The 55999-nt window shown below is 65.7% G+C and carries 55 protein-coding genes and 1 pseudogene (2 of these 56 only partly in view); 21 read left to right on the forward strand and 35 right to left on the reverse strand.

Going from position 1 to position 55999, the window contains the following annotated elements:
- Positions 1–183: the start of a fibronectin type III domain-containing protein gene (locus tag WKF39_RS06255; RefSeq protein ID WP_340386416.1), read on the reverse strand. It extends 1398 nt beyond the left edge of the window; the window shows 183 of its 1581 coding nt (coding positions 1–183); it begins with the start codon at positions 181–183; its stop codon lies off the left edge, out of view.
- A gap of 440 nt (positions 184–623) precedes the next feature.
- Between WKF39_RS06255 and WKF39_RS06260 the strand changes: the two genes are divergently transcribed.
- The 6 genes from WKF39_RS06260 (at position 624) to WKF39_RS06285 (ending at position 7898) form a co-directional block, all read left to right on the forward strand.
- On the forward strand, positions 624–1073 hold the full coding sequence (locus WKF39_RS06260) for a nucleotide pyrophosphohydrolase (RefSeq protein ID WP_340386418.1): 450 nt from the start codon (positions 624–626) through the stop codon (positions 1071–1073).
- Entirely contained in the window at positions 1060–2961 is a 1902-nt protein-coding gene (locus tag WKF39_RS06265; RefSeq protein WP_340386420.1) for a DNA/RNA helicase domain-containing protein, read from the forward strand. The genes WKF39_RS06260 and WKF39_RS06265 overlap by 14 nt, the downstream gene beginning before the upstream one ends.
- A gap of 74 nt (positions 2962–3035) precedes the next feature.
- Positions 3036–3845 carry a GIY-YIG nuclease family protein gene (locus tag WKF39_RS06270; protein WP_340386422.1) on the forward strand — a complete coding sequence of 270 codons (810 nt, stop codon included), beginning with the start codon at positions 3036–3038 and terminating at the stop codon, positions 3843–3845.
- Positions 3846–4146: 301 nt separating this feature from the next.
- Positions 4147–5208, forward strand: a complete 1062-nt coding sequence (locus WKF39_RS06275; RefSeq protein WP_340385328.1) for an IS110 family transposase — start codon at positions 4147–4149, stop codon at positions 5206–5208.
- 186 nt (positions 5209–5394) lie between these two features.
- On the forward strand, positions 5395–6588 hold the full coding sequence (locus WKF39_RS06280; RefSeq protein ID WP_340386423.1) for a hypothetical protein: 1194 nt from the start codon (positions 5395–5397) through the stop codon (positions 6586–6588).
- A gap of 386 nt (positions 6589–6974) precedes the next feature.
- The gene (locus tag WKF39_RS06285; protein WP_340386425.1) at positions 6975–7898 is read left to right on the forward strand and encodes an HNH endonuclease; all 924 of its coding nucleotides are present in this window, start codon (positions 6975–6977) and stop codon (positions 7896–7898) included.
- A gap of 87 nt (positions 7899–7985) precedes the next feature.
- Here the strand turns inward: WKF39_RS06285 and WKF39_RS06290 are convergent, their stop codons facing one another.
- The 3 genes from WKF39_RS06290 to WKF39_RS06300 form a co-directional block, all read right to left on the reverse strand.
- Entirely contained in the window at positions 7986–10886 is a 2901-nt protein-coding gene (locus WKF39_RS06290; protein WP_340386427.1) for a vitamin B12-dependent ribonucleotide reductase, read from the reverse strand.
- Between the two features lie 62 nt (positions 10887–10948).
- Entirely contained in the window at positions 10949–11452 is a 504-nt protein-coding gene (gene nrdR / locus WKF39_RS06295) for a transcriptional regulator NrdR (RefSeq protein ID WP_340386429.1), read from the reverse strand.
- A gap of 288 nt (positions 11453–11740) precedes the next feature.
- Positions 11741–12595, reverse strand: coding sequence for a hypothetical protein (locus WKF39_RS06300; protein WP_340386431.1), 855 nt, complete (start codon positions 12593–12595; stop codon positions 11741–11743).
- Between the two features lie 160 nt (positions 12596–12755).
- Between WKF39_RS06300 and WKF39_RS06305 the strand changes: the two genes are divergently transcribed.
- Positions 12756–13334 (forward strand): DNA starvation/stationary phase protection protein, encoded by a 579-nt coding sequence (locus WKF39_RS06305; RefSeq protein ID WP_340386433.1) that lies wholly within the window; start codon positions 12756–12758, stop codon positions 13332–13334.
- 307 nt (positions 13335–13641) lie between these two features.
- Positions 13642–15051 carry a carboxypeptidase-like regulatory domain-containing protein gene (locus WKF39_RS06310; RefSeq protein ID WP_340386435.1) on the forward strand — a complete coding sequence of 470 codons (1410 nt, stop codon included), beginning with the start codon at positions 13642–13644 and terminating at the stop codon, positions 15049–15051.
- Positions 15052–15148: 97 nt separating this feature from the next.
- Here WKF39_RS06310 and WKF39_RS06315 read toward each other — a convergent pair whose 3' ends face one another.
- The 3 genes from WKF39_RS06315 to WKF39_RS06325 all read right to left on the reverse strand — a co-directional run bounded on the left by WKF39_RS06315 (position 15149) and on the right by WKF39_RS06325 (position 18290).
- The gene (locus WKF39_RS06315; RefSeq protein ID WP_340386437.1) at positions 15149–15829 is read right to left on the reverse strand and encodes a gamma-glutamyl-gamma-aminobutyrate hydrolase family protein; all 681 of its coding nucleotides are present in this window, start codon (positions 15827–15829) and stop codon (positions 15149–15151) included.
- Positions 15830–15850: 21 nt separating this feature from the next.
- A complete protein-coding gene (locus tag WKF39_RS06320; RefSeq protein ID WP_340386438.1) occupies positions 15851–17749 on the reverse strand; it encodes a penicillin-binding transpeptidase domain-containing protein in 1899 nt (632 codons plus the stop codon).
- Positions 17750–17894: 145 nt separating this feature from the next.
- Positions 17895–18290, reverse strand: coding sequence for a hypothetical protein (locus WKF39_RS06325; protein ID WP_340386440.1), 396 nt, complete (start codon positions 18288–18290; stop codon positions 17895–17897).
- 285 nt (positions 18291–18575) lie between these two features.
- Between WKF39_RS06325 and WKF39_RS06330 the strand changes: the two genes are divergently transcribed.
- Positions 18576–19577 (forward strand): YihY/virulence factor BrkB family protein, encoded by a 1002-nt coding sequence (locus WKF39_RS06330; protein ID WP_340386442.1) that lies wholly within the window; start codon positions 18576–18578, stop codon positions 19575–19577.
- Between the two features lie 54 nt (positions 19578–19631).
- On the forward strand, positions 19632–19964 hold the full coding sequence (locus WKF39_RS06335) for a hypothetical protein (RefSeq protein WP_340386444.1): 333 nt from the start codon (positions 19632–19634) through the stop codon (positions 19962–19964).
- Here WKF39_RS06335 and WKF39_RS06340 read toward each other — a convergent pair.
- Together WKF39_RS06340 and WKF39_RS06345 are read right to left on the reverse strand one after the other, a co-directional pair.
- Positions 19961–20266, reverse strand: coding sequence for a hypothetical protein (locus tag WKF39_RS06340; protein WP_340386446.1), 306 nt, complete (start codon positions 20264–20266; stop codon positions 19961–19963). The genes WKF39_RS06335 and WKF39_RS06340 overlap by 4 nt on opposite strands.
- Positions 20263–21093: an SDR family oxidoreductase gene (locus WKF39_RS06345; protein ID WP_340386448.1), complete on the reverse strand. Its 831-nt coding sequence runs from the start codon at positions 21091–21093 to the stop codon at positions 20263–20265. The genes WKF39_RS06340 and WKF39_RS06345 overlap by 4 nt, the downstream gene beginning before the upstream one ends.
- A gap of 84 nt (positions 21094–21177) precedes the next feature.
- On the opposite strand from WKF39_RS06345, the gene lexA reads away from it, so the two are divergent.
- Entirely contained in the window at positions 21178–21912 is a 735-nt protein-coding gene (lexA, locus tag WKF39_RS06350) for a transcriptional repressor LexA (RefSeq protein ID WP_340386450.1), read from the forward strand.
- A 33-nt stretch (positions 21913–21945) separates the two neighbouring features.
- On the opposite strand, the gene galE is transcribed toward lexA, so the two are convergent.
- The 5 genes from galE to miaA all read right to left on the reverse strand — a co-directional run bounded on the left by galE (position 21946) and on the right by miaA (position 28185).
- Positions 21946–22911, reverse strand: coding sequence for a UDP-glucose 4-epimerase GalE (gene galE / locus WKF39_RS06355; protein WP_340386451.1), 966 nt, complete (start codon positions 22909–22911; stop codon positions 21946–21948).
- 68 nt (positions 22912–22979) lie between these two features.
- Positions 22980–24929, reverse strand: a complete 1950-nt coding sequence (locus WKF39_RS06360; RefSeq protein WP_340386453.1) for an ATP-dependent DNA helicase — start codon at positions 24927–24929, stop codon at positions 22980–22982.
- A 50-nt stretch (positions 24930–24979) separates the two neighbouring features.
- The gene (hflX, locus tag WKF39_RS06365; protein ID WP_340386455.1) at positions 24980–26359 is read right to left on the reverse strand and encodes a GTPase HflX; all 1380 of its coding nucleotides are present in this window, start codon (positions 26357–26359) and stop codon (positions 24980–24982) included.
- Positions 26356–27174, reverse strand: coding sequence for a diaminopimelate epimerase (gene dapF / locus WKF39_RS06370; RefSeq protein WP_340386457.1), 819 nt, complete (start codon positions 27172–27174; stop codon positions 26356–26358). Before dapF ends, hflX begins: the two co-directional genes overlap by 4 nt.
- Before the next feature lie 90 nt (positions 27175–27264).
- Positions 27265–28185 carry a tRNA (adenosine(37)-N6)-dimethylallyltransferase MiaA gene (miaA, locus tag WKF39_RS06375; protein ID WP_340386459.1) on the reverse strand — a complete coding sequence of 307 codons (921 nt, stop codon included), beginning with the start codon at positions 28183–28185 and terminating at the stop codon, positions 27265–27267.
- A 75-nt stretch (positions 28186–28260) separates the two neighbouring features.
- On the opposite strand from miaA, the gene WKF39_RS06380 reads away from it, so the two are divergent.
- Entirely contained in the window at positions 28261–28560 is a 300-nt protein-coding gene (locus WKF39_RS06380; protein ID WP_340386461.1) for an antitoxin, read from the forward strand.
- Here the strand turns inward: WKF39_RS06380 and WKF39_RS06385 are convergent.
- Positions 28557–29204 carry a hypothetical protein gene (locus WKF39_RS06385; RefSeq protein WP_340386463.1) on the reverse strand — a complete coding sequence of 216 codons (648 nt, stop codon included), beginning with the start codon at positions 29202–29204 and terminating at the stop codon, positions 28557–28559. The two genes, WKF39_RS06380 and WKF39_RS06385, sit on opposite strands and share 4 nt — an antisense overlap.
- 36 nt (positions 29205–29240) lie before the next feature.
- Between WKF39_RS06385 and WKF39_RS06390 the strand changes: the two genes are divergently transcribed.
- Entirely contained in the window at positions 29241–29834 is a 594-nt protein-coding gene (locus WKF39_RS06390) for a hypothetical protein (protein ID WP_340386465.1), read from the forward strand.
- A gap of 3 nt (positions 29835–29837) precedes the next feature.
- Here WKF39_RS06390 and WKF39_RS06395 read toward each other — a convergent pair whose 3' ends face one another.
- A complete protein-coding gene (locus WKF39_RS06395; protein ID WP_340386467.1) occupies positions 29838–30398 on the reverse strand; it encodes an HhH-GPD-type base excision DNA repair protein in 561 nt (186 codons plus the stop codon).
- 46 nt (positions 30399–30444) lie between these two features.
- Positions 30445–31083 carry a TetR/AcrR family transcriptional regulator gene (locus WKF39_RS06400; RefSeq protein WP_340386469.1) on the reverse strand — a complete coding sequence of 213 codons (639 nt, stop codon included), beginning with the start codon at positions 31081–31083 and terminating at the stop codon, positions 30445–30447.
- A gap of 74 nt (positions 31084–31157) precedes the next feature.
- On the opposite strand from WKF39_RS06400, the gene WKF39_RS06405 reads away from it, so the two are divergent.
- Both WKF39_RS06405 and WKF39_RS06410 read left to right on the forward strand, forming a co-directional pair.
- The gene (locus WKF39_RS06405) at positions 31158–34037 is read left to right on the forward strand and encodes an MMPL family transporter (RefSeq protein WP_340386471.1); all 2880 of its coding nucleotides are present in this window, start codon (positions 31158–31160) and stop codon (positions 34035–34037) included.
- Positions 34037–36073, forward strand: coding sequence for a YhgE/Pip domain-containing protein (locus tag WKF39_RS06410; RefSeq protein WP_340386473.1), 2037 nt, complete (start codon positions 34037–34039; stop codon positions 36071–36073). Before WKF39_RS06405 ends, WKF39_RS06410 begins: the two co-directional genes overlap by 1 nt.
- 1 nt (position 36074) lies before the next feature.
- Here the strand turns inward: WKF39_RS06410 and WKF39_RS06415 are convergent, their stop codons facing one another.
- The gene (locus tag WKF39_RS06415) at positions 36075–36641 is read right to left on the reverse strand and encodes a DinB family protein (protein WP_340386475.1); all 567 of its coding nucleotides are present in this window, start codon (positions 36639–36641) and stop codon (positions 36075–36077) included.
- Positions 36642–36903: 262 nt separating this feature from the next.
- On the opposite strand from WKF39_RS06415, the gene WKF39_RS06420 reads away from it, so the two are divergent.
- A complete protein-coding gene (locus tag WKF39_RS06420; protein WP_340386477.1) occupies positions 36904–37452 on the forward strand; it encodes a hypothetical protein in 549 nt (182 codons plus the stop codon).
- Between the two features lie 2 nt (positions 37453–37454).
- On the opposite strand, the gene miaB is transcribed toward WKF39_RS06420, so the two are convergent.
- From miaB to WKF39_RS06435, 3 genes are all read right to left on the reverse strand, one after another.
- Positions 37455–38918, reverse strand: a complete 1464-nt coding sequence (gene miaB, locus WKF39_RS06425; protein WP_340386479.1) for a tRNA (N6-isopentenyl adenosine(37)-C2)-methylthiotransferase MiaB — start codon at positions 38916–38918, stop codon at positions 37455–37457.
- 211 nt (positions 38919–39129) lie between these two features.
- Positions 39130–39306, reverse strand: a complete 177-nt coding sequence (locus tag WKF39_RS06430) for an IS3 family transposase (RefSeq protein WP_340386481.1) — start codon at positions 39304–39306, stop codon at positions 39130–39132.
- A 36-nt stretch (positions 39307–39342) separates the two neighbouring features.
- On the reverse strand, positions 39343–39513 hold the full coding sequence (locus WKF39_RS06435; protein WP_340386483.1) for a hypothetical protein: 171 nt from the start codon (positions 39511–39513) through the stop codon (positions 39343–39345).
- Between WKF39_RS06435 and WKF39_RS06440 the strand changes: the two genes are divergently transcribed.
- A protein-coding gene (locus WKF39_RS06440; RefSeq protein ID WP_340386007.1) for an IS3 family transposase occupies positions 39514–40802 on the forward strand; the annotation gives its coding sequence in 2 pieces (ribosomal slippage) (positions 39514–39787 and positions 39787–40802; 1290 coding nt in all).
- A 345-nt stretch (positions 40803–41147) separates the two neighbouring features.
- Here WKF39_RS06440 and WKF39_RS06445 read toward each other — a convergent pair.
- A pseudogene (locus WKF39_RS06445) lies at positions 41148–41426 on the reverse strand (DDE-type integrase/transposase/recombinase); the annotation flags it as partial.
- Positions 41427–41564: 138 nt separating this feature from the next.
- On the opposite strand from WKF39_RS06445, the gene WKF39_RS06450 reads away from it, so the two are divergent.
- Together WKF39_RS06450 and WKF39_RS06455 are read left to right on the forward strand one after the other, a co-directional pair.
- Positions 41565–43445, forward strand: coding sequence for a hypothetical protein (locus WKF39_RS06450; protein ID WP_340386484.1), 1881 nt, complete (start codon positions 41565–41567; stop codon positions 43443–43445).
- Positions 43446–44147: 702 nt separating this feature from the next.
- The gene (locus WKF39_RS06455) at positions 44148–45368 is read left to right on the forward strand and encodes an IS110 family transposase (protein WP_340386547.1); all 1221 of its coding nucleotides are present in this window, start codon (positions 44148–44150) and stop codon (positions 45366–45368) included.
- A 73-nt stretch (positions 45369–45441) separates the two neighbouring features.
- Here WKF39_RS06455 and WKF39_RS06460 read toward each other — a convergent pair whose 3' ends face one another.
- Together WKF39_RS06460 and WKF39_RS06465 are read right to left on the reverse strand one after the other, a co-directional pair.
- A complete protein-coding gene (locus WKF39_RS06460) occupies positions 45442–46629 on the reverse strand; it encodes a hypothetical protein (RefSeq protein ID WP_340386486.1) in 1188 nt (395 codons plus the stop codon).
- Positions 46626–47165, reverse strand: a complete 540-nt coding sequence (locus WKF39_RS06465) for a DUF4365 domain-containing protein (protein ID WP_340386487.1) — start codon at positions 47163–47165, stop codon at positions 46626–46628. The genes WKF39_RS06460 and WKF39_RS06465 overlap by 4 nt, the downstream gene beginning before the upstream one ends.
- A 397-nt stretch (positions 47166–47562) precedes the next feature.
- Here WKF39_RS06465 and WKF39_RS06470 point away from each other — a divergent pair, with 397 nt between their 5' ends.
- Positions 47563–47970 carry a hypothetical protein gene (locus tag WKF39_RS06470; RefSeq protein ID WP_340386489.1) on the forward strand — a complete coding sequence of 136 codons (408 nt, stop codon included), beginning with the start codon at positions 47563–47565 and terminating at the stop codon, positions 47968–47970.
- Between the two features lie 156 nt (positions 47971–48126).
- Here the strand turns inward: WKF39_RS06470 and WKF39_RS06475 are convergent, their stop codons facing one another.
- From WKF39_RS06475 to WKF39_RS06485, 3 genes are all read right to left on the reverse strand, one after another.
- Entirely contained in the window at positions 48127–48675 is a 549-nt protein-coding gene (locus WKF39_RS06475; protein ID WP_340386491.1) for a hypothetical protein, read from the reverse strand.
- A 93-nt stretch (positions 48676–48768) separates the two neighbouring features.
- Complete coding sequence (locus WKF39_RS06480; protein WP_340386493.1) at positions 48769–49233, reverse strand: hotdog fold domain-containing protein; 465 nt, start codon at positions 49231–49233, stop codon at positions 48769–48771.
- Positions 49234–49277: 44 nt separating this feature from the next.
- Positions 49278–50363 carry an exo-alpha-sialidase gene (locus WKF39_RS06485; protein WP_340386495.1) on the reverse strand — a complete coding sequence of 362 codons (1086 nt, stop codon included), beginning with the start codon at positions 50361–50363 and terminating at the stop codon, positions 49278–49280.
- A gap of 49 nt (positions 50364–50412) precedes the next feature.
- Between WKF39_RS06485 and WKF39_RS06490 the strand changes: the two genes are divergently transcribed.
- Entirely contained in the window at positions 50413–50961 is a 549-nt protein-coding gene (locus WKF39_RS06490) for a helix-turn-helix transcriptional regulator (protein ID WP_340386496.1), read from the forward strand.
- A gap of 73 nt (positions 50962–51034) precedes the next feature.
- On the opposite strand, the gene WKF39_RS06495 is transcribed toward WKF39_RS06490, so the two are convergent.
- The 8 genes from WKF39_RS06495 to WKF39_RS06530 form a co-directional block, all read right to left on the reverse strand.
- Positions 51035–51553, reverse strand: coding sequence for a regulatory protein RecX (locus WKF39_RS06495; protein ID WP_340386498.1), 519 nt, complete (start codon positions 51551–51553; stop codon positions 51035–51037).
- Positions 51554–51556: 3 nt separating this feature from the next.
- Complete coding sequence (recA, locus tag WKF39_RS06500) at positions 51557–52633, reverse strand: recombinase RecA (RefSeq protein ID WP_340386500.1); 1077 nt, start codon at positions 52631–52633, stop codon at positions 51557–51559.
- 206 nt (positions 52634–52839) lie between these two features.
- Complete coding sequence (locus WKF39_RS06505; RefSeq protein ID WP_340386502.1) at positions 52840–53034, reverse strand: DUF3046 domain-containing protein; 195 nt, start codon at positions 53032–53034, stop codon at positions 52840–52842.
- Positions 53035–53043: 9 nt separating this feature from the next.
- Complete coding sequence (locus WKF39_RS06510; protein WP_340386504.1) at positions 53044–53346, reverse strand: helix-turn-helix transcriptional regulator; 303 nt, start codon at positions 53344–53346, stop codon at positions 53044–53046.
- Positions 53347–53379: 33 nt separating this feature from the next.
- On the reverse strand, positions 53380–53868 hold the full coding sequence (locus tag WKF39_RS06515; protein WP_340386506.1) for a CinA family protein: 489 nt from the start codon (positions 53866–53868) through the stop codon (positions 53380–53382).
- Positions 53865–54488, reverse strand: a complete 624-nt coding sequence (gene pgsA, locus WKF39_RS06520; protein ID WP_340386508.1) for a CDP-diacylglycerol--glycerol-3-phosphate 3-phosphatidyltransferase — start codon at positions 54486–54488, stop codon at positions 53865–53867. Before pgsA ends, WKF39_RS06515 begins: the two co-directional genes overlap by 4 nt.
- 31 nt (positions 54489–54519) lie before the next feature.
- A complete protein-coding gene (locus WKF39_RS06525; RefSeq protein WP_340386510.1) occupies positions 54520–54957 on the reverse strand; it encodes a hypothetical protein in 438 nt (145 codons plus the stop codon).
- 4 nt (positions 54958–54961) lie between these two features.
- A protein-coding gene (locus WKF39_RS06530) for a DNA translocase FtsK 4TM domain-containing protein (RefSeq protein ID WP_340386512.1) crosses the window boundary here: on the reverse strand, positions 54962–55999 show its 3' end. 1416 nt of this gene lie beyond the right edge of the window; only the last 1038 of its 2454 coding nucleotides appear in the window; its start codon lies off the right edge, out of view; the stop codon is at positions 54962–54964.

Consider the following 55999-nt stretch of genomic DNA (forward strand, 5'->3'; position numbering starts at 1 on the left):
GTCGTCGCCCACGCTCTTCCACTGCAGGCCGACACCCTTGGTCGCGACGTAGGCCGCATGCAGTCCGCTCGGTGCCGAGAGGGCCTCGGCCGGTGACGTCGTGGCCACCAGCCCGCCGGACGTCGCAAAGATGGCCGCCAGGGCGCCGACGAGTAGGCGCGGGTGGGCGGGTTCTATGTCCATGGGTCAGTCGTCTCCGTCTGATCGTCCCGCCGCGCCCTCGACTTCGGCAGATCGTCGCAGCCCCCGCGCAGCGTTCGGGCAGAGTATCAGCAGTCGCACGCGTCACGCAGGTCTCTTCAGCACCATCAGCCCCATGGCTCCCGAAGGCGACGCTGCTTGGGTGGCATCGTGACCTGATCCAGTGGGTGGTGGCAGCAGCGTTCTTGTTGGTGACCGGGTTGTCGAAGTTGTCGATGTCGACGTTGTCCCGGTTGGCGTTGTCGTGCTCATGGCGTCCTTCACCGCGAATGTGTCCTTGCCCTGACCGCCGACCAGGTGGTCGCACGCCGGGGTGACCTCGGTGGACTGGATGAAGTCGTTACCGGACTGGCCCTCGACCCAGTCAATGCCCTCGAAGGCGTTGAGGTAGTCGTTGCCGTGGCCGCCGTAGTGCTAGCTGCATGGCATCGATGACGAAACGGAACCTTGTTGAAGTCAGCCTTTGTCGAAGGGCGGACGACGAGATTGCAGCGGTTCGAGCGCTGGTCACCTTTAGCCTGGGCCACACAATGACCTTGCCGCACGATGACCGGATACCGTCCAACGTCCCCGCAGCTCTCCGCGGCTTCGTCGCCGAGCGTGATTGGGCCCGGTTTCACTCCCCCGAAAATCTCGCAAAGAGCATCTCTATCGAAGCCGCTGAGCTCCTCGAGTGCTTCCAGTGGAATGCGTCCGCGGATACCGACCGCGTTCGGGGCGAGCTTGCCGATGTGCTCACGTACTGCCACCTCCTCGCCGACAAGCTCGGCCTGGACGCAGACCAGATCGTCCTCGAAAAACTAGCAGTAACGCGAGGGAAATACCCCATAGACAAGGCTCGCGGCCGCAGCGACAAATATGACGAGCTCTAGGGTCGAGCGCATTGCCTTCGACGGAGATTCGTTGAAGGCGTGGGCCGAGCTGGATCCGAAGGCCATCAACTGGCCCGTCGTCTACACGATCGACGGCGAGCGTCGCATCTACGTCGGCGAGACGATCCACCTGCTGACCCGGATGCGCCAACACCTTGCCCGCCCCGACCGCAACCACCTCACATCGGTTCGTGTCGTCATCGACGAGACCTTCAACAAGTCGGTATGTCTCGACCTTGAATCGTTCCTCATTCAACGATTCGCCGGCGACGGCAAGTACCAGGTGGAGAATGCCAATGCAGGCTTGACTGGCTCGGACTACTACGAGCGTCGGCGCTACCGCGAGCAATTCGTCGAGATCTTCGATCAACTGCGGGCTGAAGGGCTTTTTGAGCACACGATTCACCAGATCGAGAACAGCGATCTCTTCAAGTTGTCACCGTTCAAGGAGCTCAACTACGACCAGCGCGTCGCCATCATGGGCATGTTGGACCGGCTCTTTGCCGACCTTCGTGCCGACGCGCGGAGCACCGCAGTCGTGCAGGGACAGCCTGGGACCGGCAAGACGATCGTCGGAATCTACTTGATGAAGTTGCTCAGTGATATTCGCCGGGGCGCAGAGCTAATTGATACCGAATCCGACGCGATCTTCGCTGGCTTCTTCACCGAAGAGAATGCGGCGTTGCTGCAGGACTTCCGTATGGGGTTCGTCGTCCCTCAGCAGTCCCTGCGCAGAACCGTCGAGAAGGTCTTCGCCAAGACTTCGGGTCTCAGCAAAGACATGGTCCTTTCACCGTTTCAGGTAGGTGAGAGCTCCGCCGAGTTCGACCTGCTCATCGTGGATGAGGCGCATCGTCTTCAACAGCTAGCAGCCACGATGGCGATGTCGATCCTCAAGTTCAAGGCCATCAATCGGCGGCTCTTCAATGGTCACGAAGCTGGCGGAAACCAACTCGACTGGATTCGTCTGACCAGCAGGCACCAGATCCTCCTGGTTGACGGTGAGCAGAGCATCAGGCCCGCCTTCGACCTCCCGTCTGAGGTCCTCCAGGCTCTCGAGCGAGACGCCGCCGAGACCGGGCGGCTGTATGCGCTCAAGTCCCAAATGCGAGTGCGCGCTGGGGAGGACTACGTGGCGTACGTGCGCGGGTTCCTCTCATCAAACCCGCCGGCACCGGTGGCCTTCGCTGACTACGACCTTCGGCTGTTCGACAACCTCGGCGTCATGAAACACGCCATTCTCCAGCGCGAGCGGGAATTCGGTCTGTCGCGTCTCGTCGCAGGCTTCGCCTGGAAATGGCGCAGCAAGAAGGACAAAAGTCAATACGACATCGAGATCGACGGGCAGCGTCTGCAGTGGAACAACAGCGCCACGGATTGGATCAACTCCCCCACGTCGATCAACGAGGTCGGCTCAATCCACACCACGCAGGGATATGACCTCAACTACGCAGGCGTCATCATCGGCCCTGACCTGAGCTATGACCCCGTCGATCGGAGGCTCCGCTTTCACCGTGACTCGTACTACGACACCAAGGGCAAGCTCAACAACAAGATGCTGGGGATCACTTTCGACGACGAGGATCTCCTGACCGCGGTCCGCAACATCTACGCGGTCCTCCTCACCCGCGGCATCCGCGGCACTTACGTGTACGTATGCGACCCAGAGCTGCGGCGCTACCTCGCGAAGTTCATCCCTGAACGGTCGGGCGCCGGTGCCGCTATGCCGGACGTTGTTCACCCCTCCAGAGAAGTCCCGGAGGGCAGCCAGCTTGAGGTCGAACTGGGCGCCTCGGCCGCCAGTGATAGCCCGAGTGGAGTGCCTTCGTCACGGCACGACCAAGGCGATCGGGGACACTGGAGCAACGCCCGCCTCGACCGGCCCTGAGGAGAAAGACCGATCCAGCGAGCGGCCCGCCGGTCGCGGCGGTGCGACAGCTTCTGAGCCGCTAGGTTGCTCGGGTGACTCTGACATTCGCGTCGATTCTGATGAGCGCTGGCATCGACCCAGCCCAGGCACTCGTGATTCGGCACGCGTATGTGCGCGAGCATGAGGACGGAACCGTCCCGATTCACGCCGACTCAACCGACGAAGAAATCCTCGCCTACACCCGAGCACAGTCGCCGAACCCGCGTATCTTCCCGGCCAAGCCGCCACCGATCTGGGTCGTGTTCCTTCCCGAAGGTGGTGACCGTGCCCGACTGTGGTCGGTGTTGACTAATCACGGCGAGACGACAGCTGATGCAACGCTCCGGACATTCGACCTGACACAGAACGATCAAATGGCCGACCTCAAGAACCGACTTGTGCTCGGATGGCGATCGCCTCGCACCTGGCGGACTAATGCGACGACGGCAGCGGGCTACCCGGTGATGGAGATCGCCGATGCCGAGCCTGTGCCCTTTCCTGGATTCGACAAGCTGATCCTGAGCTATGCACAACTTCAGAGCGTTATGCGCGAACACCGCTACGCGTCTTGGCAGACGGCCCTGGCATCGGTTGTCGGGATCTACCTCATTACTGACACCCGGGATGGCCGGCACTACGTAGGCAAGGCTGATGGTGACGAGAACATCCGCCAGCGATGGGCCACCTACGCCGCCAACGGACACGGCGGAAATGTACGGCTCCGCAACCTCGACCCCTCCTCCTTCCGCATGTCGCTACTGCGCGTGTTCGATCCCGGAACCCCTACACACGTCATCAACCGCGCCGAGAGCCACTACAAGCAAGCGCTCGATTCGATCAGCCACGGACTGAACGGCGGCTAGTACCGCAGGTCGGCGGTTGAACCCAGCGCTTTTGCGGTGGAATGACTGTGAGGATCGCCAACGCAGCCCGAAGGTGCTGGGCTGTGGTTGGTGACCGTGAGTGTGACCCCTGGAATGACTGGCTTTGTGCCTTGTTGCGACCTGTCCGCTCGCGGTTGCCGGCCCCGGCCCGGTTGGAGGAGCTGGCCTGATCAGGAGCTTGACCATCTGGCGTTAGTGGCGCCGGATGTGTCTCATCACAGTCCTGCCGAGCCTCCGTCCCGGACCGGAACCACGTCCCGTCCGGCGAAGGAGAGAACGCATGAACAGTCTGACCGATCTGCGTGAGGTGGTCGATGTCGTCATCGGCGTCGACACCCACGTCCATACCCACTCCGCGGCCGTGGTTGATGCTGCGACTGGTGGTGTCCTCGATGAGATCACCATCGAGGCAACAGCCCAGGGCTATGCCGAGCTGGTGGAGTTCGCCAACAACCACGCGATGTTGCGGGCTTGGGCGATAGAGGGGACCGGCGGTCACGGCGCCGGTCTGAGTCGTCACCTGTTGGAGGCCTCAGAGATCGTCATCGAGTTGGATCGTCCGAAGCGGGCTGCGCGCCGCAACGGCGCGAAGTCCGATCCGCTCGATGCGATCCGCGCTGCGCGTGAAGCGATGGCCAGGCCGCGGTTGGGAACTCCCCGCACTGGGGGCGAACGCCAAGCACTGTCGGTGCTTTTGGCTACTCGCCGCTCCGCGATCAATGCCTCCACCGAGGCCCAGCTGCAGGTCTTCAGCCTGGTCATCGCAGCACCCGAACCGATCCGACTCAGATTCCGCGGTCAGAAGCTTGCCGCGATGCTCAACACCGCCGCGAACCTGCGACTGCACGCCTCCTGGGACACCGAGACGACCAGCACCGTGGTGGCGCTGCGGACCTTGGCACGTCGCGCGCACGCGATGCTGAAAGAGGCACGGGAGCTGCAGAAGGCGATCGTGGCCATCATCCGTAGTTGGCGTCCTGACCTGCTCGAGGAGTTCGGCGTCGGACCGATCGTGGCCGCGACGGTGTTGTGCGCCTGGTCCCACCCCGGCCGTATCCACTCCGAGGCAGCGTTCGCGATGCTCGCCGGCGTGGCACCGATCCCGGCGAACAGTGGCCAAGTCACCACTCGCTATCGGCTCAACCGCTACGGCGACCGCCAGCTCAACAACGCACTGCACACCGTGGTCCAGAGCCGGATTCAGTACCAGCCAGCCACCCGCGACTACGTCGCTCGCCGTACTGCCGAAGGCAAGACCGGCCGAGAGATCAAACGCTGCCTTGCCCGCTACGTCGCCCGCGACCTCTATCGCCTACTCGAAAACACGGCCGCAGCGGCTTGACGAAGCATAGGAGCGTCGCACTCCGTCTTAGTCTGACTGCCAGACGCCGTGCACTGGTGCGATCAGTCGGCAAGACATCGAACTGTTGCGGCGTCGTGCGCAAGGTCGAGCAGACCGAAGTCGACAGCCCGTCATGAATCTCGGGTTCTAGCGATTCGTGTCTGACTCGACCCCTAGGGTTCGGGTATGGCAAGAGCAGAAGTAGAGGAGTACCGACAGCATCAGGTATGGGAAGTGCTGCGTCTGAAGGCGGAAGCACTACACATTGCGCGCTACGGCAACGGCACCATCGACAAGGAACGAATCGCGATGGCTGACGTCCTGACGTATGCGCTCAAGTCACGCGAGAACGCGCAGCCCCACCTGTACGCGGGGCTCCTCGCCGATCTGCAGTCGTTGGTCAATCAGATCCCGCCAGAAGAGAATCAGTTTCACCAGTTCGCGGCCAACCAGATGAACAACGTCGCTTCGCTTGTCCGCGCCTTACCTGGCCCGCCGATGCGCAATATGCCCCAGACCTATATCGAGCAGCTCGATACGGCAATACGTATGCGAGAGGAGGAACTTACGGCACTGACCAATCAGATCAAAACCCTTCGCGCTGAGGTGGAGAATCAGCAGACGACCTTGAACCGGCTTGCCACCACAATCGAACAGCAGAACGCAGCCTCGACCGATGCCGCGCAACAGATCAAAACGGTGGCCGCGGAGTCGGAGTCGCTTCTGAACCAGAAGTACGAAGAACACCTCACAACATGGGTGAACAAACGCGATCAAAAGGACAGCGCACTTGATGATCGGATGGAAGATCAGACGGCGCTCTTGACTGCCGCAGCACTCGTCGGTCAGCGTCTCGTGGAGCATGCGGCAGGAAACCTGACGGCGCTGGACTGGGCGACTCGGGCGAGTCGCGAACGTCGCAGCGGCCTCGGTTTGCGGGTGCTTGCGATCATTTTTGGCTTTGCCGGTCTCGGCTTGGCCTACTACATTGTGGATCGCGCGGTGAAAGAGGACTTTGATCTGACGGTCGGTGACGGCCTGCTTAGAGCTGCCGCGATTATCGCGGTCATCGCAGTCGGTGGGTACTTCGCCGCAGAGTCACGGCGGCACTACACGGAGTCAGACACTGCCGAGGAGGTCGCCACTGCTATGCGGGCCATCGAGCCGTACTACGCCGGAGCCGACAACCACGATCGAACTGCCGCGCGCAACGCGCTTGGCGAGACTGTCTTCGTCAAGAACGTCCTCTCGCGGTTCTCTAGCCGAGACGCAGGACGGCACAACGAGGCGGTCAGCAGTCAGGATCTGTCAATCATTGTGGACGAACTCACGAAAGCACTGAAGGCAGCCCAGACGACCCAGTCGGCTCCGAAGCCCTAGGACACAGCGCAGGACGCCGTGAGGCCTGGCTCGTCCGACGACGACCGGTGTGCGTTCACCATGGCTGGTCCTCTGGTGGCGATCTCGGCAACGACGGCATCCTCGTCAGCCCGTTCGTGAGGGCAGGGCGCGTGGTGCCGACAAACGGCCGAGGGTTGAACCAGTCGGACGCGCCGGAGCTCGCTGTCAGGCGACCATCCAGCGCATCCGACCGATCGTCGAGACTTTGGCGAATCCGACGGTTACTACGAGTCTCAATGGCTGCCTTTGAAAAGTGCGGAGATAGACGCTCCTGCGTCTTAGTGGGCGAATTGCCCTACGGTCCGCCTGGTGCACTAACTAGGTCCGCTATCTACCTACCGATCGCCCGGTTCGAGCGACACTCGATGCCAGAGCTGCGACCGCAGATGTGGAAAGCTACAGCCATGACTGACAGTCGCGGCGAGCTTGAGCTGCGACGCCTCATCATGAACGCGCTAGAAGACGCCCGGTCCGATGCCGGAACAGTGACACGTGATCAGTTGTCCAGCGTCGACCTGGGCTTCGAGACGCGGCGGCTGATCGATCAATCCCGCGGCATCTGGAACCCCCGTGACCTCGAGGCCACGCTGTCCGTCCTGTCGACACCTTCGGGACCCTACGATGACGCGGCGCTCGACGGGTCAGTGTTTCGTTATGACTATCGCGCCGGGTCGACAGACGGGGACAATCGCAAACTCCGCCGTGCGTACGAGCTGGGCCTGCCGATCATCCTTCTGCGCAAAGTCCGCGACCGAGAGTTCTTGCCGCTCTTCCCGGTGTACGTCATCGCCGACAACTTCGACCAGCGGCACTTCTTGCTAGGTCTCGATGAAAGTCTGCGTTCGCTCGACGATCCATCGAACCCGACACCAACTGAGCGCCGATACATCTCAAGGCTGACTCGGCAACGTCTTCATCAACCGGAGTTCAGAGCAAGGGTCTTGCTCGCATACGACACTCGCTGCGCGGTTTGCCAGCTAAAGCACGGACGACTTCTGGACGCTGCTCACATCATCGGCGACAGCGAGGCGGGTGGTGACCCGGTCGTCACGAACGGACTGACGCTCTGCAAGATCCACCATGCGTCGTACGACTCGAACATGCTCGGCATCTCGCCGGACTACACCGTTCACATCAATCAGGATCTCCTCGACGAGGTCGACGGACCGATGCTCAAGCATGGCATCCAAGAGATGGATAGTCGGCCGCTCTCAATACCCAGCCGACGGCCCGACAGGCCCGACCGCGAGCGCCTTTCGATTCGCTACGAGTCCTTCCTCGCTTGCTGAGCACGAGCGCTATCCCACACATGAAGAAGTGGGGAAGAGCCGAAGCTCTCCCCCATTCTCGCACTGCTACTTCACGCTTTCACACCGTCAGCTGCAGCCGCTGGTACTGCCGCAGCCTTCGCAGACGTGGCAGGAGCCGGCGGGGCGCATCTTGGTGCCGCAGGTCATGCAGAGCGGCGAGTCGACCGCGGAGCCGGTGATCTGCTCCAGGAGCTCAGCGCTCGTGTGGGCGGCTGCCGGGGCGGGCTTGGCGGCGGCGGCTTCGTTGCTGTCGGCTGAGACGCTCTTGACCTCCACCTTGGGTGCCTCGACCGCACCCGCTTCGATGGGCTCGACCGGGGCGTCCTCAATGAGCTCGGCGGCGGTGGTGCCCGCTGAGATCGGCTGGTGCGAGCCCGTGTCGAGGTAGCGCTGGCGCTCGTCGGCCGAGTGGATGCCCAGGGCCGAGCGGGTGTCGAAGTCCAAGTAGTCCAAGGCGAGACGGCGGAACGTGTAGTCCATGATCGACTGGCTCATGCGGACGTCCGGGTCGTCGGTCAGACCGGCGGGCTCGAACTTCATGTTGGTGAACTTCTGGACGAAGGTCTCCAGCGGCACGCCGTACTGCAACGAGATGCTGATCGCGATCGAGAAGGCGTCCATCATGCCGGCCAGGGTCGAGCCCTGCTTGCCGAGCTTCATGAAGATCTCGCCGAGCGCACCGTCTTCGTGGGCACCGGAGGTCATGTAGCCCTCGGCGCCACCGACGGAGAACGAGGTGGTGATCGCCTGGCGGGACTTGGGCATCTTGCGACGGATCGGCCGCTCGACGATGACCTCGCGGACGACCTCCTCGACCTTGGTGGATCCGGACTCCTTGGCGCCCTTGCCATCGGACAGCGGCTGGCCGACCTTGCAGTTGTCGCGATAGACCGCGAGCGCCTTGAGGCCGAGCTTCCAACCCTGGAAGTAGACATCCTGGATCTCGGCGACCGTGGCCGACTCGGGCAGGTTGACCGTCTTGGAGATGGCACCGGACAGGAACGGCTGGCACGCGGCCATCATGTTGACGTGGCCCATCGGCGCGATGGAACGCTGGCCCATGGCGGTGTCGAAGATCGAGTAGTGCTCGGGCTTGAGACCCGGCGCGTCGACGACGTGACCGTTGTCGGCGATGAACTCGACGATCGCCTCGATGGTTTCGCCGGTGTAGCCGAGCTTCTTGAGTGCCGCCGGGATCGTCTGGTTGACGATCTGCATCGAGCCGCCACCGACGAGCTTCTTGAACTTGACCAGCGAGAAGTCCGGCTCGATGCCGGTCGTGTCGCAGTCCATCATGAAGCCGATCGTGCCGGTCGGCGCGAGGACCGAAGCCTGGCTGTTGCGCCAGCCGTTCTTGGCACCGATCTTGAGGTTGTCGGCCCACTGCTTGGCGGCCTCACGGTGCACCGCGATGTCGATCGAGTGCTGCGTGCGGATCTGGTCGTTGGCGGCCTGGTGCTTGCGCATGACGCGCTCGTGCGCCGAGGCGTTCTGGGCGAAGCCGTCATAGGGTCCGACGACGCCGGCGAGCTCGGCCGAGCGACGGTAGGACGTACCGGTCATCAGCGACGTGATCGCACCGGCCAGCGCACGGCCACCGTCGGAGTCATAGGCCAGGCCCGACGCCATGAGCAGCGCGCCGAGGTTGGCAAAACCGATGCCGAGCTGGCGGTATGCCCGCGTGGTGTCGCCGATCGCCTCGGTCGGGAAGTCCGCGAAGCAGATCGAGATGTCCATCGCGGTGATGATGAACTCGGTCGCCTTGACGAACGTCTCGGTGTCGAACGAGCCGTCGTCCTTGAGGAACTTCAGCAGGTTGAGCGAGGCGAGGTTGCACGAGGAGTTGTCGAGGTGCATGTATTCGGAGCACGGGTTGGACGCCGTGATGCGTCCGGCCTCGGGCGAGGTGTGCCAGTCGTTGATCGTGCCGTCGTACTGGATGCCGGGGTCGGCGCACGCCCAGGCGGCCTGGGCGATGTCGCCCCACAGCTTCTGCGCGTCGACGGTCTCGATGATCTCGCCGTTGGTGCGGGCGCGGAGGCCGAACTCGCCGCCGGACTCGACCGCGCGCATGAACTCGTCGTTGACGCGGATCGAGTTGTTGGCGTTCTGGTATTGCACCGAGGTGATGTCGACCCCACCGAGGTCCATGTCGTAGCCGGCGTCGCGGAGGACGCGGATCTTGTCCTCCTCCTTGGCTTTGGTCTCGACGAACTCCTGGATGTCCGGGTGGTCGACGTCGAGCACGACCATCTTGGCCGCGCGGCGCGTGGCGCCACCGGACTTGATGGTGCCGGCGGAGGCATCGGCACCGCGCATGAAGGAGACCGGACCCGAGGCCGTGCCACCCGAGGAGCGGAGCAGCTCCTTGGACGAACGGATGCGGCTCAGGTTGAGGCCCGCACCGGAGCCACCCTTGAAGATCAGGCCCTCTTCGCGATACCAGTTGAGGATCGAGTCCATCGAGTCATCCACCGCGAGGATGAAGCAGGCGCTGACCTGCTGCGGGCTCGACGTACCGACGTTGAACCACACCGGGCTGTTGAAGCTGAAGACCTGGTGCAGGAGCATGTGCGTCAGCTCGTGCTCGAAGATCGTGGCCTCGTCCTCAGTCGCGAAGTAGCCGTGGTCGCGGCCGGCCTGCGTGTAGGTCAGGACGACGCGGTCGAGCAGCTGCTTGAGGCTCTGCTCGCGGTCGGGCGCACCGACGGCGCCGCGGAAGTACTTCGTCGTGACGATCGTGGAGGCGTTGACGCTCCAGAAGTCGGGGAACTCCACACCGCGCTGCTCGAAGACGTTCTCGCCGGTCTTCCAGTTGGTCTGGACGACATCGCGACGCTCCCAGGTCACGGCGTCGTAGGGGTGCACGCCCTCGGTCGTGTAGACGCGCTGGATCGTGAGGGCGGCGCCCTTGTTGCCAGCAGTCTTGCGCGAGGACCCCGAGGATCCGCTGACCGTTTCTGTCATGTGTGTGCTCCTTGTATGTGTGCGCGGTGTGAGGGTGGTGCTGGTCGTGCAGTGCTTCGGTCTTACGAAGATGGGTTGTCGTGCCGTTGCTTTGCGGTCTGCTCGGCCAGCTCGCCGTCGGCGCCGGCGGCCATCAGGCTGGCGATCTCGTCGGCGAAGTCATCCGCAGACTCGAACTGCTTGTAGACCGAGGCGAAACGCAGATAGGCCACCTCGTCGAGGCTCTTGAGCGGCTCGAGGATCGCGAGGCCGACCTCGTGGGCCGGCACCTCTGCGCTGCCGGAGTCGCGCAGCGTGTCCTCGACCTGCTGGCCGAGCCGCGCCAGGTCGTCGTCGGAGACCGGGCGGCCCTTGCAGGCCTTGCGGACGCCGGAGATGGCCTTGTCACGGATGAAGGGCTCGGTGGTGCCGGAGCGCTTGACCACGGTGAGCTGCATCTGCTCGATCGTGGTGAATCGCTTCTCGCAGGAGGAGCAGACACGACGGCGGCGGATCGCTCCACCCTCGTCGGCGACACGGCTGTCGAGGACCTTGGTGTCGGTGTTCTTGCAGAACGGACAGTGCATGGCGCGCAACTCCTCTCATACCGAAGGCGTCCGGTTGGTCCCGAATTGGGGACAAAGGTGTGGAAGCCGTGTGGATTTCGACGATTTTCGGTGGGTAACCCGTCTCCACCTGTGGAACTAGATGTGGACGAATGACATGCATGTAACTACTAGATCTAGTGCCACTGTACGCCGGAGAAGTGGCCCATGCAACACAATCGCAGGCGGCCATGACACTTTTTCCAGCCGCAGGTGTTTGCGCTGGTCAGGCCTCATCCGGGCCCCGAAATCACGGCGTGTCGCAGGTCCTCAGGACTGGTCGTGGGCCCACCGCAGGAACTGCGCCGCGTGGTGCTGATCGATGAGCCCTTCCCCGAGCAGCTCGACCAGGAGGTCGTTGCTCCACACCGCGAGGCGTCCGATCGTCCACGACGTCTCGTCGGGCTCAGGCAGCTCGAGGCCGTACACGGCGCTGGCGATCGCGCGCTTCTGCGCATACGTCAGGACCGGCACGAACCGCAGCGGATCGACCACGGCCAGGGTCTTGGTGAGCAGCGACTCGCCCCATCCCGGCATCGACTGGGCGAACGTGCCGGAGACCAGATCGGTCAGCCGGTCCTCGAGCTCGCCGCGGCCACGCAGCAGGTGGTCGGTCATTGCGCGGACCCGCCGGGCACCCTCGAACTCCCCCAGCAGGATCCACGCCTTGTCGAACTCGGTCGGGTCACCGGTGCTGCCGCCGGTCGGGTCGTCGGCGAACAGCTTGAGGTCGGAGATCACCGCCTTGTCGAGCCCGTCCGCGGAGAACACCCAGCTGAACTTCGCCCAGTGCCGGGCGACCTGCGGGTCGGGCTCGTACGACGTGCCCGTCAGGAACTCGGCCTTGAGCGCCTCGGCCCGCTCCAGAGCGGCCGGAGCGACGCCGGCGGCCTTGGGGAACTGCGGGACGACGTACGCGATCGGCCGCGGCGGGACGACCTTGCTCGCGGTCTTGCGAGGCGTGCTCTTCCTGACCGCTGCAGGCTTGGGCTCGGGGGTCGGCGACCCGTACGCGAAGGTGAAGTCGCAGTCGCGGCACTCCGCCTCCTTCCTGCCGTCGGGCAGGGTGCGCAGGAGAAAGACATCGTCCTCGCGGACGCACAGCGGACACACGATCAGGGCCATGTGACCAACGTATGCGTCGGAGCGTTTCGAGCTCCTGCGGCATCGTCTCGGCCGCTCCTTGGTGCCCGGGTCCCAGGGCGAGTCGTGCAGCCTGGGCGAATCTGACCATTCCGGTCGCGGACCGGGGTGTAGGACGGGGCACCCGGGGTACGACCCACACATGGCTACGAAATCGAAGTCCCCCTCATTCACCATCCCAGGCCTGGCGAAGGCCGACGGCGCCAAGCTCGCCGGGATCCTCCAGGAGCGTCTGACCGCGCTCAGCGACCTGCACCTGACGCTCAAGCACGTGCACTGGAACGTCGTCGGCCCGCATTTCATCGCGGTGCACGAGATGATCGACCCGCACGTCGATGAAGTCATCGCGATGACCGACGAGACCGCCGAGCGCATCGCGACCCTCGGCGTCTCCCCCAAGGGCACGCCCGGCTCGATCGTCGAGACGCGCACGTGGGACGACTACTCCCTCGGCCGCGCGACGACCAACGAGCATCTCGGCGCGCTCGATGAGGTGTACGTCAACCTCATCCAGGACCACCGCAAGGTGCAGGAGACCGTTGCCGAGCTCGACCCGGTCAGCGAGGACATGATCATCGGCCAGCTGCGTCAGCTCGAGCTGTTCCACTGGTTCGTGCGCGCTCACCTGGAAAGCTCAGGCGGCGCACTGTCGACCGCCGGCGCCGATTCGGAGACCGAGGCCGCGATTCAAGCAGGCGACGCCGCCGACGTCACCGAGTAGCAGCCACATACTCGGAGCCCCGATTCGCCACGAGCGGATCGGGGCTTTGTCCTGCCCGCGACAAGCCGACTCGAAATGTGGAATGCTGCCATTCAAATAGTTGGACTCCCACAGAATGGTTCCATCCATGTCACTCCTCCGCCGACGGACGGCCGCAGCTTTCGGAGCGATCGCTCTGACCGCGACCATGTTGTCCCTCACCCCCTCAGTTTCGTCGGCGGGCAACGGGTTTACCTGTCCGCTGGACCCGTGTGCGGTGCTGGAGCTTCACCTGAACGCCACACAGCCGAGCGGACAAACGATCGAGGTGCGAATCTTCAGGGCCAACGACCCTGACCAGGAACACACGTTCATACAGACCTCGTCGACCGATCCCGACATCGTCGTCGGCCTCCCGCCAGGCGACTACAAGATCTCCTCCGACGACCAGCTTTGGTATGGCGGCAAGTCGTTCGCATCCGCCAAGGTGGTCCGGCTAAATGCGGGAACCAATCGCCTCTCGATCCCCTCCCACAGCCCGGCCTCGCTCAACTCCGAAGTCTTCGGCTCGCGGGCGTCCGTCCCGTACGTGCGAGTTGCCCTTTACGACGAGCACGATCCGACGGAGGTCGTCGCCAGGATCAACAGCAGCGAGACGGGCCAAGTCCTCGGTTCGGTTGGATCGCCCGCGAAGGCTCGGCTGATTGACCCCACCGGGCGCTACAGATCGGAGTGGGCGCAAAACAATTCAAGCTTCAGGAATGCTGGGCCCTTCTCCACGTGGCGGCAGTTCTTCGACATGACCCGGGTGTCGCCGGTGACCCAGCCGCCTGTCCCCGCCGGGCCGTGGGATGCGTCTATCGCCGGAAAGGTGATCGGCCCGGACCTTGAAAACGGTTCCACCCAGATCTATTTGTTTCGTGCCCAGGACGACACGAACTGGATGAGGCTGACCGACGTCTATGTGCCCAACGAGTCGCCAGATGGTCGAGGCGAGTTCAACTTCAAGGACCTGCCTGCGGGCCAGTACAAGCTCCGCTTCGGCGACGGCTACTGGTACGGAGGCGGGCGCACCCACAGCACGGCAACCGTCATCACCGTGGCGGCCGGGCCAAATGCCGCCCCTGACTTCATGGTGCCCGAACACGGTGACATCACCGGGACCGTCCGAAGCACGCGAGGAACCCCCGTTGATCATTTGCTGGTGACGGCGTACGAACCAGGGACCGCCACACCCCTCGCATACACCATGACCGACGCAGCCACCTATGCAGAACCGAGGCGTGGCATGTTCCGCTTCAGCGACCTACCGACCACGCCGGTGGAGGTCCGGGTCACTGATGCGGAAAACCTCTTCCTGACACGGTGGTACGGCGGGGGCTCATCCCGCACGACGGCCAAGACAGTCACCCCTTCGATGAACACGAGCACGGGCGCGGGTACTGACGTCGATCTCGTGGTGTCCGATGGTCTGGTCGCCCTCACCGCTCCCACCGTCACCGGCGTTCGTCAGCACGGGCGAACTTTGACCGCGCACAGCGGTAAGTGGTCTCTGTCCGGCGCCTCGTACACCCGCCGCTGGTATCGCAGCGGCCAACCGATCAGGGGCGCGACCAGCAGGACGTACAAGCTGCGCACCTCCGACAAAGGCTCCGTAATCAGCTTCGGCATGGTTGCCCGCAAGAGCGGCTACCCGTCGGCATCATCGCTCTCTCGCGACACGAGTCGCATCAGGTAAGTCCAACGATGTCGCTGCCCTCGCTGGTTGGTTCGCGGCGAGCGCAGCGAAGCGCGTCACCGCAGAAGCTGGACGCCTCGATTCCTCGCAGGCACCTCTACCGGCGGACCTGGAGAAAGTCGAGCGCCGAGTCGACGAGCGCGTGGGCGAGGTTGCGGGTCTTGGCCTCGTGGAAGCGGGCCTGCCGGATCAGCTCCTTGGTGTCGACCCCGGAGTCACCGTAGTAGCCGTCGTGCACCCATCTCTCATAGGTCGCCGCCGTGACTTCGGGGTGGAACTGCCAGGCGATGGAGCGGGTGCCGAGCGAGTCGTCCACGAAGCACTGCGGCCCGCGCCATGACGTGCCGAGCACCCGGGCCGTGGCCGGTGGCGCGAACACGTCACTGTGCATCTGCCCCCACGGACCCTCGGGGCACAGGACCGGGTCGGTCGTGTCGACACGCTGCCAGCCGAGCTCAGGCTGGTCCGCCCGCCACGACGTGCCACCGAGCGCGCGGGCCATCAGCTGGGCGCCGTAACAGATGCCCATCACGGGAGTCCCGGACCGCAGAGCCGTGCGTACGAACGCCGACTCCCGCTCGACGACGTCCTTCCACTTCGGCTCGTGCGCACCCTTGTCCGAGCCGAGCAGAAAGATCAGGTCGGTCTCGCCGATGCTGCCGTGTGCCGGCAGGTCGTCCCGGTCGAGCTCGACGAGCTCGGCCCCGAGCAGGAGCAGCCGCTCGTGGAAGTGCCCACCGTCCTTGTCGGCCGCGTCCGCGACCACATGAATCCGCATGGACTCATTGTGACGGGTCGGTCACTGGCTCCGGCGCAGGAATGCCTCGAGGAGCGGACCCGCGGTCGCTGAGCCTGACTCGCCGTCGGCGACGAGCACCGCAACCGCGAGATCACCCTGCGTCGCGATCATCCATGCGTGGGTACGCGGCGGGGTGTCGTTGCCATACTCCGCGGTGCCGGTCTTGGCCGAGACCGGGCCGCCTGGAACGTCCGCGAGGAACGCCGCGCTCCCCCCGGTCACCACTCCACGGAACAGCTCCTGCAGCTGCGTGGCCTCGCCTCCTGTCAGCGGGACATCGGCCTTGTCGGCGGCCTTGGACGGCGAGGCGGCCATCAAGGTCGGAGTCACCCGTGAACCCTTGCTGATCGAGGCGGCGACCACGGCCATGGCCAGCGGGGATGCCTCGATCCGGCCCTGTCCGATCATCGACGCAGCTCGCTCGGTGCCGGTCGCCTTGGCCGGCACCGAGCCGAGGTAGGCCGGGTAGCCCAGATCGAGGTCCGGGCCCAGGCCGAGGGCTGCGGCCGCTCCGGCCAGCCCGCTCTGTGGCGCCTTGCCACGCGTGGCGATCAGGGCGGTGTTGCACGAGTTCGCGATCGCCGAGCGGAGCGGTATGTCGCCGATCGCCCCGGCGGGGTAGTCCGAGTAGTTCTTGAACCGGCGGCCCTCCACCGTGATCGACTCGGTGCACGGGACCGCGGTCGACGGCTTCACCCCCGAGCGCAGGAAGGCCAACGCCGTCACGAGCTTGAAGGTCGAACCCGGGGCATAGTGACCCGAGGCCGCCGTGTCCGCACCCTTGCCGCCCGGACCGCTGGCGAGCGCAACGATCTCGCCGCTCGACGGCCGGATGGCGACGATCGCGCTGGCGGGTTTGACGCCGGCGAGGATCGTGTCGGCCGAGCCCTGCAGGTCGATGTCGATCGTGGTGCGTAGCGGCTTGCCCGCCCGCGGCTTGCTGGTGAACAGCCCTCTGGGCTCGACCCCGTCCTCGGTCGAGGCTGCGATGACGGTGACCCCGGGGGTGCCACGCAGCTGGTCGTCATAGCGCTGGGCCAATCCGGACAGCCCCACCAGGTCGCCGGCCTGCACGGACCCCTTCGACTTTGCCACGACCTCGGCCGTCGCTTCACCCACGGCTCCCAGGAGCGGCTGCCCGAAGGTACGGGTGGGCGCGAGCGGAAGCTCCGCGCTCAGCTGGACCGCGCCGGGGATCGACGCGAGCTCGGCGGCGCTCAATGCCTCGTCGGAGTCTGCGCGGACGACCAGCCCGATCACGAACGCCTGCGCGCCTGCGGCCTTGATCCGTTTGGCGTAGCCAGCGGCATCGATGTTGATGAGTCGGGCCAGGGCCTTGGCGGACCCGTCGACCTCGGCCGCCCTGATGCGGGACTTGTCGATGCCGATCCGCTCGGTCTTGCGCTCGATGATCAGGCCGGCGTCGTCCGCGCCGAGGATGTCGCCGCGGTCGGCCGGCGTGGTGCGAAGCGCCAGTCGCTCGTTGACGGTCAGCTTGGGCGCGACGATCGCCGGACTCCACTTGACCGCCCAGGCGCCCTTGACATAGGCCAGCGTCGCCGGGGTGGTGTAGGTCCAGTCCGAGCCCTTGAACGTCCACCGCGTGCGCAGCGTCGCGGTCGCGGCGTCGTCATCCTGCTCGATGTCACCGGCGGTGACCTTGGCTCTCGCCCCGCCCATGCCCTCGACGATTCGCTCCAGCTCGGGCTGCGCCCGGGGTCCGCCTTCCACGATCTTGATGCCCGACAGATCCTGCTTGGTCAGCCCCATCGCGAGCGCTTCTGCGATGTCCCGAGGGTCGGGCCGACTCGACGAGCAGGCGGTGAGCAGTGCCGAGGTGACGGCGAGGGCGCAGACGCCTGCGAGTGCCTGTCGACCGCGGGCGGCAGCGGGAAGCATGTGGGCCTTTCGGGGAAGAGCACCGGACGCACGGTGGCGGAGCGAGCAGTCAAACAGGTGCCACCATCACCGGTCAACGCGCTACGTCCGCGGCACCCCTTCCCCAAGGGATACCGCGGACGTAGGGGGTGGTGCGTCGGTGGGACTACTCGTAGACCGGCACCGCGATTTCCGAGCCGAGCTGCAGAGCAGAGGCGTTCGGAAGTGAGTTGAGCCGGATGATCTCATCGACCGTCTGGCGGATGTCGCCGTTGGGGTTGGCCTCGGCGGCGACCTCCCACAGCGTGAGGCCCGGGAGGACCCGGACCGTCGTGGTCTCCGGTGCAGCACCGATCTGATCGCCGGCCACCGAGGAGGATCCGAGCACGATCGCCAGCATCGCGACGACGGCGACAGCAGCAGCCAAGATGGTGGCCTTGCCGCGGGGGGTCAGCCGAACCTGCGGCGCGGGGCTCGTTGACCAGGCGTCCGGGACGACGCGGAGCCGGCGGTCCTGACGGACGGTCTGGTTGCGGCCTGGGTGCAGTGCGATGGTGCTCATGATTGCCTCCATGGGGGAAGTGAGACGGAGTGGATCTGCAGTTGTGGTGTGGACGATCAAACGCTGCTCTCGATGTCATTCGATGGTGCGAACAGGCGTTCGATCGAACACGTGTACGACACTAGGGGAAGCCCCGGACAAAAGGAAGCGTTGATCGAACACAATTTCGACTCGCGACCTTCAGATGCCGCCATAACAGGGCAAACTCGGTGTGAAGATGTTGCGATCTCGGCGCGGCAGCGCCCTCGGGAGGCAGTTCCCCCGCCTCCGCACTAACGTCAAGACATGCCTTCTGCGCGCGCGAGTGTCATGACTGCCTGGAAACAGGCCTCAGCCCGGCAAGCCCCCCTGCTGGCCGCGGGAGTTGCCTTCTATGCGTTCCTGTCGCTGTTTCCCGCGATGATCGCCGCGATCCTTACCTATGGGCTGGTGGCCTCCCCCGAGACCGTCAACCGGCAGTCCGCCGAGATCACCGATGCACTCCCCGCTGATGCCGCCTCCCTCATCACCGGCCAGCTCGAATCCCTGACCGCGACACCCAGCGACTCGCTCGGCGTCGGTCTCGTGATCGCTCTCCTCCTGGCGATCTACGGCGCATCGGGAGGGATCGGCAACCTCGTCACGGCGATCAACTCGATGTTCGGGCTCGCCGAGACTCGCGGGTTCTTCAAGCGCAAGCTGCTCGCGCTCGGCCTGACCATCGGCGCGATCCTCTTCCTGGCGCTCGTCGTCACCCTGGTCGCCGCCGCACCTGCGGTGTTCGACGCGATCGACATCGTCCCCGGCGTACGCGTGGGGCTCGAGGCGGCCCGATGGGTCCTCCTGCTCGGCGCCATCGTGATCGCGATCGGGGTGCTGTTCCGCGCCGCCCCCAACCGCTCACACGCGCCCAAGCTCGTCACCAAGGGCGTTCTGGTGGCCAGCGCCCTGTGGATCCTGGTCTCGGTCGGTTTCTCCCTGTATGTCGACAACTTCGGCAGCTACGGCAAGACATACGGGGCGCTCGCCGGTGTCGTGGTCCTGCTGCTGTGGCTGTGGATCGGCCTCTACGCGATCCTGCTCGGCGCCTGCATCGAGGCCGTGCGGGAGGACGTCGTGACCAAGGAGACCGTCGAGGAGGACTCCGAGATCGCCGAGTGGCGCACGTCCAGCGCCGACGGCGAGACCGTGCCGGCCGAGGTCGTGGAGGAGACCGAAACACCCCCCGCGCCGCGGGCCGATCCGGTCTCGCGACGCAGGCGGCTGCGCCTGCCGTTCCGTCGCAAGGACTCGCCCGCACGTCGTTGACGGCCTCCCCCAAACGTGACACTGTCGGGTGTCATCGTCAACCCGAGGAGCCCCATGGCCAGCCTGATCCCCAAGAACCCAGCAGCAATCCTCAATCGTGCCGACAGCACGCTGGGCAACGTGGACGGCGTGCTGGGTCGAGTCGAGGGCACTCTCGACACCGTGAGCACGACCCTGTCCACGGTCAGCGGGACGCTCACCGACGCCAGCTCGACGCTCGCCGAGGCGACCGAGGTGCTGGCCAAGACCCAATCGACGCTGAGTGAGGTCACGGGTCTGCTGACCGAGCTCGAGGAGGAGATCGCGTTGGTCAAGCAGGTGCCGGAGATCGCCGCCCAGGTCGCGGAGATCCATACGATCGTGACGGCGCTCGCAAAAAAGGGCTAGAGGACGCGCCCCAGCACGTAGGCGATCGCGCCGACCACCACGACCAACGCGATCATCCCGCTGACCAGCGCGACGTTCGGTCGGGTCGAACCCGGCAACCCCCGCTCTCCAAGGTCCACCTCGAAGTCCGGGAGCAGCAGCTGCAGGTCGACGTCGGCTGCGTCCGCGACGCCTGAGTCGGCAAGCAGCGCTCGAGCGGCGGCCTCGACCCCTGACAGCTCGGTTGCGGTCGTCGTGCCGACGTCTCGGACGTCGACCGCCCAACCATCACCCGACCGGGTTCCCACCACGAGATACGTCATCGCTTGCCAGCCTTCCTGAGTCGCCGTGCCCCGACCTTGCGCATCAGCGGGTCGATACGGACCGCGGCCCGCGGTGCCAGCGATGCCGTGCGCGCAACGACGCCACGCCATGGGGGCAGGGTCTTGTAGACGCGGCCGGTACCGAACATGTCGACGAGCTCGCGAGCGACCTGGGGCGGTGTGAGCAGCACGCCGGCCGCCAGCGCAGCGCGTACATCACCACCGGCATCCATCGACTCCACCATCGCGGTGTCCACCCCGTCGGGGCAGACCGCGTGGATCCTGATCTTGTCCTTGTGCAGCTCGGCGGCCAGCGAGGTCGTGAGCGAGAGCACGGCTGCCTTGGTCGCGGCATACACGCTGAGGCCCGCCACCGGCGCGTGGGCGCTGAGCGAGGCGATGATCCCGATCTCGCCACCCGTGGCGCCGCGCTGATCACGAAAGGTGTCGGCCGCGGCCCGTACGCCCCACATCACGCCGAGCACGTTGACGTCGACCATCATGCGGGCCTGATCGACCGACAGCGCCGTCAGGTCGCCCTCGACCAGCACCCCCGCGTTGCAGACCCAGGCACCCAACGGAGCGATCTGGCACGCCCTCGCAGCGACATCACGGTTGGCTTCGGGATCGGTCACATCGAGGCCGCGACCGAGGGCGGCACCGATGTCGCGGGCCGTGGCTTCAGCGGCAGAAGCGTCGAGATCGGTCACGACGACCTGATAGCCATGTCCGACCAGCTCGAGCGCGATCGCCCGGCCGATCCCCCGCCCCGCGCCGGTCACGACGGCTGAAAGCGGGCTTCCTGGCTTCACGAGGGGCTTCGACACCGCTCCAACCTAGACGTCACGACTCGCGACACGCCATCGAACATATGTTTGAACTGATGGTGTGATTCGGGTTAGTCTTCCCGCATGAGTGATGACCGCAACTCCGATGTCGCCGAGCTCCCTGACGGACCGCCGGACTCCTCCGGCCTGACCGCGCGGCAGCGCAAGGTGCTGGAGTTCCTGCGCGACGAGATCGAGACGCGCGGCTATCCACCCAGCATGCGTGAGATCGGCGCAGCGGTCGGCCTCACCAGCACGTCGTCGGTCGCTCACCAGCTTCGAGCCCTCGAGGCGTTGGGCTACGTCAAGCGCGACCCCAATCGTCCGCGCGCTCTCGAGATCTTCCTGCCGGACGTCATGGCCGCCCGCCGCTCGATGAGCAGCTCGACGCACGAAGCCGCTGACGGTGCGTTCGACGTGACCGGCATCGGCGACGCCCTGCCTACCGCGACCAACGTCCCCTTGGTCGGCCGCATCGCCGCCGGCGGGCCGATCCTCGCCGAGGAGCGGGTCGAGGAGATCTTCCCGCTGCCCAAGTCACTCGTCGGCGACGGCACGCTGTTCCTGCTCGAGGTCTCCGGAGACTCGATGATCGACGCCGCGATCTGCAATGGCGACTACGTCGTGATCAGGCAGCAGCCCGAGGCCGAGAACGGTGAGATCGTGGCGGCGATGCTCGACGGTGAGGCGACGGTCAAGACGTTCCAGCGCAAGAACGGCCAGGTCTGGCTGCTCCCGCACAACGACGACTACTCCCCCATCGATGGCACCCACGCCACGATCCTGGGCAAGGTCACCGCGGTCCTCCGCCGGGTCTGACCCTGGCGCGGGCTGCGTCCCGCGCTAACCGGTTCAGGCTGGGGTGTTGTGGCGGGCTGCCCAGGCGCTGCTGACCATGTCATCCAAGGTGGAGCGCATCGCCCAGCCAAGGTCCCGGGCGGCGAGCTCGCCCGACGCGACGATCCGGGCCGGGTCACCCGGCCGGCGCTCGGTGATCTCCGGCTCGAAGTCGATGCCGGTCGCCGCCGCCACTGCGGTCATGATCTCGCGCACCGACACGCCGTCCCCGCTACCGAGGTTGTAGACCGGCTCGATCGCCTCACCGGCCAGCAGCTTCTGGGCTGCGACGACGTGGGCATCGGCCAGGTCGGCCACATGGATGTAGTCACGCACGCAGGTGCCGTCGGGAGTCGGGTAGTCATCACCGTTGATCCGCGGCGTACGCCCCTCGAGCAGTGCCTCGATGACCAGTGGGAAGAGGTTGTGCGGGCTGGTGTCGTAGAGGTCCGGCACAGCCGAGCCCACGACATTGAAGTAGCGCAGCGAGGTGTGGTGCATCCCGAAGGCGCGACCCGCATCGCGCAGCAGCCACTCGCCGATGAGCTTGCTCTCGCCATAGGGCGACTCCGGCCCGGGCGGCGTCGCCTCGGTCACCAGGTCGACATCAGGCGTGCCATAGACCGCTGCACTGGAGGAGAACACGATCTTGTCGACGCCGGTCTCATGCATGGCCTGCAGCAGGCTGACCGTGCCCTGCACGTTCTGCTCGTATGTGTGCAGGGGTCGTGACACCGAGACTCCGGCGTACTTGAAGCCCGCGAGGTGCACGACCGCCTCGACCTCGTGCTCGACCATGGCCTTCGCGACGATCGCGCTGTCCAGGATGCTGGCATCGATGAACTCGACCCCGTCGGGGACGAACTCACGATGACCGCTGGAGAGGTCGTCGACCACGACGCAGTCCAGGCCGGCCAGTCCGAAGGCACGCACGATGTGGGACCCGATGTAGCCGGCGCCGCCGGTGACGAGAACAGTCATGCGTACATCTTGTCAGGGCGATTGCTCCGGTCCGAAACGCAGCGCTACTGGGTCCTGGCCACGCCGTCTCAGTCGGCAGTTGATGCAGAGGCGATCGCCGATGCGTCGAGCCGCCGCAGTGCGGCGAGCGCGGTCTCACGGTCCGTCGTACGCCACATGTCCGGCAGTGAAGCGGCCAGGAACGACCCGTAGCGGGCCGTCACGATGCGCGGATCGAGGACCGCCACGACGCCCTTGTCAGAGGCCCGCCGGATCAACCGTCCTGAGCCTTGCGCCAGCAGCAGCGCCGCATGGCTGGCCGCGACACTCATGAAGCCGTTGCCGCCACGCTTCTCGACGAGTCGTTGGCGCGCACTCATCAGCGGATCGTCGGGCCGTGGGAAGGGGATGCGGTCGATGATGACGAGCTGGCACGTGTCGCCTGGCAGGTCGACGCCCTGCCACAGGCTCAGGGTGCCGAACAGGCACGCGCTCGGGGTCTCGGCGAAGCGTCGGGCGAGCTCGGGCAGCTGGGCGTCGCCCTGACACCAGATGTCGATGTCGGGCAGCCGCTCGCGTACTTCCTCGGCGGCCTTCTCCGCCCCACGCCGTGACGAGAAGAGCCCGAGCGTACGCCCGCCGGCGGCCTCGATCAGCGCCGTGATCTCGGCGAGCTGCGCCTCCTCGAGACCCTCACGCCCCGGCAGCGGCAGGTCTCGGGCGACATAGAGCATGCCCTGCCTGCGATAGTCGAACGGTGAGCCGACGTCGAGGGAGCTCCAGGAGTCGTCGCCGGGCTCGAGGCCCAACGAGCGGGCCACCGGGTCGAAACCACCCCCCAGCTTGAGCGTGGCACTCGTGAGCACGACGGTCTTGTCGCTGAAAAGCTTGTCGCGCAGGCTCGCGGACACGTCGATCGGCGCTATGTGCAGCTGCTTGTTGCCGCGGTTGTCGCTCATCCACAGCACCTCGGTCTCACCCTTGGCGGCCATGCGCTCGGCGATCTTGCGGATGTCATCGACCATCCCCCGCGCCTGCTGTCGCGCCGCATCGGGCTCGCCCTTTTCCTTGTCCTTGGGGAACGCCGAGAGGCAGGCCCGGGCGCTGTCGCGGATGAACGCCAGCACCTCGCGCAGCGGCTGCGGCGGATCGTCGATGCGCCCCTCCCCGGTGCGGGCCAGCACGTCGGCGAGGGCGTCTGAGGCATCCGTGAGATCCGAGGCCTCCATGCCGTCGACCTGCGCGCGCGCTCGACGGGCGGCGCGCTCGACGACGACGGGGTCGAGCTCGTCGGTCGAGGCCTGGGTCACCCGTGCGGCGAGCTCGTGCGCCTCGTCGACGACGACTGCGTCATATTCGGGCAGCATCGGCACGCCGTCGATCGCGTCGATCGCGAGCAGCGAGTGGTTGGTCACGATGACCTGCGCGGTGTGCGCATCCTCCCGAGCTCGCTCGGCGAAGCACTCAAGCGCGTGCGCGCAGCGAGACGCGCCGAGGCACTCCCGGTGATTGACGCTGACCTGGCGCCATGCGCGTTCGGTGTGGGCCGGCGCAGAGTCGCGGTCCGCGATGTGTCCGCCGACGGCCTGCTCCTCGGCCCACTCGCGCAGCTCGATGACCTCGGCACCGAGAGAGCCCTCCGGCACGTCGATCAGCGTGCCCTGATCGTCCGGAGCCCCCTCACGTATGCGATGCAGACAGGCATAGTTGCCGCGACCCTTGACGACCGCGTGATGCGGGACGACGTCGAGGGTGGCCCGGGCAGCATCCTTGAGCGCAGGGATGTCTCGCTCGACGAGCTGGTGCTGCAGGTTGAGGGTGGCCGTCGCGACGACGACGCGCTTGCGGTGCAGGAGGCTCGGGACGAGATAGCCCAGCGACTTGCCGGTGCCGGTGCCGGCCTGCACCAGCAGGTGATTCCCACTCTCGAGGGCGTGCTGCACAGCCTGGGCCATCTCGATCTGGCCCGGCCTGTCCTCTCCGCCGACTGCTTCCACCGCAGCGTGGAGCACTGCGCGTACATCAGGGTTGGAAGGCATGCGTGGAGGTTATCCGTCGACGCACGCACCACCGCAACGCGCGTCCACAGTCAGACCGAGTAGGGCTCGAGCTCGCTGGCGAGCTGGCCGTGGACCCGAGCGACGACATGGGTCCCGTCGGACTCGTGGTCGAGCGACTCGATCTCCCCCTGCGTGTGGATCTGGTTGAGCAGGTCGCCTCGGGCGTACGGGAGCAGGACGTCGACCAGGCTCGCGGGCTGCGGCAGATCGGCCTCGATGGCGCTGAGCAGCTCGTCGATGCCCTCACCTGTGCGGGCACTGACGACCACGGCGTGCGGCTCCCGGGCGAGCAGGTTCTTGATCACGAGCGGGTCCGCGGCGTCAACCTTGTTGACCACGATTATCTCGGGGACCTCGTGCGCGCCGGCCTCCAGGATCACCTGGCGCACCGCCGCGATCTGGCCCTCGGGGTCAGGATCCGATCCGTCGACGACATGCAGGATCAGATCCGACTCGGCGACTTCTTCCAGGGTGGAGCGAAACGCCTCCACCAGCTGGTGCGGCAGGTTGCGGACCAGACCCACGGTGTCCGACAACGTGTAGACGCGGCCGTCGGAGGTCTGCGTACGCCTCGTGGTCGGGTCGAGGGTCGCGAACAGCGCATCCTCGACCAGCACACCAGCGTCGGTGAGCCGGTTGAGCAGACTCGACTTGCCGGCATTGGTGTAGCCGGCGATCGACACCGATGGGATGTCGTGGCGGCGCCGGTTGGCCTTTTTGGTCTCCCGGGCCTTGCCGAGCTCCTTGAGCTCACGCCGCAGCTTGGTCATCTTCATCTGGATGCGGCGGCGATCCGTCTCGAGCTTGGTCTCGCCGGGCCCGCGGCCGCCGATGCCCTCGCCGCCCGCTGCCTGTCCGCCGGCCTGGCGGGACAGGTTGCCACCCCACCCGCGCAGGCGCTGGGTCTGGTACTGGAGCTGCGCCAGCTCGACCTGGGCCTTGCCCTCCTTGGACTTGGCGTGCTGGGCGAAGATGTCGAGGATGAGGGCGGTCCGGTCGATGACTTTGACCTTGCAGCGGTCCTCGAGGTTGCGCAGCTGGCTGGGAGCGAGCGCGCCGTCGCAGATGATCGTGTCAGCGCCGGTCGCCTCGACGGCGGCGCGCAGGTCGTCGACCTTGCCGGAGCCGATGTATGTTGCCGGATCTGGCTTCTGGCGGCGCTGGATCAGCGCGTCGAGCACCTCGGAGCCGGCCGTCTCGGCGAGGAGCTTGAGCTCGGTCATCGAGTTGTCGGCGTCCTCGGACGTGCCCTCGGTCCATACGCCGACCAGGACGACCCGCTCGAGCCGGAGCTGCCGATATTCGACCTCGGTGATGTCCTCGAGCTCCGTGCGCAGGTTGGCGATGCGCCTCAGCGAGTTGCGTTCCTCGAGCTCCAGACCTTCGGTGTTGCCGTGCTGCTCGGTCATGCGATCCAATCCATGTCGCCGCGGGCGACGATCTCTGCGGGGCCGGTGAGGACGAGGTGGTTGTCGGTCTGCCAGGTCACGTGAACCGTGCCGCCGGGCACATCCACGCGGTATGTGGCGGGTCGGGCGGCATCATCGGCGACAGCCGCGGCCACCGCGACAGCGCAGGCCCCAGTGCCGCAGGACCGGGTCTCGCCCGAGCCACGCTCGTGGACCCGCATCGCCACGTGCTCGGCACCCTCGCGGACGACGAACTCGATGTTGACGCCCTCGGGATAGACCGTCTCGTCGTAGTCAGGCTGGGTCAGCAACGTGCCCGCATCGAGCAGGCGCTCGACGAATGCGACGGCATGCGGGTTGCCCGTGCGAATGTCGTGCGCCTCCCACGTGTGGCCGTCGGCGCTGACCTTGGAGACGCCCAGCACCTCGGGCACACCCATGTCGACGCTGATCGCGTCATCGTCGATCGTCACTGTCTTGTCGCCGCCACGCGTACCGATCACGATGGGAGTGGACGGATCGGCGAGGCCCTCCTGTGTGAGGTGCAGGGCAAACACCCGGACGCCGTTGCCGCACATCTCGCTGACCGAGCCGTCAGCGTTGCGATAGTCCATGAACCACTCGCCGGCCGACTCCTCGCCGAGGGCGGCAGACCGGACGACACGCATGACGCCATCGGCGCCGATGCCGCGCCGACGGTTGCAGAGTGCGGCCACGAAGGCCCCGTCCAGCTCGCCATGGATGGTGCCGTCATGGTCCGGGAGCAGCACGAAGTCGTTCTCCGTGCCGTGCCCCTTGAGCCATGGAAACGTCATGCCCCCAGTCTACGCGGCCGCCTATCCACCCCCTCCCCCAGATTTGAAGCCTTCCGGACGTTTCTCGGCCGGGAAACCGGCCACAAGGCTTCAGATCTGGGGGGTGAGGCGGGCGAGGGCCCGCTCGACCAGGTCCTCGGCGTCATAGGGGAGCCAGTGGATCCTCGGATCCTTGCGGAACAGGCGGTCCTGGCGTCGGGCAAACTTGCGCGTCCCGGCCACCGTCGACTCGCGCGCCTCGTCCTCGGTCGTCTCGCCGCGCAGGAAGGACAGGATCTGCTGATAGCCCAGCGCCCGGCTCGCGGTGGGAGCATCGTCGAGCCCGAGGTCACGCAGCGCGCGGACCTCATCGACGAATCCGGCGGCCCACATCTGGTCGACCCGTTCGGCCAGACGTACGTCGAGGACATCGCGGGGCACGTCGAGCCCGAGCATCGTCAGATTGTCGAAGACCGAGTCGTGCGCCGGCATCGTCGCAGCGAATGGTCGTCCCGTGACCTCGATGACCTCGAGCGCCCGCACGATGCGCCGGTCATTGCTGGGCAGGATCTGTGCTGCAGCGGCGGGGTCGCGGCTGGCCAGCTCGGCGTGCAACGCGGCCGATCCCCGGGAGGCGAGCTCGGCGGCCCAACGCTCACGAACTGCCGGGTCCGTGCCGGGGAAGTCGAGCCGGTCGAGGACCGCGCGGACGTACAGCGCCGAGCCGCCGACGACGATCGGTGTGACACCGCGGGCCTGACAGGCCCTGATCGCGTCACGCGCCCAGGCCTGGAACTCGGCGACCGCCGCAGGCTCGGTCACGTCGAGCACGTCGAACAGATGATGAGGGATCCCGGCGCGCTCGGCCGCAGATGGCTTCGCGGTGCCGATGTCCATCCCTCGATAGAGCTGCATCGAGTCGGCGTTGACGATCTCCGCGCCGTCGAGGAGCCGGGCCAACGCAACTGCCAAGGATGACTTGCCCGAGGCCGTCGGACCGACGATGGTCACGATGCGATCGGCCCCTGGCATGGCGAAAGTCTCGCAGTAGTCTGGGATTCGTACGGGGGCGGCCGCTCCACCTCTCATGACGCAAGGAGGGAAGCCATGGGTTTCCTCGACAAGTTCAAGAAGCAGGCTCCCGGCCTCAAGGACAAGGCAGCCAACCTCGCCAGGACCCAGAACGACAAGATCGACAACGGCATCGGCAAGGCAGCCGACGCGGTCAACAAGGCGACCAAGGGCAAGCACCAGGGCAAGATCGACTCCGCCGCCGCCAAGGCGCGCGAGGGAGTGGACAGGCTCGCCGAGGATGGCGGCAAGCCCGGACCGGCAGTCGATCCGAACCCGGGACCGGCAGCGAACCCGGGACCGGCGGTCAACCCGAACCAGGGACCGGCGGTCTAACCAAGCACCCAGTCGGCGACCCAGTAGCCGACGCCGAAGGGCGCCACGTCGACGCGCAGATGCGCGTCCACGTCGGTGCCCTTCGTCATCTGTCCGAGCGTTCGGAGTGCCGGGGCGCCGGCCGCCCACAGCTCGTGGCCGAGATCGACGTCGAGCGCCGCCAACGTCTCGGTGTCTCCCGCCGCCAGGGCCGCGGCGATCCGCCCGTCATACGCCTCGGCCCGCTCGTCGAGGAAGCCTGGAGCCGAGGTCGAACGCTTGGCGCTCCCGTCAGCCATCACGAGCAGCGCGACGCGGCTGCCGCCGATGTCGGGCATACCGGTGGAGTATGTCCGCGGGCCAACCCATCCGGCCGCGTCGAGCAGCCAGGCCCCAACGGCCAGGCTGAGCGGCAGACCCGCACCCGCTCCCCCGACGTGCACCTCGACTCCATAGCCCGCGAAGCTCCCACCCGCCGACTCGTCCCGATCCGGCCCGTTCTCTCCGGCGCCGATCACGAGGATCCGGTCCGGCCCGGCATCGACCAGACTCGCCACGGCGGCGTGGCACGCGGCGCGCAGCGATGCGAGCTCGCCGGCAGCACCCGATGCGACCTCCGGGATGATCATCGGCGGATGGGGGCACACGGCCGCTGCGAGGATCACGGGTCAGAGGCTACCGGGACGTGACACGATGGACCCGTGTTCGACTCCCGGGGGCTGCCTGACTACCCGCCGCCGCGCAACGCGTGGCAGTTCCCCCCGCCACCGATCTCACCGAGGTGGAAGTGGGTCGCGATCCTCGCACTGGTCGTGGGACTCGCCGGAGGCTCCGCCATGGTGGCCGTCGCGATCGCTGTCGGATCTTCGGGCATACCGAGTGCGATCGACAACGCCCGGCTCATCTCCGTCATCGAGCGTGAGTGCCGGATGATGACCTCGACGGTCGAGTCGATGCCGGTCGGCGGATCGCCCAGCAACCAGGCCAGGACGATCACCGATCAGAATCGTGCGGTCGAGCAGATGGTCGACAAGATCCGCGCGGAGGGTCCCAAGGTCATCGACGACGACCGTCCTGCCGCGGAGTGGCTCGAGGACTGGGAGCGGTTGGTCGCGGCGCGCGCGGCGTTCGCCGAGCTCATCCGCGATGGATCCAGGCCGGATCTCGACATCCCCGAGGACGCACGTGGCGAGGACATCGACGTCCGTATGGGTGAGGTGTGGCTCGGCAAGTCGTCGTGCGACGTGCCGGAGGTGCTGGTCGATCCCTTCCCCAACGAGAGCTCAGAGGTCTGAGCCTCAGGCTCGAGCCTCGGCCTTCTTCTGCTGCTTGAAGGCGCGCACCTTGGCGAGGGAGTCGGCGTCGACGACATCGGCCACGGAGCGATATCCCCTACGGGAGTAGTCGCCGGCGACCTTGGTCCAGCCCGGCGGCTTGACCCCGAGCTGCTTGGCCAGGAGCGCGGTGAAGATCTTGGCCTTCTGCTCGCCGAATCCGGGCAGGGCTTCCAGCCGGGCGATCAGTGCTGCGCCGGTGCGCGCCTCGGTCCAGATGCGCGAGGTGTCGCCGTCATACTCATCGACGACCACACGGGCGAGGCCCTGCAACCGGCCCGCCATCGAGCGGCCATAGCGGTGGACCGCCGGCGGTGTCGCACACAGGTCGGCGAACGCCTCGGGGTCGGCCTCGGCGATCGCAGCAGGGTCGAGCGTCCCGAAGCGGTCGAGCACCTTGGCCGGACCGGCGAATGCACGCTCCATGGGAAATTGCTGGTCCAGCAGCATCCCGGCAAGCAGTGCGAATGAGTCGTTGGTCAGCACCTCGTCGGCGTGCTGATCCTGGGCGATCTGGATGGCCATGGGCTCATGGTGCCACCGGCAAGCCGGCGCCAGGAGGCCCTGGCCGTCAGGCGGGTGGGGCGGTGGCCGACAGCAGCACGGCCGGGAGCGTGCCACGCAGGAGGTCGAGATCGATCGGCCTGTTCTGCACCAGCGCCTCGCGCAACGCGGCCTCATAGGTGCCCATCAGGATCATCGCGAGGTGTCTCGAAGGGACGGTCGGCCGCAGGCCGAGGGCCGCGAGGACCGTCACCATGAACTCCTCGAAGTCGACCTCGACCTGCTTCCACATCGTGACGAACTCGCGCCCGACGGCGTCGTCGCGGACCCCGCGGAGCTGGAGCTCGGCGTGCACGAGATACCAGTCGCGGTCGGGCGGCTGCAGCAGGAGGAATCGGTCCATGATCACGGCGATCGCCTCTGCCACGCCCATCCCGGCGTATGACGCGGGATCGGCAGCCTCGCGCAGGGTGCTGAGCATGACCTCACGCTCACGGTCGAACAACGCGAAGACGAGCTCGTCCTTGCTGGCGAAGTTGGAGTAGAACGCGCCGCGGGTGAACCCTGCCTGGTCGCAGATGTGCTCGACGGAGGCGCCCTGGATGCCTTCGCTGGCCAGCACTTCGCGCGCGGCGTCGAGCAGGCGCTCGCGGGTCGCGGCACGGCGGCGCACGGCCGGGCGTTCGGGAGACTCCTCGACGGTCATCTCGTCCTCTCGTGTGACCTACACACCATACTCGATACATTGACGTACTGAATACAGAAACGTATCGTAATGGTGTGTCGACCTCTCTCTACTCGCTCGGTCGTTGGGCCTTCCGTCACCACCGCCGCGTCCTTGGCGCGTGGGTCGTGATCGTGGTCCTGGCAGGCACTGCCGCCCTCGGCCTGGGTTCGGGCACGAAGAACTCGTTCGACATCCCCGGCACGGAGTCCCAGGACGCGATCGACTCCCTCGGCCGTACGTTCCCCGAGCTCAGCGGCGCCTCCGCCTATCTGATCGTCGTGGCACCCGACGGGCAGAGCGTCGACGACTCCCGCACCCGCCAGCTCGTCGCGGATGCCATCAAGGGCATGAAGAAGGTCGCGAGCGTCACGGAGGTCGTGTCGCCATACTCCGACCGGATCGAGATCGGCATCTCGGACGACAAGCGGGCCGCGCAGGTGCAGGTGCAGTTCGACCGCGACCTGACGCTGGTCACAGACGCCGACCGTACCCAGCTGATCGACACGAGCGACGCCCTGCGGGATGCCGGCTATGAGGCATCGTTCGGTGGCGGCGTGTTCACCAACACCGGTCCGCAGCTGTCGATCATCGAGGTCATCGGCGTCGTGGTCGCCTTCATCGTGCTCTACCTGATGTTCCGCTCGCTGCGCGCCGCCGTCATCCCGATCGTCACGGCCTTGCTGGGCGTGATCGTCACGACGGCGCTGACGATCACCGCGACGGGCTTCATCACGATCTCGGCGACCGCTCCCCTGCTTGCGCTGATGATCGGCCTGGCAGTCGGCATCGACTACGCGCTGTTCATCGTTTCGCGACACCGGGAGCTGCTGGCCGACGGGCTCGAGCCTGAGGAGGCTGCGGCACGCTCGGTCGCCACCGCGGGATCGGCGGTCGTCTTCGCTGGCGTCACTGTCGTCATCGCCCTGCTCGGGCTCGCGATCGCACGCATCCCGTTCCTCACGATCATGGGTGCCGTGGCAGCCCTGTCGGTCGTCATCGCGGTGGCTGTTGCGCTGACAGTCCTGCCAGCGCTGCTCGGACGGGCCGGGCCCAAGCTGGCACCGAGCACAGACAATTCTCCGGGCGGCTTCTCCCGTCGCTGGGTCGAGATCGTCACGAAGTTCCCCCTCCTCGCGATCTCGATCGTCGTGATCGGACTGGGCGTGGCGACCATCCCCGCCCAGGATCTGCGCCTCGCGCTGCCGGACAACGGCACCGCGGCCGAGGGCAGCACCCAGCGGGAGGCCTACGACCTGGTCGATGAACACTTCGGTCCTGGCTACAACGGGCCGCTGCTGATCAGCATCGACATCATCTCCACGACCGACCCGGTCGGTGTCGTCGACGGCATCGAGGCCGACCTGCGACGGATGGACGGCGTCGAGGCGATCGGTCTGGCAACCCCCAACCGCACGGCCGACACCGGCATCATCCAGGTCATCCCGTCGTCGGGTGCGACCGACGAGCGTACGACCGACCTCGTGCGCGAGATCCGCGATCGTGAAGGCGAGTGGAAGCAGGAGTACGGCACCGACGTCTCGGTGACCGGTCTCACCGCCGGAGGCATCGATGTCTCGGACCGGCTGCAGGCCGCGCTGCTGCCGTTCGGACTGGTCGTCGTCGGACTGTCGGTGCTGCTCCTGATGGTCGTCTTCCGGTCGATCGTCGTCCCACTCAAGGCCACGCTCGGCTTCCTGCTGTCGACCGGGGCGTCATTCGGCGCGGTCGTCGCGGTGTTCCAGTGGGGCTGGCTCTCGTCGGTGGTGCACCTCGAGCAGACCGGTCCGCTGATCAGCTTCCTCCCGATCATCTTGATGGCGGTGCTGTTCGGCCTGTCGATGGACTACGAGGTCTTCCTGATGTCCCGCATGAAGGAGGAGTATGTCCGCACCGACGACCCGCATCGCGCGATCTCGGACGGCTTCGTCGGCAGCTCCCGCGTCGTGACCGCGGCGGCGGTGATCATGCTCGCGGTCTTCGCCGCGTTCGTGCCCGAGGGCGACCCCAGCATCAAGCCGATCGCGTTCGCCCTGGCGATCGGCGTCTTCGTCGACGCCTTCCTGATCCGTATGTTGTTCGCACCCGCCGTGCTCGAGCTCTTCGGTCGGCGCTCCTGGACCCTGCCCGCCTGGCTCGACGGCAAGCTGCCGCACGTCGACGTCGAGGGCGAGGGACTGCACCACCGGGTCCAGCTGCAGTCCTGGCCGCGGCCCGGATCGACCGCCGCGATCACCGCCGCCGGACTGACCACCGCCGGACCCGAGGGCACGATCTTCAACGACGTCTGGGTCGAGGTCGAGCCGGGCGACTGGCTCGTCGTGCACGGCCCGAGCGGCTCGGGCAAGACCGCCCTGTTGCTGACACTCGCGGGGCGGATGGCATTCGACACCGGTCGCCTCCGCGTCAACGGCCACCTCCTGCCGCAGGAGGCATCGCCGGTGCGCCATTCGGTGGCGCTCGCCGAGCTGACGGGTGTCAATGAACTCGAGGGCAACCTGACGATCGACCAGCACATCGCGGAGCGACTGTCGATCCGTTCGTTCGGGCTCTGGGTCTCCCGCAGCAGGCTGGCCCCCATCCTCCAGGAGCTCAACCATGCGCTCGAACGGGCGCACGACGAGGCCGGCCTGACATACGAACCGCTGCCCGGCTCAGCGGTCGTCTCGACCCTCACCCGGCTGCAGCGCAAGATGCTGGGCGTCGTGCTGGCCCTTGCCGAGGACCCCCGAATCGTGGTTGTCGACGATGTCGACGACCTGCGCGCAGCCGAGGACATCGAGCTGCTCTGGGCCGCCCTGGCCTGGCTGCTGGAAGACCGCGAGGTCACGCTCGTCGCCAGTGTCCAGTCGGCGTCCTCCGCCCCCCAACCGTCCAACCGGCTCCACCTCCTGGAGCTGGACACCACTCGCACCCTTCATGAGCTGATGATCTGATGATTCCCTCCCCGACACTCCCCTGGTTCGAGCTCGCGCGGTTCCGCCGCAGTCGCCTGACCCGGGCCGCCGTCATCGCCGTCATGCTGGTCCCGCTGTTCTACGGCGCCCTGTATGTCTGGGCAAACATCGATCCCGCCGGACGTCTCGACCACGTCAAGGCCGCCGTCGTCAACGAGGACCAGCTCGTCGAGATCAAGGGCACCGACGGCAAGAAGCAGCCCGTCGCGGTGGGCCGGCAGCTGGCCGGCAACCTGGTGAGCAACGACGACAAGGACAACTACGACTGGGTCCTGACCGATGCCAAGGATGCCCAGCAGGGCCTCGCCGACGGCGACTACAAGGCCGTCCTGACCATCCCAAAGAACCTCTCCAAGGCGGCGACCTCGACAGGCGGCGACCCGGCAGAGGCAGTACAGGGCAATCTTGACCTGCAGACCAATGACGCCGTCAACTATGTCAACGGGGCGATCGCGCAGACCATCCTCACGGCGGCCAAGGGGGCGCTCAACGCGCAGGTCACCGAGACGTATCTCGACAACGTCTATCTGAGCTTCTCCGACCTCAAGATGGCGCTGTCGGACGCGGCCGACGGCGCTGCCAAGCTCGCCGATGGTGCCGACAAGCTCGCGGGAGGTGCGGGTGATCTGTCGGAGGGTGCCAACACACTGGCCGATGGCAACCGTCGCCTCGCCGATGGCGCGTCACAGCTCGACTCCGGAGCGCAACGGCTGTCCAGCGGGCTGGGCCAGCTCAACAAGCGCACGGCTCCCCTGCCCGGCGCGACGCGGCAGCTGGCCGACGGATCGAAGCAGGTCGCGCAGGGAACCGCGCAGATCAACGACCTCGTGCAGGGCGTCACGTCCGGCATCAACGGATCGACTGACGACGCCAAGGCCCAGATCGACGCGGTCGCCGCGTCGCTCCGCACCCTCGCAGAGCAGTGCCGCGCCGCGGATCCAGCCCCGGCGAACTGCGACGACATCGCCGCGGCCGCTGATCGGGCTGCGGGGCTCTCCGGCGCCGTCGACGAAGTTGCGAATCAGGCCGATGGCTACGCAGGCCAGACCCAGAAGCTCGCTGACGGCGCCGCCAAGGTAGCAGCAGGCAACGCGAGGCTCGCGGGGGAGGTGCCCGCGCTCGTCGGCGCCATCGACCAGGCCGCGGGCGGCGCCCAGCGGCTCGCCGGCGCGACCGGCCAGCTCAGCGACGGAGCGGCCCAGGCCGCCACGGGCGCTGACCGGCTCGCCGCCGGCAGCAATCAGCTGTCCGACGGCGCCGACCAGCTCTCGGCCGGAGCACTCCGGCTGTTCAACGGGCTCGACGACGGAAGCGACAAGGTGCCGGACTATGACAAGTCCGAGCGTGAGCAGCTTGCCGAGACGGCCGCTACGCCGATCGAGAATGTCGCAGACCGGGTCAACCCGGTCAAGAACAACGGCGAGGCGCTCGCGCCCTACTTCGCGGCGCTCGCACTGTGGGTCGGCGCCATGGCGATCTATCTGCTTCTGCGCCCGCTCTCGGCTCGCGCGATCGCCTCAACGACTGGCAGCGTTCGCACCGCACTCGCGGGCTACGCGCCAGGCGTCGCGCTGTCGTTCGTGCAGGTCGTGCTGTTGATCGGGGTGTTGCAGGGCGTCCTCGGCATCAATCCCGCCAACCAGCTGTTGTTCATCGGCATCGCTCTGGCCACCGGTGCGGTGTTCACCGCGATCAACCAGATGCTCGTCGCGTTGTTGGGTGGAGCGGGTCGCTTCGTGGGGTTGGTCTTCGTGTGCCTCCAGCTGACGGCAGCCGGCGGGACATACCCGATCGAGACGGCTCCGCCATTTTTCAACGTCCTGCACGACCTGATGCCCATGACGTATTCCGTGCACGGATTCCGTGCTGCGACGGCCGGCGGTGGCGAGGGAGTCACGACCGACTTCCTGGCCTTGGCGCTGTTCACCGTGCTGGCCCTCTCGGTCACGGTGCTGGCGGCCCGACGACGGCAGACCGTCACGATGACGAGGCTGCACCCGACGCTGGTCGTGTAGGTCAGTCGCGGAAGGGGTCGGCGGCGGCCTGGATCGCGGCGACGTATGCCGGCCAGTCGGTGCCGCTCTCGCCGGTGTCAGAGCCGGCGCGGCCGTCGGCCAGCTCGCGGATGATCTCGGCGTGGCCTGCGTGCTGGGCGGTCTCGGCCACCATGCGGATGAGCAGGAAGCCGAGCGTCGTGACGCGCCCCTCCTCGGGCCAGTGCGGCACGCTCGCCGGGCTGTCGAGCTCCAGCACCGCGATGGTCTCGTCGCCGTGCGCGCACGCCCGTCGATAGAGCCTGAGGATCTCCTCGCTCGTCTCGCCTGCGGTCACCCACATGTCAGCGCCGTCCCAGACCGAACCGTCCTCGACCCACGGCAGCGTGTCCGGCGCCGGACGGCCCAGCGAGTCACCGAGATAGACGTGCTCGATCCCGATCAGGTGCTTGACCAACCCGAGGAGGTTGGTGCCGGTCGGCGTCATCGGGCGCCGCAGGTCGTACTCGCTGGCACCCTCCACGGCGCCGAGCAGTGCGGCCCGGCTCTGGTTGAGCTTGGCGTGCAGGTCGGCCTTGGTCGCGGTCATACGCCTCATCTTGCCGCCGACGTATGACAACGGCCCAGCCGCAGCGGCAGTCCAGGAGTTGCCACCAAGCGCGCTACGCTCTCGTGGTGGGGAACTTTTCAGTCACCGAGATCGTCATCATCGTGCTGCTGGTCGCAATCCCGATCGGCATAGTGCTGGTCGCCCTCCGCAACCGCTGACGCCGCAACAACCTGTCCGTGCACGGAGGGGCCGGTTCAATCGATCTCCAGCTGCCCGACACCATCAGGTGCGACACTCGTCCATGGCCTCACTGCCCCCATGGGGAACTCCACGTCGGCAGCCATGGCACCTTCGTCCGATCGCATGGCTGACCGGCGTCGGACTGATCACTGCCGGGGGCATCACAGTAGTCGTGCTCGTCGTGCTGCTGACTGCCCCGGACGACGACCGCTACTGGGTCTATCAGGCATCAGTCAATGAGGCCGTGTCCAAGCCGTGCGAGCAGATGCAGCTCGTCGGCGAAGACATCCCCTTCTATCTCACTCCCGAGGACGGGACTGCGACCGTTCGCCGATTCGTCGACGTCGGACGGGAGATTCCGGCTGCCATCGACGGTGTCGAGGGCGCAGATGCGGGCGCCCTCCGATGGCGCGACGATTGGAACCGCGTGCTCGCAGCTGTCGAGAGGTACGCGGACGACCTGGAGGCGGACGGCCAGGCGACCTACGTGTCACCGGAGGACGAGCAAGGCCAGCCCGTGACCATGTCCATGAGTTCTGCCTCGGACGTCCCGTGCGAACTCCCTACAGCCGTCCTTCTGCTCGATCAAGCCGATTCCGATGCGTACTGACGTCAGACCGCGCAGGCCGGCGCGGGCGGCAGCGGGGCCGGGGCCCCGAGCGACGGCATGCCGAGGCCGACCGAGCGGACCTCGGTCCTGCCCTGGCGCGACTCCCACGCGTCGCCCGCGGTCGTGCGCTTGAAGCTGACCGGCGCGTCGTCGCTGACCACGTGGTGCGGAGCGGCATACGTGATGCGCGCTTCGACCATGTCCCCCGGGCGTACGTCGTGAGGTCCGGGCACGAAGTGGACCAGCCGGTTGTCGCGGGCACGGCCCGTGAGGCGGTGGGTGGCGCCATCCTTCTTGCCCTCGTGGTCGGCGACGAGGAGCTCGACGGTGGTGCCGACGAGCCGCCTGCTCTCGTCCCACGCGACCTCGTTGACGACCTCGACCAGGCGCTCATACCGCTCCTGCACGACGGCCTTTGGGAGCTGGTCGGGCAGGTCGGCGGCCGGGGTGCCGGGGCGTTGGGAGTACTGGAAGGTGAACGCGCCGGCAAAGCGCGCTTTGCGGACGACCTCCATCGTCTCGAGGAAATCCTCCTCGGTCTCGCCCGGGAAGCCCACGATGATGTCGGTCGTGATCGCGGCCTCGGGCATCGCTGCACGGACGCGATCGATGATGCCGAGGTACTTTTCCTGCCGATAGGACCGGCGCATCGCCTTGAGCACCCGGTCGGAGCCGGACTGCAACGGCATGTGTAGCTGCGGCATGACGTTGGGCGTCTCGGCCATCGCCGCGATGACGTCGTCGGTGAAGTCCTTGGGGTGCGGGCTCGTGAAACGTACTCGCTCCAGACCCTTGATCTCGCCGCACGCACGCAGCAGCTTGGCGAACGCCTGTTTGTCGCCGAACTCAACGCCGTATGCATTGACGTTCTGGCCCAGCAGCGTCACCTCGACGACGCCGTCGGCAACCAGCGCCTCGATCTCGGCGAGGATGTCGCCGGGGCGGCGGTCCTTCTCCTTGCCGCGCAGGGCGGGGACGATGCAGAACGTGCAGGTGTTGTTGCAGCCGACGCTGATCGACACCCATGCGGCGAACACGGAGTCGCGCTTGGTCGGCAGCGTCGACGGGAAGACCTCGAGCGACTCGAGGATCTCGACCTGCGACTCCTCGGCGATGCGCGCCCGCTCGAGCAGGACCGGCAGCGAGCCGATGTTGTGGGTGCCGAAGACCACGTCGACGTACGGGGCTCGCGTGGTGATCGTCTCGCGATCCTTTTGCGCCAGACAACCGCCGACCGCGATCTGCATGCCCGGGTTGCGCGCCTTGACCGACGCGATGTGGCCGAGGTTGCCATAGAGTTTGTTGTCGGCGTTCTCCCGCACGGCGCACGTGTTGAACACGACGAGGTCCGGGGTGCCCTCGTTGGCCTTGCTGTAGCCCGCGGTCTCCAGCAGGCCCGACAGCCGCTCGCTGTCGTGCACGTTCATCTGGCAGCCGTAGGTGCGCACTTCGTAGGTCTTGGTCATGACGACTTGATTCTACGTGCCACGACCTTTAGGTTCATCATGCTCATCAGAGACCGACTTTTCGCTATCGCACTTGAAAAAGGGCTACGCGAAACGACCCTGACTTCCTACGAACGCTTGCTGGGACAGATGGGAATTCTGGACATGGAAGACCCGGCCGTCCAGCAGATGGTGTGTCCCGGATTTCGCGTGGTGCGGATTTCTTGGATTCTCATGCCACGGTGATGATGCGGTTGCGTTCGAATTCTATCGGGCTGAGCATGCCGAGCTGGCTGTGTCGGCGTTTGCGGTTGTGCCAGATCTCGAGGTAGTCGAACATCGCGTTGGCCAGCTCGATGCGGGTGTTCCACTTTGGCGGTCGAGCAGTTCGACCTGCATCCGCGACCAAAACGATTCGATCATAGAGTTGATGCTCCTATAGCTGTCAAGCAGCCAGGATGAGGTCAATTTTTTTTTTTTTTGGTTCGCGGAGGGGGCGCATGTGGGCCCAGATCTCGCGGGCGAGGAGGCGTTTGAGGCAGCGGATGATCTCGGCTTTGGTCTTGAAGCGCCCCAGGTTCCCCGCCGCATCCTTTTGAGTTGAAAGGATGAGCACATGCCCAAGAAGATCGATCCCGAGGTCCGGGCCAGAGCTGTTCGGCTGGTCAATGACCATCTCGGTGAGTACCCGTCATTGACCGCGGCTTCATCTGCGGTCGCCCGCCAGGTTGGTGTTGGCCGAGAAACCGTCCGCAGGTGGGTCGTGCAGGCCCAGATCGACGGCGGACACCGCGATGGCCTGAGCTCTGCGGAGCTGGCTGAGATCAAGAGGCTCAAGGCAGAGAATCGGCAGTTGCGTGAAGACGTTGCGATCTTGAAAGCAGCGACGACTTTCTTCGCGGGGGAACTCGACCCCCGCAACCGATGATGTCCGGATTCATCGACACCATGAGGTCGCAGGGTCACGCGGTCGAGTCGATCTGTCGGGTCCTGCGTCAGCAGGGCGTGCAGGTCGCCGCGAGAACCTACCGAGACTGGCGGATCGCTGTCCCAGCGGCGAGGACGATCAGCGACGCCCGTGTCGTTGACGCGGTGCGTGACATCGCCTGGAATGTGGCCGTCGATGCTGATGGTGTGGTGGTGCGCAAACTGGCCCCCGAGGGCTTGTATGGGCGCCGCAAGATGACCGCCTATCTGCGCCGCACCGTTATCGCGGATGCCTCCGCGGGGGCGGTTGACCGGGCGATGCGGACGCTGGGTTTGTCTGGTGTTCGCAGGGACAAGGGGATCCGGACCACGATCCCGGCCAAGGACGGAAAACGCGCCGGCGACCTGCTCGATCGTGACTTCACGGCCGCGGCTCCGAACCGCGTCTGGGTCACCGATTTCACGTATGTCAGGACGTGGGCAGGGTGGGTCTATGTCGCGTTCATCGTTGACGTCTTCGCCCAACGGATCGTGGCTTGGCACGCCTCGACGTCCAAGGAGACCGAACTCGTCATGATCCCGCTGCGGATGGCGCTGTGGCAGCGAGACCGCGACGGACACCCAATCACGGCCGGCGAACTGATCTGCCACGCCGACGCCGGAAGTCAATACACCAGCATCCGCTTCACCGAGCACCTCGCTCTGGAGGAGATTCGGCCCTCGATCGGATCGGTCGGCGACGCCTACGATAACGCCCTCATGGAGACGATCAACGGCCTCTACAAGGCCGAGTGCATCCGCACGACCGTCTTCCACGAAGGCCCCTACAAGACCATCGCCGACGTCGAGTACGCGACCGCCGGCTGGGTCGACTGGTACAACAACCGAAGGCTCCACTCGACCCTGGGAAACGTCCCACCCGCCGAGCTCGAGCAAGCCCACTACGCTGCTCTCAACCGAGAGCCGCAACCCGTATAGGAGCGGCAGAGAACCTAGGGCGCTTCAACGGCGACGTGGACGTGCTTGTGGGTGTCGACGCCGATCGTGACTCGACGGCGACGGGGATCATCAATCATGCTCATCAGTAGTTGCCTTCCACTTCGAACCGGACAGGTAACGACGCTGGCCGGCCGGGTGGACGGGACTGTGACGAGGCTGATTGCAGTCAGGCTCCTATGAGGTCACTGCCCGCCCGGCCAGCACCGAGGGTGCAGCGCCTCCAGGCGGACGACAGATCAACAGCCAGGACACCCAAACCGCGGGGTCAGTCGTAAGCAAGAGTCAGGCCACCTGAAGACAATCGACAGTCTCACAGTCGTAGCAGTCGCCGATGCTGCCCATCGAGGCCAGCAGGCCGGGGTCGCGTGCACGTCTGGTGAAGGCCCAAGAGCCGAATTGGACTCCGTGATCGGAGTGGATAATCGTCTTCGAGTCGGTGCCCTTGCCGAGCCGGCTGTCGATGGCCATTCCGAGCGCGTTCGTGACCAAGGCCGCCGTGGGCGATGAGTCGATGGACCAGCCAACGACTCGCCTGGAGTAGGCGTCCAGGATCGCGCAGCAGTAGATTTTGCCTTCCCGAGTCCGATGTTCTGTGATTCCTGTCTGCCGCCTCGGGAGTCACCCAGGTCGCACGATCGTGGCGACTTCGAATGACACAAGCGCAGCACGAACGACTATCGCCATATACGACCATCGCTCGCAACCCTTGTGACAGACTGTGCCACTCAGGTTACTCTCAGGATGGATTCATCGATGCTCGCTCATATCCGAGTCACCGCTATCGGCATTGCGCTGTTCGCCCTTCTCGCCGCATTACTGACCGTGGGCTCCAACACTGCGGAGGCGGTTGGAGAGAACTCCGGTGGCGTGTTCGTGCCGGTGACACCAGCACGAATCGCGGATACGACCACAGGAACCAATACTTCAGCCGTGCCCCTTGCATCCGGTGGGGTGCGGTCGATCAACGTGCTCGGGGTCGGCGGCATCCCGTCTACCGGGGTCGGCGCAGTCGTGCTCGATGTGGCCGGATCGTCTAACGCTGGCGCAGCCGTCTACGCCTACTCGGACGGGACGACGCGTGGCGGATCATTCCTTAAGATCGACGCCAACGACGGATGGGACTCCAACACAGTCATCGTCAAACCTGGTACCAACGGCAAGGTGGCGTTCTATAACTCGTACGGAAGCACTGACATCAATGTGGATGTTCAGGGCTACTTTACAGATGTGAGCGGCGAAGGTTCGCCGGGCGGGTTTGTGCCGATAACGCCTTCGCGCCTTGTTTCCACTGGTGCCGGAACGGGGATCACCGGGGGCGCTTTGAAGGGCGGAACTACCACTCACGTGCAGGTGGGCGGAGTCGGTGACATCCCGTCTAATGCCACCGCGATCTTCGGCAATGTTCGCGTCTACGATTCCTCGTACAGCGGCGGCGTGAAGTTGCTGCCATCCGAAGCAACAACCGGCACGTCAACCTCGCTCAACTTTGTGACAGACGAGTTCAACGACTCAGGTCTCTCGATGAAACTCGGCCCGGACGGCAAGATCAAGGTCATCATGTCCGGAACATTGACTCAGACAGCGCATTTGATTATCGACGTGCAGGGATACTTCACTCCTGACCCCGCGGGCGGGGGAAGTTACACACCGCTGACTGGACGGCGGATCTACAACTCCAGCGACACCGTTTCGATTCCAGCCAACGGATTGGTTGAAGTTCCCGTGGCCGGCTTGGCCGGGGTTCCAGACGATGGGACCGCAGGCTCGGTAGCAATGACCGTTATGGCGCTCAACTGGCATGCGACAGGCTCCGTCCGTGTGTTCAATCCTGACGAAGGGCCGACTGGCACGACCAATATCGCATTCACAGCGCCCTTCGATCGCGATGTTTCATCGACCTCAATTATCTCCCTCTCGAATGCCGGAGAGGTCGCCATTCAAAACCTCAGTGGCGGGGCGGTCGACATCATCCTTGACGCTCAGGGTTGGTTTAGCGACCCTGACATATATGAGCCGTACACCGGTGAAGAGGATGACCCCGAAACTTCGACGGACGAGCCGGAGATAGTCCCGTCCCCTGGAGATTGGGCGTCTTCCACCGAGGAGAATGGCGGGGACACCCACGTGTCGGAGGATGAGGGCTTTTCTATCGCGTCTGGCTGGTGGGACGGTCAGTGCGGCAGTAACTCAAGCACTTCAAACCGATACAGCATAGTTAAGACGTACAGTCGTGCCGTTGGCACCAGCCGCATGAAGGGCACCACCGTCAAAATGTACTGTGGGAGACACCCTGCAGGCGACGGAGAAGATGCATTCGGTTTGCGCCACGTACGCGCCGGGCATAAGGGGGACTTCCAAGAACTCGCCTCTTATGAAGGGCGAAATTGGGGCAACTGGATGCATTGGGCGCTTGGTTACGTCTTTAGCGATCCTGACCGCCGCACGGAGCAGAGTGCTACTCGGTTCTGCTACGAGAGAATCTTCTACTTCAAGAACGGCAACGAAACAATCAAGCGACGCGTGGTTGCGGTTCTAGGTAAGACAGGAGTCCGCATTATGACAACTTTCCCACGTAGGGCGGCGAGTACCTACCCGGCGTACTGCCGCGGCCCAGCCTTCTAACATGCCGATTTTCGATCAGAAGAGACTCGCACTGTGGGAGTCATTCGTTGACTACATCTCGCAGTTCGGTCCATGTACAGCCGATGCGTCGCTCGGAATTTCAGTTAAGGAATCGGACGGCACGACGGTCCTGCGAATCACAGATAGGGATCTCGCAGCGCAAAATGACCAGTATCAGCGAGAATGTGAGAGATATGGACGCTCCCCTGAGATGGACGGGCTGCTACCACAACCACTCTTGGACAACTTCTTCGAAACGTTCGGCTCGCAGTCTTCCGGAGTACACACATACTCAATCAAGGATCTGACCCTCGTGCCCGAGACGCGCAGTGAGATCCATAGAGCGTAGTGGTCTGCGCCAAGAAGCGAGGACCCTGACCATGTCAGTTGACTAAGTTTTCCTGCCGCGCATGAGCCATGGATTAGATCGTTGAACAGAGTGAAGTAGTCGTATCGTCCCGGAGCCTAATGGGAGCGCACCGGTCTCCATTTGCGGCAGTCTGGTGTCCGAGCCGCCATCGGGTGAGCACTGCAGGTTCCAGGCCCATTGAGGTCTAGGTCTAGATCGTGTCCCTGTTGGTTGGTGAGGAGGTCGCAGGGCTGGTGGGATGTCGTGCCCGTCACTGCGCGTGAGCACTGATCCATTAGGTTGCCTTGATCTTCTCCGCAGGCTCAGTCGGATTCGGCGGAAGGAGAAGGATGATGTTGTTCATCGGTGATGACTGGGCCGAGGCCCATCACGACATCGAGATCGAGGACGAGCAAGGCAAGGTTTTGGCCAGGAGACGTCTGCCCGAGGGGGTCGCTGGGATCGCGAAGCTGCACGAACTGGTCGCCGATCAACTCGACGATCGTGACGAACCGGACCGGGTGTTGGTCGGGATCGAGACCGACCGTGGTCCGTGGGTCCAGGCGTTGATCGCGGCTGGCTATGTGGTTTATCCGATCAACCCTCTGCAGGCAGCCCGCTATCGCGAACGCCATGGCACTTCGGGAGCAAAGTCGGACCCTGGTGATGCCCACGTTCTTGCTGAGCTCGTCCGGCTGGATCGTGACCATCACCGCCCTGTTGCCGGTGACACCGCGATCGCGGAGCAGGTCAAGATTGCCGCCCGGGCGCACCAGACAATGATCTGGACCAGGCAACGCACGGTGAACACGCTGCGCTCGATGCTGCGCGAGTTCTACCCAGCCGCACTGGTCACGTTTGAGAATCTCGCCGACAGGGACGCCCTGGCGGTTCTGGCGGCGGCACCGAGCCCGGAGCAAGGTGCCCGGCTCTCCGCGGCGAAGATCCAGACTCTGCTGCGCAAGGCGGGCCGGCAACGCAACCTGGCCACCCGGGCCGACCAGATCGTCACCGCGCTGCGTTCTGAGCAATTGCCTGCCCGGCCCGGCGTGGGTGACGCCTATGCGGCGAGCGTGTCGGCTTTGGTTGCGGTGATCACCGAAATGGTCACCCAAACGGCAGTTCTGGAGGAACAGGTGAAGGCGGGTTTTGGCCAGCACCCGGACGCTGAGATCTACCTGAGCCAACCCGGCCTCGGAGTGACCCTCGGAGCCCGGGTGCTCGCCGAGTTCGGTGACGATCCCGGCCGCTATGTCGATGCCCGGGGACGGAAAAACTACTCTGGCATGTCGCCGATCACCCGAGCATCGGGAACCAAACGCGTCGTGCTGGCCCGCTACGCCCGCAACAAACGACTGGCCGACGCGCTTTATCAGCAAGCCTTCTCAGCCTTAGGCTCATCGCCCGGGGCCCGCGCGCTCTACGACCGACATCGCGACCGCGGAGCAACCCACCACCAAGCGCTCCGCGCCCTCGCGAACCGCCTCGTCGGCATCCTCCACGGCTGCCTGACCCACCACACCAGCTACGACGAGACCATCGCCTGGCCCACCGCCGAACCAATCGCCGCTTGACGTCTTCCACCCGTGGGATGTCTAGACCGGTCCGATCTCAAGCATTCCGTCGTTTCATGTAATCAAGGGCTAATCATTTGAATAGTCCGAGTTGCTGCATGGAGTCCGTCTCGGTATGTGGCACTACGCGAAGGTCCCTAGCGTTGTAGAGCCAGTTGATATTTCCCTCGCGCTCAAGTGAGCCTGAGATCCTGATGCGCGCGTCACGTCGGTGCGCCTCAAGTGCTTGCTGATATTCATCGGCGCTGAGTCGAACTCGCGCCATCCGCGCGTCCGCTCCATCTTCAACGAGTAGACGGATCACGTGCGCTGGGTCGTCGGAACTGTGACTTAGGAATGTGACTTCGCCAAGAAGAGTCACCTCCCGCGGTTCGGGATCTTCGGCGAAGACTGTTGCGACGTGGCCCAAGACCTGGGATTCCTCCGAGGTCAAGTGGAAGGTTTTCGGCGGGATTTCCGGAGATCCATCGAATGCGTGCCGGACGATCTCAACGCCCGCGTCTCCGTTGGACGAGAGTTCAGCCAACGCTTTCGTGAGTTCGTACGACACACCCTCATCCACCAACTCCTCGAATACTTCGATCCGAGGCGCCTTGCGGTACTCGTCAAGCCCGCCACGGACGGCCTCAAGTGCTCGCTCGAACACATCGATGATGTCTCGCCCAGAGCGCGTCTCCGTGTCTCTGGGCTTCGACAAAGCCGCGTCCTCAGATTTCTTGGTGAGGTGAAAACGCCTACCGGCCGGAGTGTGAGCCGTGACGACGAAACTGCCGATCTCCGTCTGCCCCATAAGACTCTGCTCCAAGAAGTTCTTGGCGACGAAGGCACTGGCGTTGCCGTGGTATTTGCGCGGCTCTCGTGCAGCCTTTGCGGCAGCGACGAGGGTGGCTCGTGCAGCGCCATACAGCCGCTCGCCCTCCTCCCAACCAATCAAGCCTGCGTCGAACGGCGTCTCCTTGAGCCACTGCGTGGAGTCCAAAGATGCCCTGCTGCGCAGGATGAACAACTCGTCTGCCTGTCGCGCGGACTCGCCGTAGGTACGAAGCACCTGCGACTTGGCACGTTGGAGGAGCGCCCCGAAGTCGCCTCTGTTCGGATCCAGCGGAACGACCACTTCAAGATCGTCGGTCGGGTCATCCTCCGGCCGCCACACCTCATACAGGCCATCTCGCGCAGCAACCCTCGCCCAAGCGAAGTGTCGAAGGAGAGCCGTAACGGACCTGCTCTGCTCTTCGAGGCTCAACTCGGAAGGACTAGTCACGGCGCACCTCCTTGGCCAATCCGCTCCATCATCGCGCAGAGCGAATGATCATCGAAGATGTTCGTCTTCGGGGCGTGGATAGTCACGGTCTTCGAGTCAGTGTCAGGACTTCCAGCAAGGTTCACCCAGTACGCGCAGTGCCGCAGCGAAAGTTCGTCGTGACTCGATAGCACCCATCCATCCATTTCGGATGGTAGCGCGAGGATCACCACAATTTTTGCGATCGTTGGGTCGAATACGCGGAAGTAGTCGTAGCGGTCGCGGCGAATCTGCGCACCCACTTGCTCCTCGCCGATCCTGCTCGGTGAAGAGGTGGCCTTCAACTGAACTTCGAGGCGAGCGACTCCATCACCCTGGTGTACTTCTGCCCTGTGAGTCAGGTTGAGATCGACACCCTCATCGATCTCCGGCCTACCCGCGATGACACATCCTGATGCCGCAACTACGGCTCTAACGAAGCCATCTTGAAACGCTTCCTTGAGGTCCGTGATGCGACGGGGTGAGCCGCGAAGGGGAGCCTCGGGACCCGTCGTCACTGCGCCCCCGTCCGATCATTAGGGTCACCCTGAGTCGATCAGCCCTAATGCGTCCGGACGCTAGCAGAAGTTCGGTCTACACGACGGGATTCCGACGCAGTTGACTCTTCCCATGAATCCGCAGGATGTTACGTGGGACTCAGGATCTATACAGCCGCTCGCTGTCGTGCACGTTCATCTGGCAGCCGTAGGTGCGCACTTCGTAGGTCTTGGTCATGACTGGTCAAGGATACGTGCGTCAACGCGGGTGCTGGTCGAGCGCCTGTGCCGGGGTTTCGATACGCGTCCCGCTGCGCTCGCCCGCAGGGGCGGTCGGTTTCGCCCGCGTCGGACAGGGGTATGCCCCAAGATGAGCTCGAGCATCTCGAGTTCGGTGACATCCACGGAGAGGCACATCATGTCCAGCAACGAGCCGCTCGATCCCCCTCACGAGCCCACGAAGAACCTCGGCGACACCCGCAACCCCGGTGCTACCCAGAACGTCGGCAACACCGGCGGGACCGGCAACACCGGCGGGGCCCGCAACACCGGCGGGGCCCGCAACACCGGGGGCGCTCGCGACTTCGGCGACCTGCGCGTCTCGACGGGCTCACAGTCCGCCTATCTCACCGTCGAGATGATCCTGTATGTGCTGGCCGTCCTCGGCATCTTCGTGACGTCGGCGATCATCGACGAGGACAACGGCTCTGGCTTCACCGCCTCCGAGGCCTGGTTCTACGTCACGCTGCTGACCGTCGGCTTCCTCATCAGCCGTGGCCTGGCCAAGATCAACACTCGCGGCGGGGACAACACCCGCGTCCTCTAGCCGTTGACAGGCAAATGCCCCGCTCACCTGAAAGAGGTGAGCGGGGCATTTCGCATGGATCAGCGCCAGAATATCGCGACGATCACAGCCGTGCCGACGGCCGAGATCGCAAGCGATCCGAGGCACCCGAGCCGGTTGCTGAAGAAGAACACGGCGCTAGCCGATCAGGCGCTTCGCGAAGCCCTTGTGGACTTCGGACGCACGCTCCTGCTCGCCGGCGAACGCGCTGATGACCACGACAGCACCGGTCAGGGCGGGGATGGCCCACTGCAACACGTCGAGCTGCTTCTGAGCGGCCGCGACCTCAGCCGGCGTCCCGCCGGACGGCTTCGTGCCGGCGGCGACGGGCACGGCCTGATACTCCGAGACCCTCTGCCCGAGGATGCGGGCATACGCCGTCGCGCCCAGGGCGGCCGCGGTCAGAGCGGTCTTCGCGACCACCATGGTCGCCACACCCTGCTGACCCTGGATCCGGGCGGTGTTGCCCTTGATCTGGCCCAGGCTGCCGATCACGTGAGCGCCAATCGCGGCTGCATTGACCGGAGTCCAGCGATCCCATCCGGCGTTGGCGACGGCACCGCGCGCCGACGGGTCAGCTGCCTCGGCAGTGGCGGGGTTGAGCGACACTGCGTTTGCCAGTGTGCCGCCGAACCAGGCCGAGAGGCCGAGGTCGTGAAGTGAGCGGGAAATGGTGTTGCGGGCCATCGAGTACTCCTGAATGAGGGGGGACAACAGGAGTACCCGTGGGGTCAGAGAGACAAACACGCCGCGCCTGCGACCTGCGTCACCGAAAGCTGGTCAGGTCGCACGCTTCGGCGTGACCCAGAGGTGGATCGTGCCCGCGACCGTGACGGTGCCGTCGGACGTGACTGCCTTGACCTTGATCGGCACGTCCGGGCCCCCGGCCCAGTCGGCCTCGGTGCTCTCGGCAGTGCAGGTCAGTGCGGTCGTCGACTTGGCGAGATAGCTGACCTCCATGCCCTTGGGCAGCCAGCGCATGTCATCGGGGCAGGTGGCTTCGGCCAGCAGCCCCATCGCCGCCTCCAGCCCGTTGCACGCCGCGATCGCGTGGATCGTGCCGATGTGGTTCTTGACCGATCGACGCTTGGGGATCTTGATCTGGCCGAGGTGCGGCTTCATCTCCTGCACCTCGAGGTGGATCGACGCGAAGTAGGGCGCCTTCTGGCTGAACGCTACGGAGAACAGCCGTTTGCCCTGGGGCAGCGCGGTGAACTTCTTGTACAGGGCGAGAGTCGAGGACATGGCCTCATGTTACCGAAAGGTAACCCGCGTGACGGGGACGAGACTCAGATCACGGCGGCGCGCAGACAGAGTACGTCCGGGAGGTTGTCGCGGATCTCGGCCCACGTGCCGCCCTCGTCGTTGCTGGCCCAGACTGCGCCGTGTCGCGTGCCGACATAGAGGCCGGCGGTCTCGGCGCTGTCGCACACAAACGCGTCGCGAAGCACTGCGGTGTAGGCCTCGGTGGGCAACCCCGGCCCGGTCTCCTCCCACGTCTCCCCCGCGTCCGACGAGCGCCACACCGCAGGCTTGCCCGACGGTGGGAACCGCTCGATGTCGGCCACGAGTGGGAAGACATAGATCGTGCAGGGCTTGTGGGGATGGGCGACGATCGGGAAGCCGAAATCGGATGGGAGCCCATCGGCGATCGATTGCCACGAGCGCCCCGCGTCATCGGATCGGAAAACTCCCCCGTGGTTCTGGGCATACATGCGGTCCGGGTCGCCGGCATCGACGGCAAGCTTGTGGACGCACTGGCCGTACTCGGGCGTATCGCCCGGGAGGAAGTCCGCACCGATACCGCGGTTGAAGGGCGACCAGCTGTCGCCGCCGTCCTCGGTCCGATAGACCCCGCCTGTCGACATCGCGATCGTGACGGTGTCGGGGTCGGTGGGGTGGGGCACGACGGTATGGACCGCCTGGCCACCGCCTCCGGGCTGCCACGTGGGTCGGTGTGGGTGGTCCCACAGGCTGCGCACGATCTGGAAGGTCTCACCGCGATCAGTCGAGCGGAACACCGCAGACGGCTCAGTTCCGGCGTAGATGACGCCGTCCTGGCCTTCCGGCGCCGGGCGCAGCTGCCAGACCCGCTCGAGCGACGCTCCGGTGTCCTCGGGGAAGCGCACCGCTCCACCTTTGGTCTCGTCCCACGTGCGCCCCAGGTCGTCGGAGCGGAACACCTGTGGACCCCAGTGCGGGCTCGTCGCGCCGACCAGCAAGCGAGTGGACCCGCCGCGGCAGTCGATCGCGGCGGAATAGATCTCCTCCATCGGGAACTGCGGCTTGTCCCAGGTCCAGGACGCACGATCACCGTCGGACCGGCCGATGAACAGGCCCTTGCGGGTGCCTGCCAGCAGGACTGTGTCACTCATCTCGTACCGCCTCCGCGCGTATTCCTAACAGGAACAGTACGCTAGGTCCGTGACCACCCAGCTGTCAACGACTTCATATGCCCTGCTCGGGCTCCTGGTCTTCGACAGCGCGACGTCACAGACCGGTCTCACCGGATACGAGCTCAAGCAGCGAGCCGACCGAACGCTGCGGTTCTATTGGGTCTCCCCCGCGATGAGCCAGATCTACACCGAGCTCGAGCGCCTGAGCCGCAGCGGTTTCGTCGAGGGTGTCGACGACAACGCCGGCAAGCGCACGACCCGACGGTTCCGCATCACGACCGCGGGGCGTACGTCCTTGACGGACTGGCTCCACACGTCCGAGCAGGACTTCCCGATCCTCAAGCACCCGATCGCCCTGCGACTGCTGATGGGCAGCCTCATGGGACCGGGCGAGGTCGAGTCGATGCTCGACGGCTACGTGGAGGCGTTGGCCGAGCGCCGCAAGGAGCTGGAGGCGGTGCGGGAGCTGCTCGGCGACAACGAAGCCGTGGCGTACCCGGCACGGGTCGCCGACTGGGGCCTTGCCTACTACGACAGCGAGGCCGAGATCGTCGAGAAGCTGCGCCGGACGCTGTAGTCCTGTCTGAAACTGTCGGACGTCATCACACCCGTAGTGTGTACGGCAGACCCGTGATGACGTCCCGCCACGGTCACCTGCTGTCGAGTGCCTGAGCCTCGGCGCCGACCTCTTGGCGGACCACCTCGAACGCCAGGCCCGGCGCATAGCCCTTGCGGGCCAGCATGCCGGTGAGCCGGCGGATCTTGATGGTGTCGTCGAAGCGGGACATCGACCTGAGCCTGGCCTGGACGAGCCGGTGGGCCGCCGCGACCTCAGCCTCGGGATCGAGCTCGGCGAGGACCTCCTTGGAGATCTCGTCATCGACGCCTTTGCGGCGCAGCTCCATCGCCAGCGCCCTTGACGAGAGTCCCTTGCCCCGCTGCCGGGCCTGGACCCACGATCGCGCGAAGTCCTCGTCGTCGATCAACCCAGCGTCTTCGAACTTGGCCAGCGTCGCATTCACGACCTCCTCAGGCACCTGCTTCTTGACCAGTGCCTGAGCGAGGTCGCTGCGGCTGTGCGCGCGCTCACTGAGCTTGCGCACGACGATCTCCTTGGCGAAGCTCGCGACCTCGGCCGGACTCATCTCCTCCACGGGAGTCCGCGGCATGGGTCAGAACTCGATGTCGCTCGGCGGCACCTCGACGACCTCGAGCGCTGGCTTGTCGGCCTGTGCACCGATGCCCATGTGCTCGAAGATGCGCTTCTCGAGCTCGTTGGCCAGATCGGGGTTGTCCTTGAGGAACTGGCGGGACTTCTCCTTGCCCTGGCCCAGCTGATCGCCGTCGTAGGTGTACCAGGCGCCGGCCTTGCGGACGAGTCCTGCGTCGACGCCGACGTCGATCAGGCTGCCCTCGCGGCTGATGCCGTGGCCGTACATGATGTCGAACTCGGCCTGCTTGAACGGCGGGGCGAGCTTGTTCTTGACGACCTTGATGCGGGTGCGGTTGCCGACCATGTCGGTGCCGTCCTTGAGCGTCTCGATACGCCGGACGTCGAGCCGGACCGAGGCGTAGAACTTGAGCGCCTTGCCGCCGGTCGTGGTCTCGGGCGAGCCGAACATGACGCCGATCTTTTCGCGGAGCTGGTTGATGAAGATCGCCGTGGTGCCCGAGCCGTTGATGGCGCCGGTCATCTTGCGCAACGCCTGGCTCATCAGCCGAGCCTGCAGACCCACATGGCTGTCGCCCATCTCGCCGTCGATCTCGGCCCGGGGCACAAGCGCCGCCACGGAGTCGATCACGATGATGTCGAGCGCACCGGAGCGGATCAGCATGTCCGCGATCTCGAGGGCCTGCTCACCGCTGTCGGGCTGGGAGATCAGGAGTGCGTCGGTGTCGACGCCGAGCCGCTTGGCGTATTCGGGGTCGAGCGCGTGCTCGGCATCGATGAAGGCTGCGACGCCACCGGCCTTTTGCGCGTTGGCCACCGCGTGGAGGGCGACCGTCGTCTTGCCCGAGGACTCCGGGCCGTAGATCTCGACGACTCGTCCGCGGGGCAGCCCGCCGATGCCGAGGGCCACGTCCAGCGCGGTCGCACCGGTGGGGATGACTTCGATCGGCGCACGGGCCTGGTCGCCCAGTCGCATGACGGCACCCTTGCCGTGGGCGCGGTCGATCTGGGCCATTGCATTCTCGAGGGACTTGTCCTTGTCCTTGGAGGTGGCGAGGGAACTGTTGGGCTGTGCCATGGGGGCTTTCCGTTTCTGCTCGTGGGCGGCGGGTCATCGACGACGCTAGAAGGACCCTCAGACATATGTGGGCCTCGTCGACCCGCCTGTGGATGTCGTCCTTCGAACGTCCAACCTGTGCACGAGATTACCCGAACATCTGTTCGACGCCCCGCGACACGCCGAGACCGAAACGTTCGCGGCTCACAGCGCCGTCCGAGGCGGTGTCAGCGGTCGGCGGCGGGGAGCTGGAGGTTGGTGTGCACGGCGCGCCACACGGTCTTGGGGTCCTCCCCCCCGTCGAGGGCCTCGCATGCGGTGCGGCCATCGAGCTCACGCATCACGTGGCTGTCGGCCCACACCCGTGAGTATGCGCGGCCGAACTGCTGCTCCATACGGAGCCAGAACTCGCTGTGCTTCACGCAGCGAGGTCAGGCCGCCGAGGCGGAGACGTCACCCGGCGCGATGGAGGAGATGCTGGCGATGTGGGCCTCAGCGGCTTCTTCGACCTCGAGCAGCGAGCCGACATCCAGCAGAACCTTGGAGAGCGGGACCTCCAGAGCCGAGGCAAGTGCTGCCAACAGCTCGGAGCTGGCTTCTTTTTGTCCTCGTTCGACCTCGGAGATGTAGCCGAGGCTGACCCTGGCCTTGCCCGAGACATCACGCAGCGTGAGGCCCTGGGACATGCGGCGCGCGCGGAGCACCTCGCCGACGAGCTGACGCATCGCGGTCATCGGGTGCCTCCGTCCTGGTGTGCCATGTGTGTCTCAACCCTCAGTGGATCGAGATTCTTCCCTCAGCCTACCGACCAGCCACGACAACAGCGCGTCGACCGTCTCCCTGCGGATCGTGTCGCGGTCTCCGGCCAGGTCCAGCTGCGCCGTCCAGACCTCGTCCGGACCGGCGGCGGCGACGTGAACGGTCCCCGCACGATGGCCCTCGCTCGGATCCGGTCCAGCCACCCCGGTGGTCGAGAGGCCGTATGTGGCCCCGAGCCGCTCCCGCACGCCGACGGCCATCTGGACCGCGACCTCTGAGGCCACCGTGCCGTGCTCCGCGATCAGGGCCGCGTCGACGCCGAGCAGCTGGGTCTTGAGCTCCGGCGCATACGCGACGACGCCTCCTCGGACCACGTCGGAGGCTCCGGGCACGCTGACGAGCGTGGCGCACAGCAATCCGCCCGTGAGCGACTCCGCCACGGCGACCGTCGCATACGCCGATCGCAGCGCGGTAACCGCATCGACGGCCAGGGTCACTGCTGGGCCGCTGCCTTCGACTCGCGGCGCAGGGTGCGTGCGTCGCGGACATACTCCACAGCGGTGCTGAGCGTGATCGCGAGGGCGCCGGCCATGACGACGTGGGTCACCCAGATCATGATGTCGCTCGGGGTGTCCTTCCAGTCGCTCGGCGCGTTGTTCCACAGATCGAACGGCAGCAGATAGCCCGCGATGGCGACCGCCTGCAACGTCGTCTTGATCTTGCCGCCCTGACCGGCTGGCATGACGCCGTACTTCTTGACCGCGAAACGCATGAGGGTGATGCCCCACTCGCGCACCAGGATGATGATCGCGACGGGCCAGAAGATCGGGTGGATGATCGCGATCCCGACGAACGCCATACCGGTGAGTGCCTTGTCGGCGATCGGATCGGCGAGCTTGCCGAAGTTGGTGACCAGATCGTGCTTGCGCGCGAGGTCGCCATCGATCTTGTCGGTGATCATCAGCAGGATGAAAGCAACCGACGCTGCGATGCGGTAGTCGACCGATTCCCCACCGTCGGTCAACAGGAGCCACCCGAAGAGCGGTACGCCGGCGATGCGCAGCACCGTCAGTGCGTTCGCGATGTTCAGATTGCTCGGCGCCTCTGCCGCTGCCATGGGACCCTCTCGGTGGCGTGAAACCAACGCCTCAGTATGCGGCAGCGGAGCGGCGGCGCGCCAACTGGACCTCCGCCTCACCCGGTGAGACGGTCGTTGCCAAGCCCAGCGGCGAGGTGTAGAACTTGGTTCCGTCGTGGCTCACGACCTTGACCCGGGGGTCGTGGCGGATGCCGGCGCGGCGCTCGACCTTGATCTCGCCCATCTCGCTCCAGAGCAGACCGACCCAGCCCTCCCGAGCTCGCATGCGTACGCCGTGGTCGTCCGCGACGAACAGGGGCGTCCGCGCGTCACGGAGACCGAGCAGGTGCACCAACCCGATCAGGACCAGTCCTGCCGCAGGGGCCCCCAGGATCAGGTCCGATCGGTCGAAGGCGAGCCAGCCGAAGCCGGCCGCAAGGACGAAGCACACGATCGCGAGCAACAGGTACAGGCTCGTACGCCGGCGGATCTCGAACGCTTCAGCCATCGGGCTAGCCGCTCTGGATGCTGGCAAGAACTTGCTCGAGGTCGTCGGCCTTGACCAGGACGTCGCGTGCCTTGGACCCCTCGCTGGGACCCACGATGCCGCGACTCTCCAGGATGTCCATCAGACGCCCGGCCTTGGCGAAGCCGACCCGCAGCTTGCGCTGCAGCATCGAGGTCGAGCCGAACTGGGTCGCGACACACAGCTCGATCGCCTGCAGCACGAGGTCCATGTCGTCGCCGATGTCGTCATCGACCTCGCGCCGGGCCGCCACGGGCGCCGTCACGTCCTCGCGATAGGTCGGCTGCAGCTGCGTCTTGCAGTGCTCGACGATCGTGTGGATCTCGGCCTCGGTGATCCAGGCTCCCTGCATGCGCATCGACTTGTTGGCGCCCATGGGCAGGAACAGTCCGTCGCCCTGACCCACGAGCTTCTCGGCTCCGGGCTGGTCGAGGATCACTCGGCTGTCGGTGACCGACGAGGTCGCGAACGCCAGGCGGCTCGGCACGTTGGCCTTGATCAAACCTGTGACGACGTCGACGCTCGGTCGCTGCGTGGCGAGCACCAGGTGGATACCGGCGGCTCTTGCGAGCTGGGTGATCCGGACGATGGAGTCCTCGACGTCCCGCGGGGCAACCATCATGAGATCGGCGAGCTCGTCGACGACCACCAGGAGGTAGGGGTAGGGGGCCAGGACCCGCTCGCTGCCGGCTGGCAGGCGTACCTTGCCCGCACGAACCGCCTTGTTGAAGTCATCGATGTGGCGAAAGCCGAAGTTGGCCAGGTCGTCATAGCGCATGTCCATCTCGCGCACGACCCACTGCAACGCCTCAGCGGCCTTCTTGGGGTTCGTGATGATCGGAGTGATGAGGTGCGGGACCCCTTCGTATGCCGTGAGCTCGACCCGCTTGGGGTCGACCAGGATCATGCGGACCTCTTCGGGCGTTGACCGCATGAGGATCGAGGCGATCATCGAGTTGACGAACGACGACTTGCCCGAGCCGGTCGCGCCGGCGACGAGCAGGTGCGGCATCTTGGCGAGGTT

Origin of the sequence: Aeromicrobium sp. (assembly GCF_037719875.1) — a bacterium.
GTDB lineage: Bacteria > Actinomycetota > Actinomycetes > Propionibacteriales > Nocardioidaceae > Aeromicrobium.

What these genes read in the sequence shown, in the direction of transcription:
- dapF (WP_340386457.1), bottom strand. Translation starts at nt 27,174, where the DNA reads ATGACGTTTCCATGGCTCAAGGGGCACGGCACGGAGAACGACTTCGTG.
- WKF39_RS06410 (WP_340386473.1), top strand. Translation starts at nt 34,037, where the DNA reads ATGATTCCCTCCCCGACACTCCCCTGGTTCGAGCTCGCGCGGTTCCGC.
- WKF39_RS06305 (WP_340386433.1), top strand. Translation starts at nt 12,756, where the DNA reads ATGGCTACGAAATCGAAGTCCCCCTCATTCACCATCCCAGGCCTGGCG.
- WKF39_RS06480 (WP_340386493.1), bottom strand. Translation starts at nt 49,233, where the DNA reads ATGTCCTCGACTCTCGCCCTGTACAAGAAGTTCACCGCGCTGCCCCAG.
- WKF39_RS06325 (WP_340386440.1), bottom strand. Translation starts at nt 18,290, where the DNA reads ATGAGCACCATCGCACTGCACCCAGGCCGCAACCAGACCGTCCGTCAG.
- WKF39_RS06525 (WP_340386510.1), bottom strand. Translation starts at nt 54,957, where the DNA reads ATGGCTGAAGCGTTCGAGATCCGCCGGCGTACGAGCCTGTACCTGTTG.
- WKF39_RS06275 (WP_340385328.1), top strand. Translation starts at nt 4,147, where the DNA reads ATGAACAGTCTGACCGATCTGCGTGAGGTGGTCGATGTCGTCATCGGC.
- WKF39_RS06495 (WP_340386498.1), bottom strand. Translation starts at nt 51,553, where the DNA reads ATGCCGCGGACTCCCGTGGAGGAGATGAGTCCGGCCGAGGTCGCGAGC.
- WKF39_RS06340 (WP_340386446.1), bottom strand. Translation starts at nt 20,266, where the DNA reads ATGACGTATCTCGTGGTGGGAACCCGGTCGGGTGATGGTTGGGCGGTC.
- WKF39_RS06415 (WP_340386475.1), bottom strand. Translation starts at nt 36,641, where the DNA reads ATGACCGCGACCAAGGCCGACCTGCACGCCAAGCTCAACCAGAGCCGG.
- WKF39_RS06320 (WP_340386438.1), bottom strand. Translation starts at nt 17,749, where the DNA reads ATGCTTCCCGCTGCCGCCCGCGGTCGACAGGCACTCGCAGGCGTCTGC.
- galE (WP_340386451.1), bottom strand. Translation starts at nt 22,911, where the DNA reads ATGACTGTTCTCGTCACCGGCGGCGCCGGCTACATCGGGTCCCACATC.
- WKF39_RS06395 (WP_340386467.1), bottom strand. Translation starts at nt 30,398, where the DNA reads ATGGCCATCCAGATCGCCCAGGATCAGCACGCCGACGAGGTGCTGACC.
- WKF39_RS06420 (WP_340386477.1), top strand. Translation starts at nt 36,904, where the DNA reads ATGGCCTCACTGCCCCCATGGGGAACTCCACGTCGGCAGCCATGGCAC.
- WKF39_RS06455 (WP_340386547.1), top strand. Translation starts at nt 44,148, where the DNA reads ATGTTGTTCATCGGTGATGACTGGGCCGAGGCCCATCACGACATCGAG.
- WKF39_RS06450 (WP_340386484.1), top strand. Translation starts at nt 41,565, where the DNA reads ATGGATTCATCGATGCTCGCTCATATCCGAGTCACCGCTATCGGCATT.
- lexA (WP_340386450.1), top strand. Translation starts at nt 21,178, where the DNA reads ATGAGTGATGACCGCAACTCCGATGTCGCCGAGCTCCCTGACGGACCG.
- hflX (WP_340386455.1), bottom strand. Translation starts at nt 26,359, where the DNA reads ATGACCGAGCAGCACGGCAACACCGAAGGTCTGGAGCTCGAGGAACGC.
- WKF39_RS06285 (WP_340386425.1), top strand. Translation starts at nt 6,975, where the DNA reads ATGCCAGAGCTGCGACCGCAGATGTGGAAAGCTACAGCCATGACTGAC.
- WKF39_RS06485 (WP_340386495.1), bottom strand. Translation starts at nt 50,363, where the DNA reads ATGAGTGACACAGTCCTGCTGGCAGGCACCCGCAAGGGCCTGTTCATC.
- WKF39_RS06360 (WP_340386453.1), bottom strand. Translation starts at nt 24,929, where the DNA reads ATGCCTTCCAACCCTGATGTACGCGCAGTGCTCCACGCTGCGGTGGAA.
- WKF39_RS06470 (WP_340386489.1), top strand. Translation starts at nt 47,563, where the DNA reads ATGTCCAGCAACGAGCCGCTCGATCCCCCTCACGAGCCCACGAAGAAC.
- WKF39_RS06475 (WP_340386491.1), bottom strand. Translation starts at nt 48,675, where the DNA reads ATGGCCCGCAACACCATTTCCCGCTCACTTCACGACCTCGGCCTCTCG.
- recA (WP_340386500.1), bottom strand. Translation starts at nt 52,633, where the DNA reads ATGGCACAGCCCAACAGTTCCCTCGCCACCTCCAAGGACAAGGACAAG.
- WKF39_RS06330 (WP_340386442.1), top strand. Translation starts at nt 18,576, where the DNA reads ATGCCTTCTGCGCGCGCGAGTGTCATGACTGCCTGGAAACAGGCCTCA.
- WKF39_RS06335 (WP_340386444.1), top strand. Translation starts at nt 19,632, where the DNA reads ATGGCCAGCCTGATCCCCAAGAACCCAGCAGCAATCCTCAATCGTGCC.
- WKF39_RS06315 (WP_340386437.1), bottom strand. Translation starts at nt 15,829, where the DNA reads ATGCGGATTCATGTGGTCGCGGACGCGGCCGACAAGGACGGTGGGCAC.
- WKF39_RS06380 (WP_340386461.1), top strand. Translation starts at nt 28,261, where the DNA reads ATGGGTTTCCTCGACAAGTTCAAGAAGCAGGCTCCCGGCCTCAAGGAC.
- WKF39_RS06260 (WP_340386418.1), top strand. Translation starts at nt 624, where the DNA reads ATGGCATCGATGACGAAACGGAACCTTGTTGAAGTCAGCCTTTGTCGA.
- WKF39_RS06400 (WP_340386469.1), bottom strand. Translation starts at nt 31,083, where the DNA reads ATGACCGTCGAGGAGTCTCCCGAACGCCCGGCCGTGCGCCGCCGTGCC.
- WKF39_RS06300 (WP_340386431.1), bottom strand. Translation starts at nt 12,595, where the DNA reads ATGGCCCTGATCGTGTGTCCGCTGTGCGTCCGCGAGGACGATGTCTTT.
- pgsA (WP_340386508.1), bottom strand. Translation starts at nt 54,488, where the DNA reads ATGGCAGCGGCAGAGGCGCCGAGCAATCTGAACATCGCGAACGCACTG.
- WKF39_RS06265 (WP_340386420.1), top strand. Translation starts at nt 1,060, where the DNA reads ATGACGAGCTCTAGGGTCGAGCGCATTGCCTTCGACGGAGATTCGTTG.
- WKF39_RS06290 (WP_340386427.1), bottom strand. Translation starts at nt 10,886, where the DNA reads ATGACAGAAACGGTCAGCGGATCCTCGGGGTCCTCGCGCAAGACTGCT.
- miaA (WP_340386459.1), bottom strand. Translation starts at nt 28,185, where the DNA reads ATGCCAGGGGCCGATCGCATCGTGACCATCGTCGGTCCGACGGCCTCG.
- WKF39_RS06280 (WP_340386423.1), top strand. Translation starts at nt 5,395, where the DNA reads ATGGCAAGAGCAGAAGTAGAGGAGTACCGACAGCATCAGGTATGGGAA.
- miaB (WP_340386479.1), bottom strand. Translation starts at nt 38,918, where the DNA reads ATGACCAAGACCTACGAAGTGCGCACCTACGGCTGCCAGATGAACGTG.
- nrdR (WP_340386429.1), bottom strand. Translation starts at nt 11,452, where the DNA reads ATGCACTGTCCGTTCTGCAAGAACACCGACACCAAGGTCCTCGACAGC.
- WKF39_RS06510 (WP_340386504.1), bottom strand. Translation starts at nt 53,346, where the DNA reads ATGACCGCGATGCGTCAGCTCGTCGGCGAGGTGCTCCGCGCGCGCCGC.